Annotated in this window: 52 protein-coding genes, 1 pseudogene and 1 other annotated feature (1 of these 54 only partly in view); of the genes and pseudogenes, 28 read left to right on the forward strand and 25 right to left on the reverse strand. The window is 35.9% G+C overall.

The window, feature by feature from the left end:
- Nucleotides 1-1,355, forward strand: the 3' portion of a protein-coding gene (alaS, locus tag RK02_RS02465; RefSeq protein WP_016182659.1) for an alanine--tRNA ligase. The gene continues 1,288 nt to the left of window position 1, outside the view; the window shows 1,355 of its 2,643 coding nt (coding positions 1,289-2,643); the start codon falls outside the window, past its left edge; its stop codon occupies nucleotides 1,353-1,355.
- A gap of 270 nt (nucleotides 1,356-1,625) precedes the next feature.
- Here alaS and RK02_RS02470 read toward each other — a convergent pair whose 3' ends face one another.
- The 3 genes from RK02_RS02470 to RK02_RS02480 form a co-directional block, all read right to left on the reverse strand.
- Nucleotides 1,626-2,984, reverse strand: coding sequence for an ISL3 family transposase (locus tag RK02_RS02470; RefSeq protein ID WP_016182232.1), 1,359 nt, complete (start codon nucleotides 2,982-2,984; stop codon nucleotides 1,626-1,628).
- 156 nt (nucleotides 2,985-3,140) lie between these two features.
- Nucleotides 3,141-3,824 carry a YoaK family protein gene (locus RK02_RS02475; protein WP_016182660.1) on the reverse strand — a complete coding sequence of 228 codons (684 nt, stop codon included), beginning with the start codon at nucleotides 3,822-3,824 and terminating at the stop codon, nucleotides 3,141-3,143.
- Nucleotides 3,825-3,948: 124 nt separating this feature from the next.
- Nucleotides 3,949-4,488, reverse strand: coding sequence for a DUF308 domain-containing protein (locus RK02_RS02480; protein ID WP_016182661.1), 540 nt, complete (start codon nucleotides 4,486-4,488; stop codon nucleotides 3,949-3,951).
- A gap of 189 nt (nucleotides 4,489-4,677) precedes the next feature.
- Here RK02_RS02480 and RK02_RS02485 point away from each other — a divergent pair, with 189 nt between their 5' ends.
- From RK02_RS02485 to RK02_RS12305, 11 genes are all read left to right on the forward strand, one after another.
- Nucleotides 4,678-8,244, forward strand: a complete 3,567-nt coding sequence (locus RK02_RS02485) for a PD-(D/E)XK nuclease family protein (RefSeq protein WP_016182662.1) — start codon at nucleotides 4,678-4,680, stop codon at nucleotides 8,242-8,244.
- 1 nt (nucleotide 8,245) lies between these two features.
- Entirely contained in the window at nucleotides 8,246-11,944 is a 3,699-nt protein-coding gene (gene addA / locus RK02_RS02490) for a helicase-exonuclease AddAB subunit AddA (RefSeq protein WP_016182663.1), read from the forward strand.
- Between the two features lie 137 nt (nucleotides 11,945-12,081).
- Complete coding sequence (locus RK02_RS02495; RefSeq protein ID WP_016182664.1) at nucleotides 12,082-13,023, forward strand: DUF1002 domain-containing protein; 942 nt, start codon at nucleotides 12,082-12,084, stop codon at nucleotides 13,021-13,023.
- A gap of 20 nt (nucleotides 13,024-13,043) precedes the next feature.
- A complete protein-coding gene (locus RK02_RS02500; protein WP_016182665.1) occupies nucleotides 13,044-13,604 on the forward strand; it encodes a cysteine hydrolase family protein in 561 nt (186 codons plus the stop codon).
- 254 nt (nucleotides 13,605-13,858) lie between these two features.
- Nucleotides 13,859-14,641, forward strand: coding sequence for a Cof-type HAD-IIB family hydrolase (locus tag RK02_RS02505; protein WP_016182666.1), 783 nt, complete (start codon nucleotides 13,859-13,861; stop codon nucleotides 14,639-14,641).
- Nucleotides 14,642-14,828: 187 nt separating this feature from the next.
- Nucleotides 14,829-15,034: a binding site (T-box leader), on the forward strand.
- 53 nt (nucleotides 15,035-15,087) lie between these two features.
- Entirely contained in the window at nucleotides 15,088-16,131 is a 1,044-nt protein-coding gene (gene pheS, locus RK02_RS02510; protein WP_016182667.1) for a phenylalanine--tRNA ligase subunit alpha, read from the forward strand.
- 6 nt (nucleotides 16,132-16,137) lie between these two features.
- Nucleotides 16,138-18,558 carry a phenylalanine--tRNA ligase subunit beta gene (gene pheT, locus RK02_RS02515; protein ID WP_016182668.1) on the forward strand — a complete coding sequence of 807 codons (2,421 nt, stop codon included), beginning with the start codon at nucleotides 16,138-16,140 and terminating at the stop codon, nucleotides 18,556-18,558.
- Nucleotides 18,559-18,846: 288 nt separating this feature from the next.
- A complete protein-coding gene (locus tag RK02_RS02520; protein ID WP_016182669.1) occupies nucleotides 18,847-20,280 on the forward strand; it encodes an MFS transporter in 1,434 nt (477 codons plus the stop codon).
- A gap of 99 nt (nucleotides 20,281-20,379) precedes the next feature.
- Nucleotides 20,380-20,637 (forward strand): hypothetical protein, encoded by a 258-nt coding sequence (locus RK02_RS02525; protein ID WP_016182670.1) that lies wholly within the window; start codon nucleotides 20,380-20,382, stop codon nucleotides 20,635-20,637.
- 198 nt (nucleotides 20,638-20,835) lie between these two features.
- The gene (locus tag RK02_RS02530; RefSeq protein WP_016182671.1) at nucleotides 20,836-21,255 is read left to right on the forward strand and encodes an HD domain-containing protein; all 420 of its coding nucleotides are present in this window, start codon (nucleotides 20,836-20,838) and stop codon (nucleotides 21,253-21,255) included.
- Between the two features lie 76 nt (nucleotides 21,256-21,331).
- A complete protein-coding gene (locus tag RK02_RS12305; RefSeq protein WP_018451811.1) occupies nucleotides 21,332-21,499 on the forward strand; it encodes a hypothetical protein in 168 nt (55 codons plus the stop codon).
- Between the two features lie 362 nt (nucleotides 21,500-21,861).
- On the opposite strand, the gene trpS is transcribed toward RK02_RS12305, so the two are convergent.
- Nucleotides 21,862-22,869, reverse strand: a complete 1,008-nt coding sequence (gene trpS, locus RK02_RS02535; RefSeq protein WP_016182672.1) for a tryptophan--tRNA ligase — start codon at nucleotides 22,867-22,869, stop codon at nucleotides 21,862-21,864.
- A 247-nt stretch (nucleotides 22,870-23,116) separates the two neighbouring features.
- Here trpS and racE point away from each other — a divergent pair, with 247 nt between their 5' ends.
- The 4 genes from racE to cbpB are packed head-to-tail and all read left to right on the forward strand — an operon-like array spanning nucleotide 23,117 to nucleotide 26,302.
- Nucleotides 23,117-23,932 (forward strand): glutamate racemase, encoded by an 816-nt coding sequence (gene racE, locus RK02_RS02540; RefSeq protein WP_016182673.1) that lies wholly within the window; start codon nucleotides 23,117-23,119, stop codon nucleotides 23,930-23,932.
- A 4-nt stretch (nucleotides 23,933-23,936) separates the two neighbouring features.
- Nucleotides 23,937-25,283, forward strand: a complete 1,347-nt coding sequence (gene rph, locus RK02_RS02545) for a ribonuclease PH (protein WP_016182674.1) — start codon at nucleotides 23,937-23,939, stop codon at nucleotides 25,281-25,283.
- Between the two features lie 3 nt (nucleotides 25,284-25,286).
- Nucleotides 25,287-25,799: a metallophosphoesterase gene (locus RK02_RS02550; RefSeq protein WP_016182675.1), complete on the forward strand. Its 513-nt coding sequence runs from the start codon at nucleotides 25,287-25,289 to the stop codon at nucleotides 25,797-25,799.
- A gap of 17 nt (nucleotides 25,800-25,816) precedes the next feature.
- Nucleotides 25,817-26,302 carry a cyclic-di-AMP-binding protein CbpB gene (cbpB, locus tag RK02_RS02555; RefSeq protein ID WP_016182676.1) on the forward strand — a complete coding sequence of 162 codons (486 nt, stop codon included), beginning with the start codon at nucleotides 25,817-25,819 and terminating at the stop codon, nucleotides 26,300-26,302.
- 55 nt (nucleotides 26,303-26,357) lie between these two features.
- Here the strand turns inward: cbpB and RK02_RS02560 are convergent, their stop codons facing one another.
- Together RK02_RS02560 and fabI are read right to left on the reverse strand one after the other, a co-directional pair.
- The gene (locus RK02_RS02560) at nucleotides 26,358-27,269 is read right to left on the reverse strand and encodes a mechanosensitive ion channel family protein (protein ID WP_016182677.1); all 912 of its coding nucleotides are present in this window, start codon (nucleotides 27,267-27,269) and stop codon (nucleotides 26,358-26,360) included.
- 166 nt (nucleotides 27,270-27,435) lie between these two features.
- Nucleotides 27,436-28,191 carry an enoyl-ACP reductase FabI gene (fabI, locus tag RK02_RS02565; RefSeq protein WP_016182678.1) on the reverse strand — a complete coding sequence of 252 codons (756 nt, stop codon included), beginning with the start codon at nucleotides 28,189-28,191 and terminating at the stop codon, nucleotides 27,436-27,438.
- Between the two features lie 207 nt (nucleotides 28,192-28,398).
- Here fabI and fabZ point away from each other — a divergent pair, with 207 nt between their 5' ends.
- Both fabZ and tnpA read left to right on the forward strand, forming a co-directional pair.
- On the forward strand, nucleotides 28,399-28,839 hold the full coding sequence (fabZ, locus tag RK02_RS02570; protein ID WP_016182679.1) for a 3-hydroxyacyl-ACP dehydratase FabZ: 441 nt from the start codon (nucleotides 28,399-28,401) through the stop codon (nucleotides 28,837-28,839).
- Between the two features lie 191 nt (nucleotides 28,840-29,030).
- The gene (gene tnpA / locus RK02_RS02575; RefSeq protein WP_016182680.1) at nucleotides 29,031-29,507 is read left to right on the forward strand and encodes an IS200/IS605 family transposase; all 477 of its coding nucleotides are present in this window, start codon (nucleotides 29,031-29,033) and stop codon (nucleotides 29,505-29,507) included.
- A gap of 161 nt (nucleotides 29,508-29,668) precedes the next feature.
- Here the strand turns inward: tnpA and RK02_RS02580 are convergent, their stop codons facing one another.
- Nucleotides 29,669-30,415 carry a peptidylprolyl isomerase gene (locus tag RK02_RS02580; protein WP_016182681.1) on the reverse strand — a complete coding sequence of 249 codons (747 nt, stop codon included), beginning with the start codon at nucleotides 30,413-30,415 and terminating at the stop codon, nucleotides 29,669-29,671.
- A gap of 270 nt (nucleotides 30,416-30,685) precedes the next feature.
- Here RK02_RS02580 and obgE point away from each other — a divergent pair, with 270 nt between their 5' ends.
- From obgE to RK02_RS02615, 7 genes are all read left to right on the forward strand, one after another.
- Nucleotides 30,686-31,999 (forward strand): GTPase ObgE, encoded by a 1,314-nt coding sequence (gene obgE / locus RK02_RS02585; protein WP_016182682.1) that lies wholly within the window; start codon nucleotides 30,686-30,688, stop codon nucleotides 31,997-31,999.
- A 130-nt stretch (nucleotides 32,000-32,129) separates the two neighbouring features.
- A complete protein-coding gene (locus RK02_RS02590; RefSeq protein ID WP_016182683.1) occupies nucleotides 32,130-32,309 on the forward strand; it encodes a type II toxin-antitoxin system HicA family toxin in 180 nt (59 codons plus the stop codon).
- Nucleotides 32,310-32,350: 41 nt separating this feature from the next.
- On the forward strand, nucleotides 32,351-32,737 hold the full coding sequence (locus RK02_RS02595) for a type II toxin-antitoxin system HicB family antitoxin (RefSeq protein ID WP_016182684.1): 387 nt from the start codon (nucleotides 32,351-32,353) through the stop codon (nucleotides 32,735-32,737).
- Between the two features lie 183 nt (nucleotides 32,738-32,920).
- Nucleotides 32,921-33,871 carry a ribonuclease Z gene (gene rnz, locus RK02_RS02600; protein ID WP_016182685.1) on the forward strand — a complete coding sequence of 317 codons (951 nt, stop codon included), beginning with the start codon at nucleotides 32,921-32,923 and terminating at the stop codon, nucleotides 33,869-33,871.
- Nucleotides 33,861-34,649, forward strand: coding sequence for an SDR family NAD(P)-dependent oxidoreductase (locus tag RK02_RS02605; RefSeq protein WP_016182686.1), 789 nt, complete (start codon nucleotides 33,861-33,863; stop codon nucleotides 34,647-34,649). The genes rnz and RK02_RS02605 overlap by 11 nt, the downstream gene beginning before the upstream one ends.
- Nucleotides 34,650-34,665: 16 nt before the next feature.
- Nucleotides 34,666-36,963, forward strand: coding sequence for a single-stranded-DNA-specific exonuclease RecJ (recJ, locus tag RK02_RS02610; RefSeq protein WP_016182687.1), 2,298 nt, complete (start codon nucleotides 34,666-34,668; stop codon nucleotides 36,961-36,963).
- A 16-nt stretch (nucleotides 36,964-36,979) separates the two neighbouring features.
- The gene (locus tag RK02_RS02615) at nucleotides 36,980-37,492 is read left to right on the forward strand and encodes an adenine phosphoribosyltransferase (RefSeq protein WP_016182688.1); all 513 of its coding nucleotides are present in this window, start codon (nucleotides 36,980-36,982) and stop codon (nucleotides 37,490-37,492) included.
- A gap of 445 nt (nucleotides 37,493-37,937) precedes the next feature.
- On the opposite strand, the gene RK02_RS02620 is transcribed toward RK02_RS02615, so the two are convergent.
- Both RK02_RS02620 and RK02_RS12035 read right to left on the reverse strand, forming a co-directional pair.
- Complete coding sequence (locus RK02_RS02620; protein WP_016182689.1) at nucleotides 37,938-38,213, reverse strand: helix-turn-helix domain-containing protein; 276 nt, start codon at nucleotides 38,211-38,213, stop codon at nucleotides 37,938-37,940.
- Nucleotides 38,200-38,343: pseudogene (locus RK02_RS12035) on the reverse strand (type II toxin-antitoxin system RelE/ParE family toxin); the annotation flags it as partial. The pseudogene RK02_RS12035 and the gene RK02_RS02620, both read right to left, overlap by 14 nt.
- A 545-nt stretch (nucleotides 38,344-38,888) precedes the next feature.
- On the opposite strand from RK02_RS12035, the gene xerS reads away from it, so the two are divergent.
- Nucleotides 38,889-40,019, forward strand: a complete 1,131-nt coding sequence (gene xerS / locus RK02_RS02625) for a tyrosine recombinase XerS (RefSeq protein ID WP_245555682.1) — start codon at nucleotides 38,889-38,891, stop codon at nucleotides 40,017-40,019.
- 116 nt (nucleotides 40,020-40,135) lie between these two features.
- Here the strand turns inward: xerS and RK02_RS02630 are convergent, their stop codons facing one another.
- Nucleotides 40,136-41,161, reverse strand: coding sequence for a threonine aldolase family protein (locus tag RK02_RS02630; protein ID WP_016182691.1), 1,026 nt, complete (start codon nucleotides 41,159-41,161; stop codon nucleotides 40,136-40,138).
- Nucleotides 41,162-41,444: 283 nt separating this feature from the next.
- A complete protein-coding gene (locus tag RK02_RS02635; RefSeq protein ID WP_016182692.1) occupies nucleotides 41,445-41,762 on the reverse strand; it encodes a hypothetical protein in 318 nt (105 codons plus the stop codon).
- 176 nt (nucleotides 41,763-41,938) lie between these two features.
- Here RK02_RS02635 and RK02_RS02640 point away from each other — a divergent pair, with 176 nt between their 5' ends.
- Nucleotides 41,939-42,886, forward strand: a complete 948-nt coding sequence (locus tag RK02_RS02640) for a DMT family transporter (RefSeq protein ID WP_016182693.1) — start codon at nucleotides 41,939-41,941, stop codon at nucleotides 42,884-42,886.
- Nucleotides 42,887-42,898: 12 nt separating this feature from the next.
- Entirely contained in the window at nucleotides 42,899-43,222 is a 324-nt protein-coding gene (locus RK02_RS02645) for a nitrous oxide-stimulated promoter family protein (protein WP_016182694.1), read from the forward strand.
- 132 nt (nucleotides 43,223-43,354) lie between these two features.
- Here RK02_RS02645 and RK02_RS02650 read toward each other — a convergent pair whose 3' ends face one another.
- The 14 genes from RK02_RS02650 to trpX all read right to left on the reverse strand — a co-directional run bounded on the left by RK02_RS02650 (nucleotide 43,355) and on the right by trpX (nucleotide 57,503).
- Nucleotides 43,355-43,756: a hypothetical protein gene (locus tag RK02_RS02650; protein WP_016182695.1), complete on the reverse strand. Its 402-nt coding sequence runs from the start codon at nucleotides 43,754-43,756 to the stop codon at nucleotides 43,355-43,357.
- A gap of 139 nt (nucleotides 43,757-43,895) precedes the next feature.
- Nucleotides 43,896-44,744, reverse strand: coding sequence for a DegV family protein (locus tag RK02_RS02655; protein ID WP_016182696.1), 849 nt, complete (start codon nucleotides 44,742-44,744; stop codon nucleotides 43,896-43,898).
- Between the two features lie 82 nt (nucleotides 44,745-44,826).
- Complete coding sequence (locus tag RK02_RS02660; RefSeq protein ID WP_016182697.1) at nucleotides 44,827-46,083, reverse strand: LCP family protein; 1,257 nt, start codon at nucleotides 46,081-46,083, stop codon at nucleotides 44,827-44,829.
- A 129-nt stretch (nucleotides 46,084-46,212) separates the two neighbouring features.
- Nucleotides 46,213-47,043 (reverse strand): prephenate dehydratase, encoded by an 831-nt coding sequence (gene pheA, locus RK02_RS02665; RefSeq protein WP_016182698.1) that lies wholly within the window; start codon nucleotides 47,041-47,043, stop codon nucleotides 46,213-46,215.
- Entirely contained in the window at nucleotides 47,040-47,549 is a 510-nt protein-coding gene (locus RK02_RS02670; RefSeq protein ID WP_016182699.1) for a shikimate kinase, read from the reverse strand. The genes pheA and RK02_RS02670 overlap by 4 nt, the downstream gene beginning before the upstream one ends.
- Nucleotides 47,550-47,551: 2 nt before the next feature.
- Complete coding sequence (gene aroA, locus RK02_RS02675) at nucleotides 47,552-48,835, reverse strand: 3-phosphoshikimate 1-carboxyvinyltransferase (RefSeq protein ID WP_016182700.1); 1,284 nt, start codon at nucleotides 48,833-48,835, stop codon at nucleotides 47,552-47,554.
- A 13-nt stretch (nucleotides 48,836-48,848) separates the two neighbouring features.
- The gene (locus RK02_RS02680; RefSeq protein ID WP_016182701.1) at nucleotides 48,849-49,937 is read right to left on the reverse strand and encodes a prephenate dehydrogenase; all 1,089 of its coding nucleotides are present in this window, start codon (nucleotides 49,935-49,937) and stop codon (nucleotides 48,849-48,851) included.
- A 127-nt stretch (nucleotides 49,938-50,064) separates the two neighbouring features.
- Nucleotides 50,065-51,231 carry a chorismate synthase gene (aroC, locus tag RK02_RS02685; RefSeq protein WP_016182702.1) on the reverse strand — a complete coding sequence of 389 codons (1,167 nt, stop codon included), beginning with the start codon at nucleotides 51,229-51,231 and terminating at the stop codon, nucleotides 50,065-50,067.
- Entirely contained in the window at nucleotides 51,231-52,301 is a 1,071-nt protein-coding gene (gene aroB / locus RK02_RS02690; RefSeq protein WP_016182703.1) for a 3-dehydroquinate synthase, read from the reverse strand. Before aroB ends, aroC begins: the two co-directional genes overlap by 1 nt.
- A gap of 22 nt (nucleotides 52,302-52,323) precedes the next feature.
- Nucleotides 52,324-53,352, reverse strand: a complete 1,029-nt coding sequence (gene aroF / locus RK02_RS02695) for a 3-deoxy-7-phosphoheptulonate synthase (protein ID WP_016182704.1) — start codon at nucleotides 53,350-53,352, stop codon at nucleotides 52,324-52,326.
- Nucleotides 53,353-53,383: 31 nt separating this feature from the next.
- Complete coding sequence (locus tag RK02_RS02700; protein WP_016182705.1) at nucleotides 53,384-54,259, reverse strand: shikimate dehydrogenase; 876 nt, start codon at nucleotides 54,257-54,259, stop codon at nucleotides 53,384-53,386.
- Nucleotides 54,260-54,758: 499 nt separating this feature from the next.
- The gene (locus tag RK02_RS02705; protein ID WP_016182706.1) at nucleotides 54,759-55,526 is read right to left on the reverse strand and encodes an ABC transporter ATP-binding protein; all 768 of its coding nucleotides are present in this window, start codon (nucleotides 55,524-55,526) and stop codon (nucleotides 54,759-54,761) included.
- A gap of 2 nt (nucleotides 55,527-55,528) precedes the next feature.
- The gene (locus RK02_RS02710; protein WP_016182707.1) at nucleotides 55,529-56,407 is read right to left on the reverse strand and encodes an ABC transporter permease; all 879 of its coding nucleotides are present in this window, start codon (nucleotides 56,405-56,407) and stop codon (nucleotides 55,529-55,531) included.
- Nucleotides 56,408-56,489: 82 nt separating this feature from the next.
- Nucleotides 56,490-57,503 carry a tryptophan ABC transporter substrate-binding protein gene (gene trpX, locus RK02_RS02715; protein WP_016182708.1) on the reverse strand — a complete coding sequence of 338 codons (1,014 nt, stop codon included), beginning with the start codon at nucleotides 57,501-57,503 and terminating at the stop codon, nucleotides 56,490-56,492.
- Nucleotides 57,504-57,671: the final 168 nt, after the last annotated feature.

Genomic DNA, 57,671 nt, shown 5'->3' on the forward strand with positions numbered 1-57,671 from the left:
AACAAAGAGAGCGTGCACGTGCAGCACGTAGTAAAGAATTATCCATGGGTGTGCAATCTTCACTACTAACGGATATTAAAGTAGAAAGTAAATATGTTGGTTATGAAACTTTAACAAGTGATGCGCAATTATTAGTCATCATTAAAGATGAGGAGCTTGTTGATGGCACAGATGAAGGGCAAGTTCAATTAATTTTTGATCAAACACCATTTTATGCTGAAATGGGTGGACAAGTTGCTGATACTGGTGAAATTATTGATGCGCATGGACAAGTTGTTGCTGAAGTACTTGATGTGAAAAAAGCACCAAATGGTCAATTCTTACACACTGTGAACCTACGTCAATCCATCTCTGTAGGCATGCAATATCATTTGGCTGTCGATGTTTTAAGACATCAACGTATTATCAAAAACCATACGGCTACGCACCTTCTACACAAAGCCTTAAAAGAAGTGCTAGGCAGCCACGCAAACCAAGCAGGTTCATTAGTTACTCCAGATCATTTACGTTTTGACTTTACGCATTTTGGTCAAGTAACGCCAGAAGAATTAGCTCAAATGGAACGCATCGTTAATGAAAAGATTTGGGAAGCATTACCAGTGGTTACAGTTGAAACGGATATTGATTCAGCCAAAGCGATGGGGGCAATGGCTTTATTCGGTGAAAAATATGGTCAATTTGTGCGCGTGGTCAATGTTGCTGACTGGTCAATTGAATTATGTGGGGGAAATCATGTTGAAAATACTGAAAATATCGGTATCTTCAAGATTGTTTCTGAATCAGGGATTGGTGCAGGTGTCCGTCGTATCGAAGCCGTTACAAGTAAGGCAGCTTATGAATTACTAGATGCACAAGAACAATTACTAAAAGAAGTCGCTCATTTAGTGAAAGCACCACAAGTCAAAAATGCAGTGACCAAAGTAGAACAATTACAACAACAATTACGTGAATTACAAAAAGAAAATGAATCTTTAGCTAGCAAATTAGCGAATCAACAAGCCGCAGATATCTTTACCGAGGTCAAAGAAAGCAATGGTTATAGTTATATCGCTAGCCAGGTTCAAGTCAAAGATATGAATCAATTGCGTCAATTAGCGGACCAATGGAAACAAAAAGCAACTTCAGATGTGTTAGTTTTAGCTACTGCTAATGATGGAAAGGTTTCATTGCTAGCAGCAATTAGTGAAGCTGGACTTGCTAAAGGCTTAAAAGCAGGTGATTTAATCAAAGCCATCGCACCTAAAGTAGGCGGTGGCGGTGGTGGCCGTGCAGATATGGCCCAAGCCGGTGGTAAAAACCCTGAAGGTATTCAAGACGCTTTAACAGCTGTCGCTGAATATTTAGCTAACGCGTAAAATAAGCATTTTTACTCCAAAGTAAAAAGGGGCTGACTCAAAAGTCAGGTTCTTTGTCAACTAGTGTTGTTGGCAATTAAGTCGATGGGAGAGGAAGTTATTTTTTCGATGACTTTCTCTCCTGTTTTTATTTTCTTTTTCAATCGATGCTTTTTGTCAAACAGGCAGCTAAGCGTGCAAGGGTGACCGAGACGAAGATCGGTCACTTGCAAAGCCCTTGCACAAGCGAAAGCTCGCCTGTTACAATAGCAGTCTGATTGAGAAAGAGATTTAGGCGGATTTCTCCCCACAATTTCTTTTAGTTGGTTGTTTTGTATGCCAATTTTCTTCGTATAAAAAGATTCTTCTTCGCATATTACTAAAGTTTCTAAATCCAAAAGCCACTCGCTGAAAGACCTTGATTAAATTGTTTTTCCCTTCTAATTTTCCGTTGGAGTAAGGGGATTGTATCGCATTTTTTATAGCGTGTGTATGTTTGATTAAATATTTCAGCGATTTTTTAAAGGCTATATCTAAGTCTTCAGGTAGCGTGTGAAGAATATGGAAGAATTCGTCTAGCTGCTTTTGATGAAAACAAGCAAGTAGCTCTTGATAAATCTGGTAACACTGTCTGAATGCATCATCAAAACTAAGTAACGTATCCACCACCTCAGTCTGTGTCACATATCTTCGATCGAATAAGGGATATTGTACATATTTCTCAAAGTTTAAGTGATCTTCAGGCATTAAAAGCAACTTCCAATAGCGTTTGAATTTATTGTAAGCACGTTGATTTTTATAGCGCAATGCTTTCATCACTTGAATTCTTTTTTTATTCAACGCTCGAGTGAGTTGTTGGATAATATGGAAACGATCAATGACAATTGATGCATTGGGCAATACTTCTTTAATGACATAAGGATAAGCGGCATTCATATCCATGACCACATATTTGACACGATTTCGACTTTCCAAACTAAAACGTAGAAAAAAGTCTTTAATTACGAAATTTCTGCGATCGTCTAAAATATCAATGATTTTCCCGGATTGTCCATCACTTAAAATAAAGCACATTTTCCCGTTACAATCGCTCGTTCCTTTGAATTCATCAATGAGCAGGCATTCTGGTAGTTGCATATGGTAAGGATTTAGCTCATAAGAGTAAGACTTTAAGATTCGTTCAACTGATTTAGGCGAGACAAAATAGCGCTTGGCGATATCCGTCATTGCACATTTTTGCTTCAAATCATGTAGGATAGCGAATTTCAATGCATTTGAAAGATAGCAACGTTCATCAACGATGTTTGTCGTAGCGGAAAACGTTTGTCCGCACGCTTTACAACGATAACGTTGCTTGTATAAACGCAGGTAGGTCGGCACATTTTGATAAGGAATCATTTGAATCAAACTAGCTTTAGGCGTATGCTTAATAACCGTACCTGACTTTCCACAAGAAGAACAACAATGGGGATTTTCAGGGTAGGAAAGCAAACCAGAAAAGACTTTAGAAAACACGCCATGGACCTTCTCGTCAGAAAATGCGTAAGCATAAGCAGGAAAAGTAATATGTTTATCCTTAATATTTAGGATATTTTTGATAAGATTCGTTGTACTTGCACAAGTTTTTTTGATATTATGTAAGAAAGACATCATGTTTCACTCCTTAATGGTTTTGGTCGACTTAATTATAGAGGAAACAGATGTCTTTTTCTATTGTTTCAAACAAAAAAAGATATTCAGCGTTATCCTCAATTTGAGTAACAACACTAAATATCATAGAACCAAAGTCAGCCCCTTTTTAATCGCTTATTGCATCTTTTTTAAAGCTTTTTTGTATTTATAGCGATAAATACTTTGGCTAAAGGCTAGCCAAACAAACAAAACGACAATCCAGTACAGGGAGAAAAAGTCAAAATGTTGACTTAAAAAGGCAACACAGAAGGCACCTGCAAAAAAGGATAAGACAACATAAAAATAGTGGAAAAATAGCTGTAATTTTTGTTTTTCCTTCGTTTCTAAATAATCAAATAGATTTGTCGCCATAGATTTAAGATTACCGGTAGTCATGATACTGGTATAATTAATGCCATTAATTTTTTCAAAGCTACACCACTGCATGGCTGTACAAAAAGAAATGATGATCGTAATCAAGGTAACTGGTAATAGATGAATGGTTAGAGCGAGCAATAAAAAAGCAAAACATTCAAAATAAATAATTCCTAATCGCCAAAACGGATGATGATTTTTACGAAAATAGGTGATGAGATATTTAGTTAGGACAATGCCTAAAAAGAAGAAGAGGGTTGAAAGTAATTTTTCACCAACCAAGGTGTATTCGCCTTTTACTCCATCAATGATTGCCAAGACTAAGTTACCAGTTTGTGTGGCCGCAAAGGTATTAAAATGAAAGTAAGTAAATGCATCAATGCCCCCACCGATAAAGGTAAGTAATAAACCGACAAAACGATGCTCGTGGAAATCGCTAGGCATAATTAATTATCTCCTTGCATAAAATTCTTTACATGGATAAGCATAGGTTATTTTCATAAAAATTTCAATATTAAATGAAAAAAGAACTAGCTTATCATTAGGGTAAGCTAGCTCAATGGGTAAATTAGAAGACCTTACGATTACGTAGGCGGAAATAGTTGATGATAGATTGAATACCTAGAACGATAAGGATTAATCCGCCAAACTGTAAAATGGCAAGGACACTACTAAATGGATTTAACAAAATGATTAAACCACCAATAATAATCAAAATACTTAGCATAATCCCAAACCAAGGTCTGCCTTGGATGGTGGATTGATTTAAACGCATCATTAATTGACTAATTCCTGAAATTAAAATACCGATGCCGATAATGATTGGAAAAATTGATAATAATGCTCTGGATAAAAAGTAGACGATGGCTGCGGCGATTAAAAGTGTGATCCCAAACATCATTCGACTATCGTAATACCCCATTTTACGTTTAAATTGATAAGAACGAAGGATAAATTGTAATCCGTAAAGTAATAAGATGAACGCAAGAATTGAAATAAATATCGTAAACGATCGGTTGGGTTTTAAGGCTACCGGTATGCCTAAGATAATATAGACCAGTCCTAAAACAAGTTGGTTGGACTGAATGGTGCGTAGTAGTTGATTCATAATTTTTCTGCTCCTTTATGATGGATTTTTTTCATTAATTTTTAACGCATGTAAAAAATATTCACCTATATTATAGCGTATATAAGAATAAAAGCGTAATAATTCCGGTTAAATTTACAAGCAACAAGTGTCAAACTATGTTAGAATTAGCTTGCGATAAAAATAATCAAAGTTAGGTGGGAAGAAACGATGCCCTTACAATTTCATTATGGTCTAGGTAGTGTCAATCACTTACCCCATTTATTAAATGAGGCCAGAAACTGGCTTAACGATAAAAGTCGACAAGTCATCTTTATTGTGCCGAATTATAATAAATTTGAAAGAGAACTAGAAATTTTAAAAAACTATCAAAAGCTTGAACAAAGTGAATCATTTAGTAGTTTCCAGCTGCAAATCTTTAGTTTTCAACGTTTAAGTTGGTTTTATTTACAAAATCTTCCGCTTGCTTTTCATCAACCGCTAAATCCTGTGGGAAAAGAAATGATTTTGCGCCAAGTATTATTGGAGCAAAAAGAAAATTTACAAATGTATCGTGGAGAAATCGAACAAAGAGGTTTTATTCAACAATTACTCGATTTATTTCATGAATTAGAAACAGGCCAGCTAACACTTGAGCAGTTACTTGCAAAAACGCAGGAAAATATTGCTCAAAATACTGATTTAACAACCAAATTACATGAACTAACGCTAATTTATCAAGCTTTTAATGATAAAATGGTAGCCTTAGCGTATCCCAATCAATCAGTCCACCAACAATTTTTAGAGGTATTAACGTTACTAAATCAAGTAGATACGTCAGATGTGCTTTTTGATTATTATAAAACAGAGCTAAAGAATCGCTTGGCGAATACTTTGTTTATCGTTACCGGTTTTTCTGAATTTTCCGGTGAAGAATATCAAATTTTAACGCAACTGATTCAACAATCGAATGTTGCTATAGATATTATACTTGATAACCCGAAAAAAAGTTATGCGCCTTTAGATGTATTTTATCCAAGTAGCCAAACGTATCAAAAATTATTAAGCATCGCAAAAGAGAACAAGCTACCCGTCTATCTGGATAAGAAAATAAAAAGTGAAGAGAATACGTGGTTGCCATTCATTGAACGTATTTGGTTAGATGAAAAAGAACAATTAGTTGGTAAAGAGCAGCAGCAGCTAAGTGAACATTTGCATTTATGGAAAATTGAAAATCCTCAAGAAGAATTGCGAAAAACTGCCGTTACGATTAAACAATTACTCATGAAGCAGCCAGATTTACGTTTGCGCGATATTCAGCTGTTGTTACCTGATATGGATCGTTATCGTCCATATATTCAATATGTGTTCAATGAGGCGGAGTTGCCGTTTTATCTAGATACGCCCAAGCAAATGCTCAATCATCCTTTAGTCGATTTGTTGAAAAATTTATTTGCTTTTAAAAAATATTATTTTAAATCCAATGATGTCATGCATTTTTTCAAAACAGAATTATTCATTCCCAAAGGTTTATTTGATCTTCCTGAAGACGATGAGCTTTACCGTGAACAATTCCGTCGCCAAGTGGATGTTTTAGAAAATGTTGTGTTAAGTTATCAGTTTCAAGGTTCAGATTGGGCAATAGATACCGATTGGGAATTAATTTATACAGATACACTTAGAGATAAAGATGAGGCTTTAAAGATGAAAGAAAGCCAAATGAATCAGCTTCGTCAAGCCTTCTACAATCATGTGGTTTGCTTTATACAAGCAATCAATCAAGTAACAACCTTTGGCGAAATGATTGAGCGCTTGTATGATTGGCTAGTGTCTAGTGGAGTTGAAAATGAACTGAAATATTGGCGAGATCAAGCGATTCAAGAAAACGACTTAACTAAGGCACGTTTGCATGAACAAACTTGGCAGGCAATGATGGATATTTTTGATCAATTTCATGAATTATATGCGTTAGAAAAATTTGATTTCTCCTTATTTGAAGCGATTCTATTTAGTGCAATTGAAAATTATCAATTTAGTCAATTACCTTCAACCATTGATCAAATTCAGATTAATCGTCTAGAGTTGGTGCGTCCAAGACAAGCAAAGGTTAGCTTTATTTTAGGGTTAACAGAGGGAGCCTTTCCTAGAAAGTTTGATAATCATTCGCTGTTTTCTAATGAAGATCGTCTTATCTTACAAACGGTGTTAAAGGCTGGCCAGGAGTTAAAGCAAGCAACGACCTTTCAGAGCTTAAAAGAAAATTTCATTGCTTATAGCGCCTTTTTGTCAGCAAGTGAGCAGTTATATTTATCTTATCCTTTAAATATTGATGATAAGCAAAATTTTAAAGCTTCTCCTTATTTGACTAGATTGACCAAACAAGCTCAGCTGCATTTTGAATTACAGCAAAGTCTACAAGCTGATAGCACGCCAGATAATTATTTGGTAAGCATGCGTGGATTAATTCGCCAATTAACCTTATTAAAACGCTTGACTCAAGACGAAAAACAAGCGTTATCTCCACAATGGCTGTTATTAGAACAGGAATTAATGCAATCTAGTGAAGCGCAGCTTGCTAGACAGATTTTTACGAGTTTAGCGCATAAAAATGAAGCCAGTGAGTTAGCACCCCAGCTTGCTGAACAGTTATACGGTAAAGAATTATATAGTTCTATTTCATCGCTAGAGACGTTTTATCAGTGTCAATATCGTTATTTTCTTAACTACGGCCTACGTTTGCGTGAAAGGGAGCGTTTACGTTTAGATGCCGCTTTAACAGGCACCTATTTCCATGATGCTTTAGAAAGAGTGATTCAGTACGTTATTGATCAGCAAATTGATTTTCATGAGCTTGCTGATCAACAGCGTCAGGAAATCATTGAGCAGATTTTCATTGAATTACTGACCGAACCACGTTATCGACTGTTGAGTCGTTCTAAACGCATGGCTTTTATTAGACAACAACTAGAAAAAACGCTGAGTCAAATGTTTTGGGTGATTCAACATCAAAGCAATCGAACCAAGCTAGCGCCCCAATTTACGGAAATACTTTTTGGTAGCTTGGCGGGGGAAAAAGGGATTGATAGTATTGATATTTCCTTGGCTGATAATCATCAGATTCATTTACGTGGAAAAATTGACCGTTTGGATTTATTCCAACATGAAGATCAATATTTCTTGAGTGTAATTGATTATAAATCAGGCAATAAGCAATTTGATTTAACTGATTTTTATGCAGGATTGGCGATGCAGCTAATTACGTATTTAGATGTTGCGATTAAGTATGTCGCTACAAGTTTCAGTCACGATGAAAAGAAGGTTATCCCACTTGGGGCCTATTATCTACATGTTTATCGACCTAATTTGAATCGTACAGATAGCATGGAAGATATCATAAAAAAATATCGCTATTCAGGGCTATTTTTAGATGAACATCAATATTTTGATATCATGGATCCAACTTTATCTGAAAAACAGCAATCCCTTGTTTTTCCTGTTCAAGTCAATAAGGATGGCAATTATACAAAGAAGCCGCGTAATGAAAATCGCTTTTATACACAGGATGAAATCAAAGCCTTAATCAAAATAAATGAAGAGAACATGCGCAAGGCCGGCGAAACATTGTATCAAGGAAAATTAAAGATTAATCCATATTATAAAGCAACTAGTGAAGTACGGGCTTGTAGCACTTGTCCGTTTAGAAGCGTATGTCAATTTGATGTTTTGCTAAAAGAAAATCAATATCGTCGAATCGAAAAAATAGATAAGCAAACCTTATTTAATAAGGGAGGAGAGTAATTTGGTAAAAGAGATTCCATTAAAACCAGCCAATGAACGCTTTACAGATACGCAATGGCAGGCCATATTTGATGGTGAAGATAATTTATTAGTTTCGGCATCTGCTGGTTCAGGAAAGACCACGGTCCTTGTAAGACGTGTCATTGAAGCGTTAAATCGTGGGCAAGCAATCGATCGCATGCTAATTGTGACTTTTACCGAGGCCGCGGCCAATGAAATGAAAGAACGCCTTCACGAGGCCTTGCAAAAAGCCATCAATCATGAGACCGATGAAGTTCGCCGACAACATTATTTAGCCCAGCTGATGAAATTACCAGCTGCGCAAATTTCAACCTTGCATTCTTTTTGTTTATCGGTTATTCGGAAATATTATTACTTAATTGATTTAGATCCGAATTTTCGCCTGTTAAGTGATGAAACAGAAAAAGCATTATTGATGGAAGAATCCTGGCAAAATCTACTAGAGGAGAAATACGCTAGTGAGGATCCTCGTTTTTATCAATTAGCAGAAGCCTTTGCTAATGATCGCTCAGATGAAGGAATCACCGAATTAATTATGGGGTTATATCGCTTTTCAAGAGCAAATGCCCACCCTAATAAGTGGTTAGCAAATTTAGTAAAAAGCTATGCAACATCTTCCTCATTGGCCAGTCAACCTATTTTTAAAGAATATTTACAGCCAATGTTACTCGATGTTTTAAAAGAAATGCAAAATTATTTAACGCTGGCCCAATCAATTGTACAACCGACTTCTCTTGTTAAGGTACAGGAATGCTTAGCTGATGATCAGATGCAAGTATCAGCCATTGTTTCAGCTTTAGAAACGCAGCAGGTTGAGACGGCTTATGAATTGATTCAACAGCTGAGCTTTAAACGCTATCCCTCGGTGCGTTCTGATAATGAGGAAAGTGCGTTTTCAGTTCAAGCCAAAATCTATCGGGAATCAGCTAAAGAAAATATTGAGCTACTCAAGGAATTATGGATGTTTTCGCCAGAAGAAACCTTACAGCTATTAGCTCAATGTCAACCAATTGTTCAAGAAGCAGCTGAATTAACCAAGCAATTTATTCAAGCCTTCAACCAACTGAAGCTAGAAAAAAGTGTGTTGGATTTCAATGACTTAGAACATTATGCTTTAGCTATATTGGTTGGCGAAAATGAAAGGTCGGTTGCAAGTGAGTATTACCGAAATACCTTTGATGAAGTATTAATTGATGAATATCAGGATGTGAATCGGCTACAAGAAGCAATCCTTTATTGGGTAAGTAAGCCAACGCAACCTGGAAATACTTTCATGGTAGGCGATGTTAAGCAATCGATTTATGCCTTTAGACAGGCCGATCCAACTCTTTTTATTGAAAAATATTTACAATTTGGAAAAAATGAAAATGGGCGACGAATTATTTTGGCAGAAAATTTTCGTTCTAGAAAAGAAGTCTTAGATTTCACCAACTTTATTTTTGAACAATTAATGGATGAAAAAGTTGGTCAAATTGCCTATGATGAAGCGGCACAATTAAAGCATGGATTTCCAAATTTTCCAGCAAGTGATCAATTTGATACAGAATTATTACTCTACTTAAATGATCAGGTTAGTTTAGAAGAGGAATCTTCTGAGTGGACGATTGATACCAAAGCCCAAGGAGAATTAATGATTGTAGCCAAAAAAATTCGTGATTTAATCGATACTGGCTATCAAATCTATGATAAAAAATTACAAAAAAATCGTCCGGTTACCTATCGAGACTTTGTCATATTAACACCGACTCGCAAAAATCATTTAACCTTAATTGATTTATTTGCCCAATTAAAAATTCCAGTCGAGTTAGCCGATGCACAAAATTATTTTCAAGCGACCGAGGTTCAATTAATTTTAGCTTTACTACAAGTGATTGATAACCCACTTCAAGATATACCGTTAGCAGCTGTTTTAAGATCACCAATGGTTGGACTAAATGAACAAGATTTAGCCCAAATTCGTTTAGTTACAAAATCAGATTATTTTTATGAGGCGTTAATTGAAGCGTTGAGTTATCGCTTTACGTTTAGTGAAAAAATTCAGACCTTTGTTGAGCGACTAAAACGTTGGCGTAAAATGGCCCGGACCGATTCAATTGAAACCTTATTGTGGGCAATCTATGATGAAACAGGCTTTTTAGATTATGTAGGGGGCATGGCCTCTGGTTTACAAAGACAAACCAATCTATTGGCCTTTATCAATCGAGCACAAGCCTATGAGCAAAGTAGTTTTAAAGGCGTTTATCAATTTGTTCGCTTTATTCAAAAAATGCAAGAAAAAGCCAATGATTTAGCCAAACCAGTAAGTGAGATTCAAGAAGATGCAGTTAGAGTCATGACGATTCATGCTAGTAAAGGTTTAGAATTTCCAATTGTATTTGTGGTAGATTTAGCGAAACGCTTTAACTATAAAGATATTCATGATCGCTATGTATTAGATGAGCATTTAGGTGCCGGTATAAAATATCGTGACAATGAGTATGTGCAATATCCAAGTTTACCCTATGTGGTTATCAAACAGATAAAATTACAAAAAATGTTATCTGAGGAAATGCGCAAGCTCTATGTTGCCTTGACGCGCGCTGAACAAAAGCTGTATTTAGTTGGTACTTACGCGAGCAAAGAACAAGCGTTAAAAGAGTGGCGCAAGGCTTTAGCACAAGAAGAACAAGTTTTGAGTGCGAATTTACGTTTGAGTAAAAGTGGGAATTTCTTAAACTGGCTAGGATATTGTTTAATTCGTCATCCACAAACGTCACAGTATTTTGATGAAGCGATTGAGCGTCATAAAACGATGGATCATCCAGCGAATTTTAAGATTATCTGGTTTACTGATGAAGAATTAACTGCACAAATGGATATCGATCGCTCAGCTGATTTGTCAGCGGCTGAGGACGAAGGTGCAGCGATGCAAACGGAAGATATCGCTCAGTTAAAACATCGTTTAGCATATCAATATCCATATATTCGCTCGACAATGACGGCTAATTATCAATCGGTTTCAGAATTAAAACGGATGTATGAAGATCCAGATGAACAGCATTTAAATAAATTGGTTTGGCAAGATCGCTGGCAGCAAGAACAAAAACAGGCATTACGTTTTGTGAGTGATGAGTTAGCAAAACCAAAATTCAACCAAAAAACTCCAAAAAAACTTTTTTCAGGAGCTGAAATTGGTACAGCGACGCATAAATTACTACAGTTACTACCATTAAATCAAAAGATTGACGAAAGTTTTTTAAAAGACTTTACTAATAAACTGGTCGATCAAGGCGTTTTCACTAATGAAATTGTGTCACAGTTGCGTTTTGAGCACATTTTGTGGTTTTTAGCATCAGACTTAGGCCAAAGAATGCTTGAGCATACGAATGAGTTAAAACGCGAAGTGCCTTTTGCTATGCTTAGAGAGGCTAGCCAGATATTTGAAGAGTTTACCGAACAAGATGCCTCGGTATTGATTCATGGTGTGATAGATGGCTTTTTTATTGAAGATGAAGCGATTGTCCTTTTTGATTTTAAAACCGATTATTTTCCAGATAAGAATGAAGTAGCTCAACAAGCAAAAAAACGTTATTACGGACAACTTAAACTCTATGCACAGGCGCTTCAAGAAGCTTATAACTTACCTGTTAAAGAGGTCTATTTGGTTTTATTAAATCACCAAAAAATCATTTCCTGTTAGACTTTTGAAGTAACGATTTGATATAAATATGTTCAGTCTTTTGTTAAGATTCTTTGAAAAATTTGACAAAAGGCTGACTTTTGTTTTTTGAATCATGTATAACTAACATATGTGAGAATAAAGGAAGGTTATCATTTATGAAAAAATTCATTATTACGGGTTTAGCTTTACTGATAGTTGGCCTTGCTAGTACAAAGGTTTGGGCTGAGGAAACGGATAGTTCAGTACCCAGCAATATTAATGCCATTGCACTTGGTAATGCACTAACACAAGAGCAAAAGCAACAAACCTTATCTTCGTTAGGCCAAGTCAAAGAAGTACCCATTTATACTACTGATGGCAATGATTTAATGAAATATATTTCGAAAACGGATTTTAATGCTAATTGGCAAGTCTTTTCATCGGTACATTTAGAAACAAAGGCTAAAAATAGTGGCATTGAAGTTGAGATTGCTACACCAAGTAACATTACTTCTATAACAGCAGATCAATACAAAAACGCTGCACAAACAGCCGGGATTACCGATGCCAAAATCACAGTAGCCTCAGTGATTCCAATTGATGGCTCTGGGGCATTAGCTGGGGTGTATAAAATTGTGGAAGAAGCTGGAGGAACGGTTGATTCAACAAGAACACAAGCAGCGCAACAAGAAATGCAAGTGCTAAATGAAATAACTAACGAAAATCAAAATGTCGAGGGTTATTCTGATGAAAAATTAAATGCTGCACAAGAAGAGGCTAAAGAATTATTAGCTAAAGCTGCTAGTGAAGGGCAAAAGATTAATCAAGCAGTAGTTACTGAAGCGGTTAACACTGCTTTGGAAAATCAAGGCTTGAATAATATTTTAACAAAAGACCAAATCAATCAATTGATTGAATTGTTGACGATGTTAAATAATAAAAATATATTTGATAAGTTAAGCCAAGAAATGAATCTATCTGATATCAAAAATCAGTTGGAAGCCAAATCTCAAGGTCTATGGGCGAAAATTCAACAATTTTTTAGTAATATCTGGCAATCGATTCAATCATTATTTGGCTCATCAACTGAAACTAGCGAATCGACAAGCAGTAATTAAGAAATCAAGAGGAAATTGAAATGAAAGCATTACTAGTTATTGATATGGAGCAAGGCTTTTTAGCTACCAAACGCCCACCAAGAAATAATTTACAGGCAGAAAAAAAGATTCAACAGTTACTTTCGGCTTTTCGCCAAAAGCATGAATCAATCATTCATATTCAGCATGTCAGCTTAGATCCAAGCTCAGCCTTTTATTATCCACAAGGGTATGCATTTATGACGGATTTTTCACCTTTAGAAGATGAGATAGTTTTTCAAAAGCAGGTAAATAGTGCTTTTATCGGCACTGATTTAGCAGATTATTTGAAAAAGCAGAAAATCAATGAATTAATCCTTGTGGGGCTTACACTACCTCATTGTGTTTCAACCACGGCTCGGATGGCTGGTAATTTGGGCTTTCGGACAACCGTTATTAGTGACGCCACTGCTAGCTATGCCTTACAGGATGTAAATGGCCATTGGCTAGATGCCGAGACTATTCATCAATGTCATTTAGCTGCCTTAAATGAGGAGTTTGCCCAAATTATGACTACCGAACAATTTTTAAATTATTTTGCGTCTAGTAATAATCAGCTTTAAAATAGCGATTCATTCAAGCGACTGTTTGCTACATGATGGATTTTTCCAATCTAAAATCTATAGCAGCTGAACAGTCGTTTTTTTTTGTTAATGAGTACGTGAAAATGCCGATTTTACTAGAAGTGTTTTTCTAAAGCGGAAATATGTTGAATTTGCTGATTTAATAGAAATGCTAGTCATACTCTCCTTTTACGGAATAGAGTATGTTATACTAATAGATGTAAAACTATAGGTGTAAGGGATTGAAAAAAGATATGTCTGAAATAAAAATTATTTTTTTCGATATTGATGGCACACTCATTGATATGAATCGTAAACAAATTACGCAAAAAACATTACTTGCTTTGCAACAATTACAGGAAAAAGGGATCAAAATTTGCTTAGCAAGTGGTCGACCACCGATTCAATTGCCTCATTTTGATAATGTTGATTTTGATGCGTTTTTAACCTTCAATGGTTCATATTGTTATACCAAAGAACAAAAGGTTGTACATAAAAATGCTTTGCTTAAAAGCGATGTAAAACAAATGGTTCATAATGCACGCCAATTAAATCGTGCCTTGTCTGTAGCGACTAAAGATCGCACACTAGCCAATAGTATTGATGAAGATTTAGTTGCTTATTATGGGGTAGGTGGCTTTAAAGTGGAAGTAGATGCTCATTTTGAACAGGTAATCGACCAAGAGGAAGTCTTTCAAATGATGATTAGTGGTAGAAAAGAAGAATACCCAGCGATGTTAAAAGATGTAAAAGCTGCGGCAATCACTGCTTGGTGGGATAGAGCATTTGATGTCATTCCTAAAGATGGAGGCAAAGGCGTAGGTGTCGAAAAAGTCCTTGCTCACTATGGGTTTGATCGAATGCAGGCGATGGCATTTGGTGATGGGGGCAATGATATTGAAATGCTTCAAGCAGTGGGTCATGGTATTGCGATGGGAAATGCCTTAGATGAGATCAAAAATATTGCCGATGATGTCTGTGGTAGCGTCACAGAAGATGGTATTTATTACTATTGTAAAGAAAAAGGCTTGATTTAAGTTAAAAATATGCATACATTTATCGAATAACTTCATTTAGGGTGATTGCTTAAAGGATGATTTAGGAGATTTTTGTTTAGCAAGTCAGCTATATTGGCTCCAATCTACGTTTTAGCAAATGCATCAACCTTGAAATCTTACTTGCAATTTACCGGAAACTCTTGTAAACTAACTATTAGTTAAATAGCAAATGGCAATGATGGAAAAGAGTAGTCTTAAATTTTCTGAAAAAAGGGAGACCTGTCATAGACTGAAAGCAGGGGTCAGACAATTAAGATGAAGTTCACTTCCGGAGCTTACCAGTATCACTGGTCGGTACACAACCGTTATGTAATTAAGTGCGTGATTGTTTGATCACGAATGAGGATGGTAACACGACAACTCGTTCCTTTTTTAGGGACGAGTTTTTTTTCATTTCATTGCACGAATCATCGAGGAGGAATATCATGTCTTTACAGGAAAAGCTAGAAGCGCTAAAACATGAGACATTAGCTAAAATTGAAGCAACTAAAGAATTAACGCATTTGAATCAAATTCGCGTAGAAACTTTAGGGAAAAAAGGACCAATTACTGAAGTTTTACGAGGAATGAAGGATTTGACGGCAGAAGAACGACCAAAAGTGGGTAGTTTTGCCAATGAAATTCGCGATTTAATTAGCCAAAAAATCGAAGAAAAAAAGGCAATTTTAGAACAAGCAGCCTTACAAGCAGCCTTAGAAGCTGAAACGTTGGATATTACTTTACCTGGTAAACAGATGAAGCAAGGAACTCGTCATGTGTTAACGCAAATCATTGAAGAGATTGAAGATATCTTTGTCGGCATGGGGTATCAAGTGATTGAAGGTTATGAAGTAGAGCAAGACCATTATAACTTTGAACGAATGAATTTACCAAAGGATCATCCTGCTCGTGATATGCAAGATACTTTTTATATCTCTGATGAAATTCTTATCCGAACCCATACATCACCTGTACAGGCACGTACCATGGAAAAACATGATTTTTCAAAAGGACCATTACGCATGATTTCTCCTGGTAAAGTGTTCCGTCGTGATACTGACGATGCTACACATAGTCACCAATTCCACCAAATTGAAGGCTTGGTGATTGATAAAAATGTGACCATGGGCGATTTAAAAGGAACGCTTGAAGTAGTCATGCAAAAGATGTTTGGTTCTGAACGTCAAATTCGCTTACGTCCAAGCTATTTCCCATTTACTGAGCCAAGTGTTGAAGTAGATGTCAGCTGTTTTAAGTGTGGAGGAGAAGGCTGCTCTGTATGTAAACACACTGGTTGGATTGAAATCTTAGGTGCAGGTATGGTCCATCCAAATGTATTGAAAATGTCTGGCATTGATCCTGAAGTTTATTCGGGCTTTGCATTTGGCTTAGGACCAGACCGTATTGCGATGCTACGATATGGGGTTAATGATATCCGTAACTTCTATCTAAATGATTTACGTTTCATTAGTCAATTTAAGGGGGAATAAGTAAAGATGATCGTATCTTATAAATGGTTAAATGAATACTTAGACTTATCGAATATTTCAGCAAAAGAGTTAGCTGATCAAATGTCTTTGACAGGGATTGAAGTGGAAGGAATCGAAGTAAAGGCGGATGGTTTGAAAAAAATCGTCGTTGGTGAAGTAAAGGAATGTATTCCACATCCTGATTCTGATCACCTATCCATTTGCCAAGTTGACATCGGTGAAGAGGAGTTATCACAAATTGTTTGTGGGGCACCAAATGTTCAAGCGGGTATCAAGGTCATTGTGGCTTTACCTGGATCAAGAATTGCAGGTAATGTGAAAATTAAAAAAGGAAAAATGCGTGGTCAGGTTTCAAATGGGATGATTTGTTCCTTACAAGAAATTGGTTATGCAGATAATGTGATTGCCAAAGAATTTGCTGAAGGCATTCAATACTTACCTGAAGAAGCAGTTGTTGGTGAACCTGTCTTTAAATATTTAGATATGGATGACGCTTTGATTGAATTGTCAATTACACCAAACCGTGCGGATGCACTAAGCATGCGAGGCGTTGCTTATGAAGTTGGCGCAATTTATCGTCAAACACCACAATTTAAGGAACTGCCTTTGATTGAAAGCAGCAAGCTTGCAAGTGACCAAATTAAGGTAACGGTTGAAGATACTACCGATGCACCTGCTTATCAAATTCGGATTATTGAAGATGTTAAAATTGCACCAAGTCCACAATGGTTACAAAATCGTTTGATGAATGCGGGTATTCGACCAATTAATAATGTTGTGGATGTAACCAATTATGTCTTATTATTATTTGGTCAACCTTTACATGCTTTTGATTATCAACGTTTAGCTAGTCAAGAAATTGTTGTACGCCGTGCACACCATGGCGAAAGCTTAGTGACTTTAGATGGTGAAGTACGTGAATTAAGCCCAGAACAAATTGTTATCACAAATGGGCAAGAACCAGTTGCTTTAGCTGGCGTAATGGGTGGCTTAGATTCAGAAATTGTTGAAACCACCACTACAGTAGCCCTTGAAGCAGCGCTATTTGATCCGATTGCGATTCGTAAAGCCTCAAAAGCCTTTAACCTACGTAGTGAATCTTCTGCTCGTTTTGAAAAAGGAATCAATCAAGCAACTGTGGGGCAAGCCTGTGATTTTGCTGCAGCGATGATTGCGCAATTAGCCCAAGGAACTGTCTTAAAAGGAGCAGTGGTAGGAAGTAGTGTAGCAGCTAAAGATACTTTAGTTGACGTTACTTTAGCTAGAATTAATCAATATTTAGGTACTAGTTTATCATTTGCTGAAGTGGATGAAATTTTTACGGCTTTAGGTTTTACCTTCCAACAAAATGACGGCAAATATACAGTGAGTGTGCCGCCAAGACGTTGGGATATTCAAATTGCTGCTGATTTAATTGAAGAAGTGGCCCGTATTTATGGTTATAATCGTTTACCATCAACCTTACCAAGTGGGCAAACCGTTGCTGGTAGCCTGACTGCTGAGCAAAAGGCGGTTCGCAAAATTCGTAGCTTATTAGAAGGCAATGGACTAAACGAGGCGATTAGCTATGCTTTAACGACAGAAGAAAAGGCGCAACGATTTACCTTTAAAGACAGTCAAGTAACAAAATTAGATTGGCCAATGACTGAAGAACGTGCGGTTTTACGTATGAATCTAATTAGTGGCTTACTTGATGATGTTGCTTATAATACAGCGCGCAGAAATAATCAAGTCGCTTTATATGAAGTGGGTCGTGTATTCTATCAAAATGGCGATGCGAAAAAAGCCTTACCTTTAGAAGAAAATCACATAGCCTTTGCGCTTGCTGGCGAATGGAATAATAAAGATTGGCAAACCTCAGTTGAAAAAGTTGATTATTTCTATGCAAAAGGCATTTTAGATCAATTATTTACAGAGTTGTCCGTTGACAATCGAATTCGTTATGAAAGAGCGAGTGAATTAACCGATTTACATCCTGGACGCAGCGCCTTTGTTTATTTAGATGACGAAAAAATTGGTTTTATTGGCCAAGTTCATCCAACCATTGCCAAAAATTATGAGGTACCAGAGACATATGTTGCTGAATTAAACTTAGAAGCGTTGATTCAAGCTTCATTTAACCAATTCGTCTTTGTACCAGTTTCTAAATTCCCATCTATGTCTCGAGATATTGCGATGTTAGTCAAAGAAGAGACTAGTCATCAAGAAGTCATGGAAACCATTCAGTCATCTGCAGGTCGTTTCTTAAATGACGTGACGATTTTTGATGTTTATCAAGGAAAGAATATTGAAGCTGGCTATAAATCAGTGGCTTATTCATTAACCTTTGTCAACGCTGAAGCAACTTTAACTGATGAAGAAGTCAACAGTGCAATGAAAAAAGTTGTTCAAGCTTTAACTGATCAGTTAGCTGCAGTGATTCGTTAAAAAATAATTAATCTTTTTGCTATCCTCTGTGTAGTCCATCTAGACAGGGGATAGTTTTTTGTAGTTTACAAATTTTAGTTTACATAATATAAATATTAAAATTATTATCTGGAAATAGATAAAAAAGAAGGAAATTCAGTAAATCAGTAAAGATAGCAATAAACAAGTAAATGCGTAATCGAAATGCTTTTCAATAATAAAAAACTATTGTAAAATCGTTAAGGTCATATTTATCAATGAGATTAATGACATTGTATAACAGATATTATTTATAAAGGAGGAAAATTTATGGCTCATACTTATCAAGACGATCCAAAAGTTCAAAAAAATCGCTGGCTTATTTTAGTGGCGGTTGCGATGTTTACCTTTATGTCTACTTTAGATGGAAGTATTGTGAACATCGCCTTACCAACGATTTCAAATGACCTTGCTGTGCCGATGAATCAGGCAGAATGGATTGTATCGATTTATTTAATGGTCGTTTGTTCGTGTTTGCTTTTATTTGGTAAATTAGGTGATAGCTGGGGAAAAATTAAAGTTTTTCGATTAGGAATGTTTATTTTTATCTTAGGTTCATTTTTGTGTGGATTTAATCATTCGTTGGCTTTTTTATTATTCGCTAGGGTGATACAAGCTGTTGGAGCGAGTATGACCATGGCATCCAATACTGGTATTATTACAGAAGTATTTCCAATGAATGAAAGAGGTCGTGCATTAGGTTCAATCGGTGCTTTTGTCTCTTTAGGTTCAATTGCAGGTCCCGGCTTAGGTGGTTTAATTTTAGGACAATTTAGTTGGGCATATATCTTTTGGATTAATGTACCAGTAGGGATTGCAACGTTTATTTTAGGAAGCAAGGTGTTACCAAAAGATATCCATCAAAGTCATCAAAAGATCGATACCCTAGGCTTTATCGCCTTTGCACTTTTTATTATGAGCTTTTTTGGCGCAATTTTTATTGGTCAGGAAGCAGGATTTATGCATCAGTTACCACTTGTTTTATTTGTCCTTTCAATTATCGCATTTGTTGCCTTTTTATTGATTGAAAAGCGTGTTCAATTACCTTTAATTACTTTTCAAATTTTTAAAAACAAGACTTTTAGCTTGAGTTTACTTACGGCAACTTTAATTTTTTCATCAAACTTTTTCATCAATGTCGTTGTACCTTTTTATCTGCAACGTGCACGTCAATTAAGTCCAAGTGTTGCCGGTTTATTGATGATGGTCTTTCCGATGGTAATGGTGATTGCTTCGCCATTAAGTGGCTATCTGACAGATAAAATTGGGCCGAAAATCTTAGTATTATCTGGGTTGACCATTTTGTCAGTTACGCAAATTTTTTATATGTTTTTAAGATTAGATACACCAATTTGGTTATATGTGGTCATTACAGCGTTAGTTGGTTTAGGAAATTCATTATTCCAATCACCAAATAATACGATGGTGATGAGCAGTGTAAGCCGAGAATATCTAGGAGTAGCTGGTAGCTTGAACTCTTTTGCACGTAATATTGGTATGGTGATTGGGATTTCGTTAGCCACTACCATCTTATATCAAGCGATGAGTGTGCATGCTGGTTATCGTGTAACTACCTATTTAGATAAACATCCAGAAATCTTTATCTATGGGATGCGGATTACTTTCTTTGGCTCATTCTTACTATGCTTTATCGCCTTAATTTTAAGTATTTATCGTCTGAAAAATTATTCAGGGAACAAATAGTCTTATCTAGCATGTTTCGGTCTGTAGTTGGATGCTTTGTCTTTATTTTTCTTGTAAACTGAAAATGAAGATGAAGCTCTGACAAAGGAGGAGAAAAAGATGAGTCGTTTGTTTAAAGGAATGTTTAAATGGAGTGCTACTTTTTTCAATGATAGAATGGGTCAGATTCATTATCCACTGTTTTTGCACCATAGCTTTATGGCGATTTTAGGCTTGTTAATTGTGTTATTGAGTGTCATTTTTGCGATCTTTTTTTGGCAATTTATATCCTTAGTCAGTTTAGGACTAATTGCTGCGATTATTTTTATTTCTTTACTGACAATTGAAAATATTGCAGATTTTTTTAGCGAAAGATGAGTAAAGAAATGTCTGATAATCAATATATTGTAACGAAAACAACAGGGTATATTAATCAATGTACTTCTGTTGTTTTGTAGTTTGTGTATATGGAATACCTTTTTGTAAGATAGATTAAACTTGAGTAAAATTTCGATTTTTTATGTTGGATAGAATGGATAAAAAGATTCATGTCAAATATGTATCGGAGTTGATAAAATGCGTTTATATGAAGTAGCGTTAAGCATAGCCATGAAAGCACATAGAGGACAAGTTGATAAAGCGGGTGTTGATTACATAAATCATCCAATTTACGTTGCTAGTTTAGTAACTAGTGAAAATGCCAAAATTGTGGCTTTACTTCATGATGTTATTGAAGATTCAGCTTATACCCTTGCCGATTTAAAAAATAATGGTTTTACAGAAGAAATTATTGAAGCTGTTTCTATACTAACTAAATCAAAGAATGTATCTTATGAAGATTATCTTAAAAAGGTTAAAGAAAATTCTTTGGCGCGAGAAGTTAAATTAGCAGACTTACAACATAATACAGATTTAAGTAGGTTGAGTAAGATTAGGGCGTGCGATTTAAAAAGAGTTGAAAAATATCGAAAAGCGATTGAATTTCTGAGTAACTAATGATTGATAACAAAAAACAAATTGAATAAATTTAGAAATTTGAAGAGATAAATGTTTATACATTGATGTGAATAATATGTTAAGTAGAGAAGAAGTTGAAAAAATATATCAAGAACGAATAGATTCTGAATCGTGGCACGGCCCTTATACTGAAGAAGAAATTAGCATTCAAAAAGAACGTAGGAAGAAGATAGAAAAGTATAAAAAATTGTTTACAGATGAACAGCAAAAACTAAAAAAGTAGCATTCAATCAAAGCGAAATTGGTTGAGTGCTATTTCTATACTCAAAATCAAGAAATATAGACTATATGCGTATTTGTCTTACTTGTATTACTAGCTAAAGCATTTTTCTTTGAGTACATTAAGGATGATTAGCATTTAGTCTATTGAGTATGAAGATAAATCAAAAAAATAGAAGCTGTCGAATTCCTTTAGATGATTGAAAAGTAAGAGTCATCATCAAATAAACGTATGACAATATTCCTGTGATTACTTTCAATTTCTTTTTCTAATAAAAAAACGAATATTCAAACTCACAATACATGTTCGTTTTGTTGAATATTCGTTTAAATATAATTAAAGTTTGGTGTATTTATTTGCTAGCTTTAGCCAAAATATTGAATTCCCATCGCGCGTTTTACTTCGTCTAGGGTTTTGGCTGCAATGCTTTCAGCGTATTGGCTACCTTTTCTTAACATATCCATCACCGCTTGTGGATCATTGGCATACATTTCTCGACGTTTGCGAATCGGTGCTAATTCAGCCTCTAAAACGTCAATCAAATAACGTTTAATTTTAACATCGCCCAAGCCGCCTCGACGATAATGATCTTTTAGCTCTTGGATATGCGCTTTGTCCGTACCGAAAACATCAAGATAAGTAAAGACCATATTGCCTTCAACCTGACCTGGATCTTCAACGTGGATGTGATTAGGGTCAGTATACATCGACATAACCTTTTTCTTAATCGTATCTGCGTCATCTGCTAAGAAAATTCCGTTGTTTAATGATTTACTCATTTTACCATTTCCATCAATACCTGGTAAGCGTCCCATTCCTTTAGGTGGTAAAACTGCCTTTGGTTCAACTAGAACTTCGGCATAAGTGCTATTGAAGGTATGGACGATTTCTTGTGTTTGTTCAAGCATTGGTTTTTGGTCTTCACCAACAGGTACGAGATTCGCTTTAAAAGCAGTGATATCCGCTGCTTGTGAAATTGGATAGACAAAGAAACCAGTAGGAATGCTTTCACCGAATTTCTTTTGTTCAATTTCTGATTTAACGGTTGGATTACGTTTCACGCGAGAAACAGTTACTAAGTTCATATAATACATCATTAATTCAGCTAATTGCGGAATTTGTGATTGAATAAAAAGTGTAGAACGAGTTGGATCTAAGCCAACCGCTAAATAGTCAAGTGCAACTTCTAAAACGTTTTTGGCTACTTTTTCTGGATTTTTTGCATTGTCAGTAAGTGCCTGAACATCTGCAATCATGATAAACAGATCATTATTTTTATCCGCTTGCATTTCGACACGTTTTTTTAATGAACCGACGTAATGTCCTAAATGTAATTGACCAGTTGGACGATCACCAGTTAATATTGTGTTCATGTATCTCTTCACCTTTTCTAAAAGTTAATTACAACTTTCATCATACCTTGTTTTGCATTAAGAAACAATCATAATTCATTGATTTTTCTAAAAAACTAGGAATCCTGTCGTCTTTTATGAAAAATACGATGAGATTTTTTAGAATATATCATTAATTATTTATATAAATGTTATCAAATGCTTGAAAAAATAGTTGAAAAAGTAGAAAATAAACAAAGAGACAGATTAGTTAGAAGGAAGATTTTTGATGTCAAAAAAAGAACGACCAATTGGTTTTATTGACTCTGGCGTGGGCGGATTGACTGTTTTAAAAGAAGCTTTAAAACAGCTTCCTAATGAGAATGTCATCTATTTAGGGGACAATGCCAGATGTCCGTATGGTCCTAGACCAAAAGAGCAAGTCCTTGAATTTACTTGGCAAATGACACATTTTTTGTTGAGTAAGCAGATAAAAATGTTGGTCATTGCTTGTAATACTGCAACGGCTGTAGCATTAGATGAGATTAAGCAAAAATTGGATATTCCTGTTGTAGGCGTGATTTTACCAGGCGCACGTGCAGCTGTAAAAGCCACTACGACAAATAAAGTAGGAATTATTGGCACACAAGGAACTATTCAAAGTGCAAGTTATGAAAGAGCTTTATTAGAGAAGGTACCAAGTATTGAACCCTTTAGCTTGGCTTGCCCACGGTTTGTACCAATTGTTGAGAGTAATCAAGCTCGTTCATCAGTGGCTAAAAAAATTGTAGCTGAAACCCTGCAGCCAATGCAACGGGCTAAGGTGGATACGTTAATTTTAGGATGTACCCATTATCCATTATTAAAACCTTTAATTCAAAATGTGATGGGGCAATCCGTTCATCTAATTGATTCGGGTGTGGAAACAATTGGTGAAGTAAGTATGTTACTAGATTATTTTAATATTGCTCATTTACCTGAAAATAAGCATCCTCAGCGTGAATTTTACACGACAGGTTCAACGGTGGCATTTAATCAGATTGCTAGAGCTTGGTTAGAAAAATCCGATATATCCGCAAAACATATTCATTTAACAGGAGAGTGAAACGATGAGACATGATGGTCGTGCAGTCAATGATTTAAGAAAAATAGAAATTAAAACGAATGTATTTAAGCATCCAGAAGGTTCAGTAGTCATTAGCTTTGGCGATACACAGGTTATTTGTTCAGCAACTATTGAAGATACAGTTCCCCCTTTCTTAAGAGGAACTAATACCGGTTGGGTGACTGCTGAATATAGTATGTTACCAAGAGCGACAAATACCAGAAATCGTCGGGAAAGTGCAAAGGGAAAGCTAAGTGGACGAACGATGGAAATCCAACGTTTAATCGGTCGTAGCTTACGTGCAGTCGTGGATTTAGAATTACTGGGTGAACGTAGTATTATTGTCGATTGCGATGTGATTCAGGCTGACGGTGGCACTAGAACGGCTAGTATTACTGGGGCTTTTGTCGCTTTAAGATTAGCTGTTGATAAATTGTTGCAGCAAAATCTAATTGATGAAGATCCAATTAAAGAACATATCGCTGCTATTAGTGTGGGAATCTTAGAAAATGAAGATTATGCAGTGGATTTAGATTATCTTGAAGATGCAAATTGCCAGGTTGATATGAATTTGGTGATGACTGAATCAGGAAAATTTGTAGAAATTCAAGGAACAGGTGAAGAAGCGACCTTTGATGGCGAACAGCTCAACGCTTTATTACACTACGGAAAAGAAGCCATTGAATCACTGATCGCCTTTCAAAAAGAAGCACTCTTTAGAGAAACAGCAACTGAGGCTACACCTAATCAAGCAAAAACGATCATGATTGCAACGGGGAATATGGGCAAAGCCAAGGAATTCGCTAAAATGTTTGCTAAAGCTGGCTATCAAATCAAGACCTTAAAAGATTATCCGGAATTGCCTGAAGTAGCTGAAACTGGCCAAACTTTTGAAGAAAACGCCCGACTTAAAGCTGAAACAATCGCTAATCTGCTACAATGTCCAGTATTGGCGGATGATTCAGGCCTTAAGGTGGATGCGCTAGGTGGAATGCCAGGAATTTATTCAGCGCGTTTTGCAGGCGAGCATAAAAGTGATGCGTCAAATAATGCTAAATTATTGCACGAGTTAACCGATGTTCCCGATGAACAACGGACAGCGCAATTCCACTGTACGTTGGTTTTTGCTGCACCTAAGAAGCCTTCCTTAGTTGTTGAAGCACAGTGGCCAGGTAGAATTGGTCGTATTCCAAAAGGGGAGAATGGCTTTGGCTATGATCCTTTATTCATTGTGGATGGATTAGATAAAACAGCGGCTGAATTGACCGCAGAAGAAAAAAATGAAATTTCACACCGTGGATTAGCGATGAAAAAATTGGCTAGTCAGTGGCAAGCATGGCTGGAGGGATAAGGGATGAAATATCTAGTAATGAGTGATAGTCATGGCGATAGAGAAATTGTCTATCAAGTTGCTGAGCATTTTAAAGACAACGTTGATTATATCATCCACTGTGGTGATTCAGAATTGCCGAGTGATGAAAAGGTTTGGCAAGAGATTACGGTGGTTACCGGTAATTGTGATTATGATAGTGGCTATCGTGAGGTCCAAATTATACATACGCCTCTTGATTGTATTTATGTTACCCATGGTCATTTAAGCGGCGTGCGAATGGGAATAACTAAACTTGGCTTGCAAGCGCAGGAAGCGCAGGTGGATATTGTTTTATTTGGTCATACGCATGAAATTGGCTGTGAAAAAGTAGGGCAACGTCTATTTTTAAACCCAGGAAGTATTTCTTATCCAAGAGGTGCGTTAAACTATCAAAGCTTCGCGATAATCGAAAGTACTGAAGATAGCTGGCATATCCAGTATTATACTCGCGATTTTCAACCGATTACAGCATTGGCATTTACCTTTTCAAAATAACTAGGAGGATCCAGTTGATGATTGGCAAACATGTACAAGCGCTATTAACTGAAACCGAAGATACCTTTTTAATTCCTGCTGCTAATGTAGCAACCTTACTGTATAATCATCCGTTAGAACACGCGATGTTAATTCTTACCAATGTGGGCTATTCAAAAATCCCTGTATTAGATAGCGAAGATCATTTAGTGGGTTTGATTAGTTTAGCTGACATCATGCAGGAAATCAGCGGGTTAACTGGCTTTGATATGCAACGTTTAGAAGTATTAACTGTTGCAGATGTAATGGAAGTGAAGGTACCAAAGATGACGGAAAAAGATGATTTGGAGACCTTGCTTCGTCGGCTAGTCAATGAACCATTTTTACCTTATGTAGATCAGAATAATGTGTTTCTAGGAATCTTTACTCGAAAGGCCATTTTGAAATCCGTCAATCATATGGTACACGAAATCGAATCGAGATATTGGTTAGTAGAAAAAGAAGAAGAACGTAAAGCACAATAAAACAAATAGCCGAGAAGTATAAGCATTAAGCTTATCTCTTCTCGGCTTTATTTTTTTATTTTGGTGCGACAATCGGTGTATTGGGGATTGTATAGCCGTTTGCTGTTAAGGCATCGATAGAAGCAGTTAAAAAGGCTTGTTTTAGTTTAAATTGTTGGCCATTTTCAACATACATAATCGTTCGAATCGCAAAATTGTTATTACCAAGATCGACTAGACCAAAGATGCTTGGTGGTGTTTCGATGACCTCGTGATATTGTTCGGCAATTTTTTGATTGACCGTTTCAATGACTTGTTTAATTTCATCGATTCCTTCAGTTGGATCAACTCGAACATCTACTAAAACTTGCATGTTGGCTCTTGAAGTATTACTAATTACCGTAATATTACGATTAGGGACAAAATGAATGGTACCATCTACTGATTTTAACTGTAAAGTCCGTAAACCAACTGAAATAACTGTTCCTTCAATTGAAAGATTTGGTAGGCGAATATAGTTACCGACATCAATTTGTTGCTCCATAATGATAAAGGCACCGGTAATGATATCGTTCATAAAACCTTGTGCACCAAGACCAATCGCTAAACCAGCAATTCCTGCACCAGCTAGTAACGAACCAATTGGAAAACCTAAAATTGATAGTAGGGAATAGATGTAGAAAAAGCCTAGTGTATACTGAATAATATTATGCATCAGTGTTTTAATTGTTTTTAGCCGTGTTTCATTCATGCCATATCGTTTGCTGTATTGATGATAAATTCGGTCTAATAAAAAATAAGATAGGCGATGCAAGATTAAAAATAATATTGACAGTAAAACGATACTGATTGTTTTTTGGATAATTAAATTAATAATTTCATCCCAATTAATATTATGCCACCAGCGTTGTAAAGCATTTAATTTTTGCTCCGTTGATTGCGTGATTGATTCATCACTTTGGGTAGTTGTTAATAAAAAAAACTTCATTACATAACCATCCTTCATATTTTATATAATATTATCATAACAGCATTTTAATGAAATCGGAAATATTCTGCTATTTTTTAACATATTTTCAAAAAAATAAAACCAATTACTCAATTAGTTAGGGGGGAGAGTAATTGGTTTATAACAAAAATAAATCAAATAATAATTAAGACAAATGAACGCCTTTATCGACAAAGATGACTTCACCAATAATCCCACTTGATAATGGGCTGATTAAAAAGGCACAAGTATTGCCGACTTCTTCGATTGTTACGCCTACATTACCAGGTGTACGATCTTCAGATAATTGTAATAACTTTTGGTAATCTTTCACACCGGTTACAGCTAGTGTTTTAATCGCTCCGGCTGAGATTGCATTTACGCGGATTCCTTGTGGGGCTAATTCGGCCGCTAAATATCTAACTGCAGATTCTAAAGCAGCTTTAGCAATCCCCATCATGTTATAATTTGGTACCGCACGTTCTGCGCCAAGATAAGATAAGGTAACAACTGCACTATTTTCGGCTAAGATTGGTTTAGCGTAACGTGTAACGGCTACTAATGAGTAACTACTAATTTCCTGTGCTAAATTGTAGCCTTCACGTGAAATATCTGTAATTTCACCTTGTAGATCTTCTTTATTCGCATAGGCAATCGCATGAACCACCCCATGAATTTCACCAGCATAAGCTTTAATTTTTTCAAAAGCTGTTTGAATAGAATCATCACTAGCGACATCACATTCAACTAAAAAGTCTTCTTCGCCGACTAATTTTCTTAAAGATTTTTCCATTCGTTCATTTTGATAAGTATAGATGACTTCAGCACCTTGTTCTTTCAATGCATTTGCGCAGCCCCAAGCGATACTTCTTTTATTAGCCACGCCCATGACAACGATTTTTTTTCCTGTTAGAAAACTCATAATTCCACTCCTTAAATATTTAGGTAATTGATTTAATAATTAACATAAAAAAATAATAAATGCTATGCCTCTATATTATTATAGAAAATTGTTTGATTGTCAAACTATTTTTTCTTAAGGAAAGTTTAAGTTGCAAAATATTCAGAAATATGATAGTTTGATAATCAAAGTATTAATAAAAATATTTTATAAATGAGGATTGGCAATATGAAAAAATTATTAACTGAAACTGAAGTAATGGAGTTAATTCCAAATCGTTATCCAATTATTTATATTGATTATGTAGATGAGATTGAATCAGGAAAGAAGATCATCGCTACAAAAAATGTAACCATCAATGAGGATTTTTTCCAAGGACATTTTCCAGGTAATCCTGTGATGCCTGGTGCATTGATTATTGAAACTTTAGCTCAAGCTGGTTCGATTCTAATCTTAAAATCTGAGCAATTCCAAGGCCGCACTGCATATATTGGAGGGATTAATAAGGCAAAATTCCGTCAGAAAGTTGTTCCAGGTGATACGATGAAATTATCTTTTGAAATTAAAAAGCTAAAAGGTTCAGTGGGCACTGCAGATGCTATTGCAACAGTTGAAGGTAAAGTAGCTGCTGAGTGTGAATTTACCTTTATTGTGGGCGAACAAAGATAAACTTCAAGAACGTAGAAAAATCGGAGAAAGATTGTTTTCTCCGATTTTTCTATATTGTTGTATGCATTGAAAACCACCTGCTATGCGGGTGGTTCCAGAGAGCTTCTAGCGTGGTAAAAAAAATCCTCCTAAAATGATAGAATAGATTTGGTTTCCCGACCACAAACTATCAATCAAATAGGAGGTTCCTTATGAAAAAGGATAATCAAAGTTTATCACATACAACATGGAAATGTAAGTATCATATTGTGTTTGCACCGAAGTACAGACGACAAATTATTTATGGTAAATATAAAAGAAGTATAGGAGAAATTTTAAGAGAGTTATGTGAAAGAAAAGGCGTAGAAATTATAGAAGCCAATGCATGTAGAGATCATATTCACATGTTAGTGAGTATACCGCCCAAAATTAGTGTATCAAGTTTTATAGGCTATTTAAAGGGAAAGAGTAGTTTGATGATATTCGATCGACATGCAAATTTAAAATATCGTTATGGTAATAGAAAATTTTGGTGTCGAGGCTATTACGTGGATACCGTAGGGAGAAATAAGGCGAAGATAGAAGAATATATTCGTAATCAATTACAAGATGATTATGTAGCAGATCAACTAACATTGTTTGAAGAATATGATCCATTTACAGGTAAAAAAAATCAAAAGAACGTATAAATCCTTTTAGGATTTGCGAGTAAATGTGGTGCGCGAGGGAAACTGATTCAGTGAGCCTTTTAGGCTTAGGCCGGTAAAAGAGGCTTTCAGCCGAAGAACAAACCTCCAGTTCACACTGGAGGTTTTGATTTTATTGTATAACTAACCAAATTCTGGCTCGCTTATTTTGTTTTTGCTTCTTGAATAATATTGATTTTTTCAACTTTCACTGGATTTACCGGTGTTGATTTTTCGCCAGATGAGCTCTCTTTAACCTCAGCTTTGGCAATTTTATCAACAATATCCATGCCTTCAATTACTTGACCAAATACCGTATAATTGCCATCTAATTGTGGGGTTCCCCCTTTTTTATAGGCTTCAATAATTTTTTCTGGATAGTATTGAATCGCTAGGCCGTCAGAGACATCTTGATCGTTTTGTACGATATAAAACTGACTTCCTTGACTATCTAATGCTTGACTTCTAGCCATCGCTAATGCGCCTCTTAGATGATAAAGATGATTAGATATTTCAACTTTAAAGCCTTTTTTCCAAATACTTTCGCCACCGGTACCATCGCCTTTAGGATCACCACCTTGAATCATAAATTCATCAATTACGCGATGAAAAGGCGTTCCGTTATAGTAGCCTTCTTTAGCGTGAGTCATGAAATTCTCAACAGCTTTTGGGGCATATTCTGGGAATAATTTGGCCTTTATAGTACCTTCAGAGGTCACGATTTCTACGACGTCTTCATTTTCTTTAATTGTATCGTCTAGTTGAGGTAGCGCTAGGCTATTTAAATCGACTTTTTTACTACTACTTGTGGTTTGTTCCTTAGAACTATCAGTAGTTGCTTTATTTTCTCCACACGCGCTTAATAATAAGAGACAAGCAGCAGCGCAAAGTAGGCCGGTTAATTTTTTCATTACGGTAAATTCCTTTCGATTTATATTTTTCTTTATGATAACAGATTTTAAAGAAAAAATACAAATATCCCCAAAAAAACAAATCGATTTTTTAACTTAATTTAAAGCTGATATATATTTAGTGAAAGAGGCTTTTTGAGAAATTAATAAAAAATAGCTATAAAGAATAGACAAACATTTTTTTGATAGGTACAATAAATAAGAGTTGCAAAAAGTTCAATCTATTTATACTAATAGATTAGGAATAGAAAGAAATGGAGGACAATATACATGTCCATGTTTTTAGATCAAGTCACAATTGAAGTAAAAGCTGGTAAGGGTGGCGACGGCATGGTTGCCTTCCGAAGAGAAAAATATGTTCCTGACGGTGGTCCTGCTGGTGGCGATGGAGGCCGTGGTGGCAATGTCGTCTTAATTGTTGATGAAGGCTTACGTACATTGATGGATTTTCGTTTCAATCGTCATTTTAAGGCTAAGGCTGGCGAAAATGGAATGAGTAAAGGAATGCACGGACGAGGCTCTGAAGATTTATATGTCAAAGTCCCACAAGGAACAACTGTTCGTGATGCACAAACAGGTGCGCTTTTAGGTGATTTAATTGAAGATGGTCAAACTTTAGTTGTTGCTAGAGGTGGCCGTGGCGGTCGAGGGAATATTCGCTTTGCCTCACCACGTAATCCGGCACCCGAAATTGCTGAAAATGGGGAACCCGGACAAGAACGAAAAATTGAATTAGAATTAAAGGTATTGGCTGATGTCGGCTTAGTTGGCTTCCCTTCAGTAGGCAAATCGACCTTGTTATCCATTATTTCAGCGGCTCGGCCAAAGATTGGGGCGTATCATTTTACGACCTTGGTACCTAATTTGGGAATGGTCAATACTAAAGATGGGCGTAGCTTTGTCGTGGCTGATTTGCCAGGATTAATCGAAGGAGCTAGTCAAGGTGTTGGCTTAGGGACACAATTTTTACGCCATATCGAGCGTACGCGTGTCATTTTACATGTTATTGATATGAGCGGTATGGAAGGTCGTGATCCATACGAAGATTATTTAGCGATTAATCATGAATTGGCCAGTCACAATCTACGTTTGTTAGAACGTCCACAATTGATTGTAGCCAATAAAATGGATATGCCGGATGCTGAAGAAAATCTAAAGGTCTTTAAAGAAAAATTAGCAGCCGCGAAAGCAGATCCACTAGATGAGGATATCCCTGTATTTCCTATTTCTGGGGTAACTAGAAAGGGCATTGAAGCATTATTAAGTGCAACTGCTGATTTATTGGAGGTAACACCTGAATTCCTATTATACGATGAGGAAATTGAAGAAGAGGTAGTACAATACGGCTTCAATGCTGATGAACCTGAATTTAGTATCGATCGTGATGACGATGCTTCTTGGATTTTATCTGGTGAAAAGCTTGAAAAACTCTTCAAGATGACCAACTTTGATCATGACGAGACAGTGATGCGCTTTGCTCGTCAATTGCGAGCGATGGGCGTAGATGAAGCTTTACGTGCGCGTGGTGCGAAAGATGGCGATATCGTCCGTATCGGTAATTTCGAGTTTGAATTTGTAGAATAATCAATGAAAAAGTGAAGTGCTGAAGATTATCTCTGGTACTTCACTTTTTTGCTTAGACAATAATCTATTCTTGACAGGGCGTACAGGGCGTATTAGGATGTAGGTGACTGGAGGAGGTTTATTTATACCAATGACAGTTAGAGAAGCTATACGTTTATTACTTGATGTAGGCTTTGTTGAGGTAAATGGCGGTAAAGGCTCTCATCGAAAGTTTGAAAAAGCTGGATGTAGACCGGTCATCATTACTAGTCATGCCAAGGAAATCTCTCGAGTGGTCGAACGAACAGTACGTAAGGCAGTGGAGCAATGACTGCTGCTTTTTAGAATAATGATGAAATCGGAGGGACGATTATGCAAAAAGTATATGTTGCAGTTTTTGAAAAAGATCCAGTTGGCTATGGTATCTATTTTCCGGATGTCGAAGGTGCAGTAACTCAAGGTAGTACCATTGCTGAAGGTATGGAAAATGCATCTGATGCCTTGGGAATAATGCTAGCGGATTTAATTGAAAATAGCGTTCCCTTGCCAAAAGCAACAGCTATTAATGATGTAGTAATAGAAAATGAACACCAATTTAAAACATTGATTAGTGTTGATTTAATGGATTATTTAAAGGAAAGTGTACTAGATAAGAAAACTGTAAAAGTGCCTCATTGGCTAAATGTCCGTGCAACAAAGGCGAATATTAATTTTTCAAAGACATTGTCTGATGCCTTAATAGAAAAACTTGGCGTATAATATCAGCAAAGAATACTCAACTTATCTGAAATATAGTCAGGGCGCACCCTGACTTTTTTGTTTTCGGATATTTTTAAGTTAACTTGCTGAGTGTAAATGAATAACCCTAATTCGTTGTTTGCACTCTATAATAGAAACTGATAAAATTATAAGGTAATTGACTATATTAATGAGGTTATATGAATGGAATTAGAATTTTTAGGGACAGGAGCAGGTGTTCCTGCTAAACATCGCACGGTCAGCAGTATCGCTTTAAAGCTATTGGATGAGCGGAATGCTGTATGGTTATTTGATTGTGGCGAAGGAACGCAGATGCAAATTTTAAAATCTAACCTACGTCCGCGAAAAATTGAGAAAATTTTTATTACGCATTTACATGGAGATCATATTTTTGGTTTACCTGGTTTATTAAGTAGTCGATCCTTTCAAGGAGGCGATGAAAAGCTTGAGGTGTATGGCCCAAATGGAATTGAAGAATACATCAAAACAAGCTTAAGAATATCTAAAACTCGTTTAGCTTATCCGATAGAATATATAGAAGTAAAGGACAATCAAGTTGTTTTTGATGATGGTCAATTTAAGGTAGAGGCCAAGAAGCTGGATCATGGGATTGAATCTTTCGGTTATCGGATTACTGAAGCCGATCGCGCGGGTGAATTACAAGTGGAAAAATTAAAAGCTTTAGGCATTCTTCCAGGTCCTGTTTATGGTCAAATTAAAAATGGCGGACAGGTTACCTTACCAGATGGGCGCATCATCAACGGAGCTGATTTTGTGGGCGAGGCGCATAAGGGGCGGATAATTACCATTTTAGGAGATACACGTTATCATCAGCATTCCATTGAGTTAGCTAAAAATGCAGATGTATTGGTTCACGAAAGTACCTTTAATAAAAACGAAGGTAAGCTAGCTAAAGCATACTTCCATTCCACGACGCATCAAGCAGCCCAGGTTGCAAAAAAAGCTGGGGTAAAACAATTGATTTTAACCCATATTAGTTCGAGATACTTAAATAGCGATTTGAATCAATTGGCAGATGAAGCACGTGAAATTTTCCCAAATACTTTAGTTGCGAAAGATTTATGGAGTTTTGACATCCCTTTAAAGAAAGGAAATGATAAAAATGAAGCTTAAAGGTAAAACAATTTTAGTTACAGGTGCTTCTTCAGGCTTGGGTGAACAAATCTGCTATCAAGCAGCAGCAAAAGGCGCACAGGTAATTGCTTGTGCGCGAAGTACAGAAAAGCTATTGCAGGTTAAGCAAATGTGTGAGGAACTAAGTCAGCAAACCTGCTATGCCTTTAGAGTGGATATGTCTGATCCACAAAGCATTGATTTTTTAATGCAATCACTTGAGAGTAATGTTGAAAAAATTGATTGCTTGGTAAATAATGCTGGTTTTGGTTTATTTGAGGAATTTATTCATTTCGATATGCAAAAAGCGCGAGAAATGTTTGAAGTCAACATTTTAGGCATGATGCTGTTAACCCAAAAGGTCGCGATAAAAATGCTAACTAAGCAAAGTGGGCATATCATAAATATTGCCTCGATGGCTGGGAAAATGGCTACCCCTAAGTCAACCATCTATTCAGCTACCAAATATGCGGTTTTAGGATTTTCTAACGCCTTACGTTTGGAATTGAAGCCCTTTGGTATTAAGGTGACCACGGTGAACCCTGGACCAATCGAAACGAATTTCTTTAATATTGCTGATCCTGAGGGAAATTATTTAGATAAATTAGGTAGTTATGTATTACAAGCTGATCAACTAGCAGAAGAAATTGTTAGTGTAATTGGCAAGAATAAACGGGAAATCAATCGTCCGCAAATTATGAATGCTGCTGCAATTTTCTATCAAATTTTCCCAAGACTAGGGGATTATTTGGCTGGAGGTATTTTTAACAAAAAATAGCAAAGGATAGTGTATTTTGAAGGAAGCAAAGAATCAATGGATTTTACCTGAAAAAGTTAATTTGACAGCCTCATTTTCTAGTTCTGCAAATGAACATGGCTTGTCTACTTTAGTTCAACAAATACTTTGGCAAAGAGGGATTCAAACGCCAGAAAGCCTAGAACGATTTTTACATGCTGATTTACAGGATTTATACGATCCTTACTTGTTATATGACATGCAAAAAGCTGTAGAGCGTCTAAATGAAGCCATTATGTCAGGAGAAAGAATTCTGGTGTACGGTGATTATGATGCTGATGGGATTACTAGTACCACTGTCATCGTCGAAACTTTGGTTAGCTTAGGCGCAGATGTAGATTACTATCTACCCAATCGATTTAAAGATGGCTATGGACCAAACAAAAACGTCTATGCAGAGAAAATTAAAGAAGAAATCAGCTTAATTTTAACTGTTGATAATGGGGTAGCTGGCCATGAGGCGATTGATTATGCCAATAGTCAAGGAATTGATGTTATCGTTACTGATCACCATGAGCTACCAGAAAAATTACCTGCTGCCTATGCGATTATTCATCCGAAGCATCCAGCAGGAGACTACCCATTTAAAGAATTAGCCGGGGTTGGTGTAGCTTTTAAATTAGCTTGTGCCTTATTAGAAGAGGTGCCAGTCGAATTGTTGGAATTAGTGGCTATTGGTACCATTGCGGATATGGTTTCTTTGACGGATGAAAATCGAATTTTGGTTAAGCATGGACTAGCAATGATGCAGCAAACAACGCGAATAGGCTTATTAGCCTTAATTCAGGAAAGTAAGCTTAATTTACAAGAATTAGATGAACAATCTATCGGTTTTGGGATTGGTCCGAGATTAAATGCCTTAGGACGCTTAACTGATCCAAATCCAGCTGTCGAACTGCTATTAACCTTTGATGAAGAGCAAGCGCAGACTTTAGCGCAGGAGATTGATCAATGGAATCAACAACGCAAACAAATCGTTGATGATATTGTAACGCAAGCCTTAGAAAAGTTAGATGAAGCCAATCAAGTGCATGTCATTTTAGGAGAAAATTGGCATGAAGGGGTATTGGGAATTGTTGCTGGTAAAATCATGCAAAAAACAGGTAAACCAACGATTATTTTAACCACTAAGGAAGAGGGGCTAGCTAAAGGCTCGGGCCGTAGTGTCGAAACATTTAATTTATTTGAGAGTATGAGTATGGTTCGACCATTATTTAGTAAATTTGGCGGACATCATTCGGCGGTTGGCTTGACTATTCCGATTGATCATATTGCCCAATTGCAGGCACATTTAAATCAAGAGGTCGTTCGCTTACAATTGGATTTTGCGGCAGGCTTACCACTAAATATCGATGTCAAGGTACCTATTAGCGCTGTTTCAATTGATTTAATTAATGAAATCAACCAATTAAGTCCATTTGGGATGGATTTTCCTCGACCTAACTTTTTAATCGAAGTCAATCAGGTAATCAATAAAAGGGCGATAGGAGTCAATAATGCCCATTTAAAATTACAGGTTGCTGATGATCAAAGTAATCTGCTAGATGTGATTGGTTTTGGCTTCGGCCAATATTTAGATGAAATTACGACTTCTTCATTGCAAATCGTTGGTCGGTTAAATATCAATGAATGGAATGGAAAGCAAAGTCCACAATTTATGTTAGAGGATTTTGTAATTACAGATATACAAGTATTTGATTATCGAGCAAAAAAATACTTTACACAATTAAATTTTGAACAACCAACCTTGTATGTGGCAAATTTTCAACGCAATATTGAACGTTTCGCAACCATCATTGAGCAGCCGATTTATTTGGCTGAAGATTTGTTACAAATGAGTGAATTGCCAAGCTTTGAACAGCTGGTTTTCTTAGATTGTCCGCAAGAAAGTTGTATTTATCAGACCATCTATCAAAAGGCGGCGGTTTCTAGAGTTTATTTTGTCTGCTACACACAAGATGATGCTTATCTTGATGGATTGGGCAGTCGAGAGCAATATGCGAAATTATTTCAATTGATTAAACAACAAAAACGTTTAGATGTCCGTTATAAGCTGGATATGATTGCTACTCACTTAAAAATTCCAAAAAAATTATTAATTTTCATGATTCAGGTGTTTTTTGAGCTGAAATTTGTTACAATAGATGATGGCGTGTTAAGCTACGTTGATGCGCCTGCAAAACGTGACTTGACAGAAAGTCCTATTTATCAAAAACGAAATGAAAAAATCAAGACAGAAGAATTTTTACTTTTATCTAGTCTAGATGTATTGAAGAATTGGTTAAACAATTCGTAGGAGGAACAAGAAAAATATGAATTTAAGAGATTACATTGCGAGTATCCCTAATTATCCTTCAGAAGGAATCATCTTTCGCGATATTTCACCATTGATGGCTGACGGTGAAGCATACCGCTATGCAACACATCAAATTGTTGAATATGCTAAAGAAAAACAAATCGATATGGTGGTTGGCCCTGAAGCACGTGGTTTTATCGTTGGTTGTCCAGTAGCTTATGAATTAGGTGTTGGCTTTGCCCCAGTTCGTAAAAAAGGAAAATTACCTAGAAAAACAATTGAAGTATCTTACGACTTAGAATATGGTTCAGATACATTAACGATTCACGAAGATGCGATTAAACCAGGTCAACGTGTATTAATTTGTGATGATTTATTGGCGACTGGTGGTACGATTAAAGCAACTATTGAATTAGTTGAAAAACTTGGTGGCGTTGTTGCTGGATGTGCCTTTTTAATTGAGTTAAATGATCTAAATGGCCGTGAAAAAATTAAAGATTACGATATCATCACATTGATGGATTATTAATCTAATTGAATCTGTTTATTTTACGAAGAGAAATTAAAAGTTTCTCTTCGTATTTTTATTATATGGTTTTATATACAGCGAATTTTTATCAATATTTTCAATGATTAGTTACTAATTATTTATCATTTGACATAATTGCAACTTTTTATTGATTTTCTAAATCATAGTTGCTAATGAATTACCAGAGTGTTTGATTTTTTACGATTTTTAATGGGTTAGATAGCTGATTTTTAACTTCAATGGGACTATATTGTTAAATATACTTTTATAGAAAATCACTGTTTTCTGTAAAGCATAAATAAACCAAAAATTCCCCTGTATTAAACGAGTGAATTGGCGTCAAATTGCTTATTTAGTGTAGCTTGAGAAAAATAAAAAGAAAAACTATCAACAACCATGACAGTTTTTCTTAAAAAATATTCCATGAGAAAGAATCGATTAATAATCACGCAAATTCAACTTTTAATTGTTTTCCTAATGCAGAAGCAATTTTAGATAAGGTGTCAAAACTTGTATTGTATCCTTTTTCAATGCGTGAAATAGTTGATTGAGGCACATTCGCGAGTTCAGCTAATTCTCTTTGAGTTAATCCTGCATTTTCTCGTGCTTTCATTAAAGCGACAGCACTTTCTAGTTTTGCATTTTCTAACTCAAACATTTCTTTAGCTTTTTTATTTTTTAAATATTCCGTTAAATAATCATCAAATTTAATTGTTGGCATTTTTGTTTTCCTCCTCAAATTCTCTACGAATTTCTAGAGCATGTGATATTTCTTTTGCAGGTGTTTTTTGCGTCTTTTTGCTGAAACCATGAGTTATAATAAATCTCGAACCAGACCAATGAAAATACAATATCTATTTCGTAATACAATTGTATTACAGCGTGATCAACTTATCAAATGCTATAGTTTCTTTAAAACTCAACAGCTATATTTATATTTCCTCTTACTTCGAATTGACTGGATTATTTCATCAATCATTAATGAATCAAGGTTTGCTGTACAATCAGACCTTTTTTTTGGTACTTTGTGTATTTAAGTTATTTTTGTCTGCAATAGTCGCTAAATTTGATTTCGTTGCTGCATTTAAGCTTAACGCGCTCCGCTCTTAGTTATGCATTTTTAAAGCCAAGCTTAGCTAGACAGTCTACTTGCATTTTAGGCTGTTTCATTTTATAATTAAAATTAAGCTTTACAGAAAACCATAATTTATATAACTAATTTCTATAAAAACTGTAAATAGTTCTTTATACCTATAACTTTTAAAATCAAAATAATACATAGTTTTTAAAAGTTTTTAAAAAGAATGATGCTGTAAGTGAGTCTGAAGGTAAATTTAAGGTATGCCCCTTTCTTTTTTGTTTAATCTTTTAAAAATCTTTAAATACAGACGGGAGTGTGATCCAATTGCAAGCAACACAAGCAACTGCTAAAGCTAAAGTTTTAGAAAATTTACCCAATTTACCCCTATTTATTCAAGAGTATTTCCAAAAGAAAATTGAAGAAGATTATTCTTCAGTTACCCTATTTGAATATCAAAAAGAAATCAAACGGTTTTTAGAATGGCTTATTCGTGAGGGTTACTCTCAAGCGAACACCATTCAAGCAATTACCGTGGCTGATTTAGAAAAAATGAGCGAAAAAGATTTAAGTATGTATAAACGGGAGTTGCAAAATCGTAAAAAGAATCTTGCTGCAGATAAACGTAAATTGTATGAGGAATCTGGAGATGAATTACCAGGACTTTCTAAAAGTACGATTAAACGTAGTCTGACTTCCTTGCGCTCATTGTTTAATTTTTTAGCAACTACCACCAATGAGGAAACTAACCTTCCCTATTTATCGTCTAATCAAATGCAAGGTGTAAAAAATGTAAATGATTCGGTTAAGATGAGCGTACGAACCAAAAAAATGGAACCAATGATTTTTTTTGATAATGAAGGCTTAGATTTTTTAGATTTTATTGAAAATCGCTATGAAAAGTTATTGGAGAGTCGGCAAGCGCTAGCTTTTTTTGAAAAAAATAAAGTGAGAGATTTAGCAATTATTGGTCTATTTTTGGGAACTGGAATTCGTCTATCAGAACTGGTGAATATCAATTTACGTGATTTGGAATTAACGGATGAGTCATTAAGCATCAGGGTTATTCGTAAGGGTGGACAAATGGATTGGGTAACGGTTGCTTCCCCTATGGTTTCTTATATTACCGATTACCTAACTATTCGGAAAACGACCTATCAAGTGACTGAAAATGTACAACCTCTCTTTTTGTCAACATACGGAGGTGCTGCTAAACGCTTAAAGGCGAATGCGATTGAGAAAATGCTTGATAAATATTCCAGTGCTTATAATAAAAGAACAACGCCCCATAAATTACGTCATTCAGTGGGAACACAGATTTATCGCAAGACTGGCTCTATTGTCACCACTGCTCAACTTTTAGGACAAAATAATACGAATTCTACAAGTATTTACACCCATATTGGGGCTAAAGAGCAAGTAAATATTATGAATCACTTGTATGATTGAGAAAGATTATTTAATTTATGTGTAGCAGCTAATCAGCTGCTACCTTTTTTGTATTAAATAAAGCATTAGCTATCTTAACGGAATATAGATAGCTAATGCTTATAGATTTGAATGAATTATAAAATTTCTTCTAAGGCTGCAACTGCCTCATTACTAGTTGCCCAGCTTGTTGCAATTCGAATCACCGTATGCTTTTCATCATATTTTTCCCAGAAGCTAACCCGTAGCTTTTCTTTAAGCTTAGCTAATTTTTCATCACTAATGATAATAAAGATTTGGTTTGTTGAATTTTTTATGTAAAATGGATATTGTTTTTCTTGAACAATTTTTCGAACCCGATTGGCACATTCGATGGCATGACGGCTGATAGAAAAGTATAAATCATCTGTAAATAAGGTGTCAAATTGAATTCCTAGTAAGCGACCTTTAGCTAGAAGCGCCCCATGCTGCTTGATTTGTGTAACAAAATGTTTGGGAGTATTTCCTTTAGTAAATACGACTGCTTCTCCGCATATGGCGCCAATCTTAGTCCCACCAATATAAAATACATCAGCAAGCTTGGCAATATCTGCAATGGTATGATCGCAATCATCAGCCATCAAAGCATAACCCAATCTAGCTCCATCGATAAATAATGGTAGGTGATATTGTCGACAAACTGTTGAAAGCTGCAATAATTCATCTTTGCTATAAAGTGTTCCATACTCAGTTGGTTGAGAAATATAAACCATTCCAGGAAATACCATATGTTCATGATTGTCATCTTGATAAAAATTAGCTAGATAGCTCTTTAGATCGAACGCATTTATTTTGCCATCAGTTTGTGACAGGGTTAACACCTTATGTCCAGTATATTCAATAGCTCCAGCTTCGTGTGAGGCAACGTGACCAGTCTGTGCAGCAATAACGCCTTCATAAGACTCTAGCATGGTATCAATGATAATTTGATTCGTTTGTGTTCCACCAGTTAATAGATGAACATCAGCATCTGGCAATTGACAAATGTTTTTGATTTTTTCTTTTGCACTAAGCGTATAAACATCATTTCCATAACCGGGATGTTGTTCAAAATTTGTTTCCAAAAGCTTTTGAAGAATTTGCGGATGCGCACCTTCTGTATAATCAGATTCGAAAGAAAGCACTTATTTCCCCTCCTTATTAAATACAAATTTATTGTTTTTGTATTTTATCATAAGTGAGTGATTAAAACAAATTGTTAATAATTGTATTATGTAAACTAAAATCACAGAGATTTTCATAATGATTGAAAATCTCTGTGATTAATTAACTAATTAAAATAAAATTGTTTAAAGTCATACTTAAATACACGATACAAATATTGGGTAGTTATTGGATGTCCGAAACTTCTTATTAAGGTCCCCTCTGTATCATATTCTGCAAAAATTGATTGCTGTCCAGAATCAACTACGATATTATTCCCAAATTGTTGAACGCTAGATACATAAGCTGAATATGGGAAATTAAAGGTTGGCTAAAGGTTGCATGAGCACTTTGAGTTAATTGCAATAGCTTATTTTGAATTTTTTCTTGTGTGGAGACATTGTAAATTTGTTTTACATTTTGAATAGCTAAATCACTATAATCAATTGTCTGGATATTACTTCCTTTGGTTGATATCAATTGATGGGTGTAGCTATTAGGGGTAGTTTGAGCGATTGGTTGAGTAGTATCTGCATCAGTTTTTAAATAAATAGCTATCGGTATTAATAAACAAATAACCAATAAGCTATTCCATAAATATTTTTTATTTAGGTATTTAAATGTTATCTTCTCCCTGTAATTATTTTACTATCCATCATTAAAATAGTGAAAACTTAAGGATAGCTTAAAAAAAGACTTGCTATTTTAAAATAGAAGGTTATTATGAAAAATAGAGGTGTATTTAGGGAGGGATTTTTTTGCTCTTTTTATTAATGGGAATTTTTGTTGGCGCTTTATTACCAATCCAAACGGCTTTGAACGCACAGATGCGCTCGTTTTTAAAATCACCGTTTTTAGCTTCCCTTTGTTCGTTTACTATTGGGACTATTTTTCTAGCCCTTTTAGTTTTATTATCAGGTGATTCCCTATTTTTAAGTAAACAACAAGTATCTATTTTACCTTTATGGGCTTATTTAGGTGGTTTATTGGGAATGCTAGGACTGACCGCGAATATTTTATTATTTCCAGTATTAGGTAGTGTGCAAACTGTGATTATGCCTATTTTAGGTCAGCTATTAATGTCCTTGCTGATTGATCAATTCGGCTGGTTTCATGCAAAAATTCATAGCTTTTCATTATTCAGGGCTTTTGGTACGATAGGCTTGATTATCGGCGTATTATTGGTTGTTTTCTTTCCACAATATTTCCGCCAAGAAAAACAAATGAAATATGTAGCTCCAATTAAAGCAAAGTCAAACCTTCAATTTTTATGGCAATTAGTTGGTATTGGTGCCGGAATGTTGATGTCTAGTCAAGTGGCGATTAATGGTTACCTTGGACACCAAATCGGTTCATCTGTACATGCCGCTTTTATTTCATTTTTTGTAGGGACAATCTTGGTTTGTTTAGCTGTGTGCTTTGAAAGAAGCTGGCTAAATATTAGACAAGTAAAATTTACTAACATCCCTCCTTGGTTATGGCTGGCGGGTATGTTAGGCGCTGGCTATGTTTTTTGCAATGCTTTTTTAGCACCAAAAATTGGAACAGGAGCAATTGTTACATTAGCTTTGGTTGGCCAAATATTATCTAGCATGACCATTGATCAATTTGGTTTGCTGGGAGCCATTCAGAAAAAAATAAAAGCAATTCAGCTATTAGGCTTAGCAATACTATTTATAGGTGTTCTTTTTATCGAAATTTTTTAAGGAGTGTAATGAATGATGCAAATCAATACCGGTCCAATTATTACTGAAGAAAAAGCATTAATTCAGATTATGATACAGTTATATTATCAAAAGCATCCAACAGAAACCATTGGCTATCAAGAAATGCTAGATTATGCTTTGCAACGCCTTAGCCTTTGTCGCTTTGGGGAACAAAAAACAACCTGTAAGAAATGTCCAGTCCATTGTTATCAGAAAAATTATCGTGAACAAATGAAAAAAATCATGCGTTATTCTGGTCCATACATGCTCTATCGTCATCCAATATTTGCTCTCAAGCATTATTATCGACAATTCACTAGAACAATAAAAAGATAAAATAAAAGCTACCTAAAACTCTCTCTCAGTAATTTAGGTAGCTTTTATTTTAGGAATGTAAGGCAGTTGATTCACTTCGAGTAAATAAAATCTAGTTTTTAAAAATTCAATGATTATAAAAATTTTTCAAAACTAGTCTGTTTTCCCCGCGCTAGTTTTTTCTTCAAAATGTAATGTTACTGCTTGCTCTGCTTGTTCTTCTCCAGAAATGGTTACAATTACATAAGCTTGTTTCCAATCGACAGAGCAATTGGCTTTGTTTAAGTTTTTTCCATCATTAGCAATAGCGATTTTTGTTTTATCAATCACTGCTTGCCCCTTTTTTAAAATAATTTGAGCATGTGAATCACCAAAAGGCCAATCAGGCTCGCCAACAGATTTAAATTCTAATGTATAAACACCATTTGGAGAAATAGATCGATCAATAGTTGTCATTTTATATTTGGTAAGGTAAATAAAATTACCAAGTAAAATACTCCCAAATAAAATTGTAGCTAGTAAAACGCCTATCAACCATTGAAGTATTTGCTTCATTTCATCACCATTATTCTGAAAATTTTTAATAGGTTCATTATACGGATAACGCGCCGATTTATCAATTAAGCTGTCGATGGATTAAAAAAAAGAAAGCCTATCTAGAATAGACTTTCTTTTTTAATTATTTAATTAATTTTTACTCAGCACTAATAGCAATGCCGATTGCTTTTTCGCCTAGATGTGTACCAATAACTGGTCCAAAATAACCAATTTCAAATTCAGCACTTGGATATTGAGCTTGTAATTTTGCTTTTTCTTCTAAAGCAGCTTCTAAATGATTCCCGTGGATAATGTAAAATTTTAAGGGGCAATCAAGTTGTTGTGCTTTTTCAATAATTAACTCTTCAGCTCGAGCAAAGGCTTTTTTACTAGAACGGATTTTTTCGTGTAAGACAATTTTACCCTCATCAAAGGTCAAAATGGGTTTAATTTTTAATAATCCGCCGATAATTGCGGCACCATTGGTCAATCGTCCACCACGAACTAAATTGTTTAAATCATCAACGATTAAATAAACTTTAGTATTTTTGCGAATAAATTCTAGATAATTCACAATTTCATCAATCGTTTTGCCTTCATCTTTTAGCTGCAAAGCCTTCGCTACCATATTCCCCATTGGCATACTGGTAATCTCTGAATCAAATGGAACGATAGTAATCCCTTCGATACTATCCTTCAATGAATAAAGTGTATTGACAAATCCTGAAATACCACTTGATAAATGAATGCTTAAAATCGTATCATATCCTGCTTTGGCTAATTTTTCATATAAATCAACGACTTCTCCAAGTGCAGGTTGAGACGTTGTTGGAAAATCCTTGCTGTTTTTTAAAATATCGTAATATTCTTCAGCATGAATATCTATATCTTCGTTATAAATTTTTCCATCAATGATTACTGGAATTGGTAAAATATATAAATCAGGATGTGTTTTAACCTCTTCAGGCAAAAAAGCTGTACTATCCGTAACAATCGCTAATTTCATTGATTTCATAATCCTCGTTTCAATTTTATTCAACATTACTTCTAATATAGCATAAAAAAAGCTAGTTTAAAATGAAAAGGAGTTAGTTTTTCAAAAAACTTTCAATAGCTTTTTGATTAGCCTGTTCATCAATATCTAAATAACTCCCTACTGTATAACTTTCTCCATACGTCCAGGTATCGTCTACAGGGACACTTAGTCGTTTTACTCCTGAGGCATTTTTAGCTGCAGCAAGTGCATGTTTATAAATATAGCTCATCGGAATATTATTAGGTGAATAGCCCATAACTTTACCAGCAGCATAAGGTAATTTAGAAATGGTTGTTAACGATTTTGCTTGTTTAAAGACTTCGTTCATTACTTGTTGTTGTCTTCTTACACGGCCAAAATCTCCTTCTTCATCCATTCTAAAGCGAGCATATTGTAAGAGTGTAAAACCATTCATTTTTTGTTGTCCTTTTTTTATTGCTACATCAATATAAGCACTCATGTCCTTTTCTGCATTAATTGAAACACCGTCCGGGAATAAGGCATCGATGACTTTTTCAAACGTTTGAAAATCGACTAGGGCATAGTATTTACAATCTATATTGAAATTCTTTTTTAGTGTTTTTCTCAATAATTCAGCTCCACCATAGGCATATGAGGCGTTAATTTTATTATAGCCAACCCCTGGAATATTTACATACGTATCACGCATAAAGGAAATTAATTTTGGTTTACTATTTAAGCTGTTGCCCATGTGTAAAACCATAATGGTATCAGAACGTGAGGCTTCTCCATCGCGACTATCATTACCAATCAATAAAATGTTTTCTGATCCATCGCTTGATGTGACTCCATGGAAGGTTTCTTTGCTCTGGGTATGGGTGTCTTTAGCAGCTTCTTTATATCCTTTTTGGTAAGCGTGGATACTATATGCACCGACACCTAGTACAATAAGCAAAAGAAGAAATAATAACCATCGGAAAGGATGAAATTTTTTCTTTTTCTTCTTCTTTCCTTTTTTCTTTCCATTTTTTTTTACGTGCAGATGATCTTGATGGTTATCATTTTGTGAAAATTGTTCATTTATTTCATGGTTTGATGGATTTTGCTGTCTTGCCTGTGCTTCAATATTTTGAATGCCCAGCAAATGATTATTATCAGTTCCCTCACTCTCAAAAGCTAACACCTCTTCTTGTGTAGCTGGATGCACGTTATTATATTTAGTTTGTCTATGCTGCGGATTGCTTGAAGAATGATTGGTGCGAACTCTCCGACTGAATATACTATCGTAATTTTTTTCTTCTTTGGAAAGTTGCTCTCTTAAGTCTCTGTTTTTCTCCATTCTATTCATAAAAAAACCTCCGTTACAATCTTTTACATTTTAGCACAAGATTAGTGAATAGAGAAACAATATTTGAATCAATTAAAAAATTTTAAAAAATAAAACAGGTAGAGTATGGATAGTCTCTACCTGTTATCATTAATCTAATTGATAGATTGGATAAATGCCAATTTGTTGTACTTGACAACCTAAAACTTGCAATTCTTCAATTGCATATTGATAGCGTTTGGCATCTTGCGTATATTCTAAATCGATAATGAAAAAATATTCCCCTAATTTAGTTTTTTGGGGTCGTGATTCGATTTTACTTAAATTTATATCCCGCCAAGCAAAAGCAGCTAACACCTTATGTAGCGCTCCAGGTAAATTAGAGGGTAATGTAACATATAAGGTTAGCCTTTTTTCCAAAAAGGTTAGTTGTGTCGGGGTGAAATCTTTTTTACCCAAAATCCAAAACCGCGTCTGATTATAGGCATTATCTTGAATATTTTCAGCAATTATTGGAACTTGATAAGCCCGTGCTGCTTGTTTTGAGCCAATCGCGGCAATTTTTAGTTTAGGGTGCTTAACCACCGCTTCAATGGCAGCTGTCGTTGATTGCACCGCTTCTAATTGAACATTAGGATAATTAGTTTCCAAGAATTTTTGACATTGGGCCAAAGCTTGTGGATGAGAAAGAATTTTTTGAATATTCTTCCCATCATAACCAATAAGCTGTTGATGAATGGGTAAAATAATTTCTGCTTGTACCTGATAATCATTTTGCTCATATAGGCGATCAACACTAGCATGAACAGAGCCCTCTAGTGAATTCTCAATCGGGATGATTGCATAATCCACTAGTTTGCGTTTTAAAGCATCCATACATAGTGGGATACTTGGAAAAGCAATCAATTCTTCATCTGTTTGCACAGCGTTTGCTGCTTGGTAAGAAAATGAATTTTCAGGACCTAGATAAGCTAATTTCATGCGTTCTTCTCCATCTTTTGTATGATTTCTTCTACGATTTGTTCTACTGATTTATTGGTTGTATCAATTTGCATAGTAGCGCATTGTTGATAAAAAGGGTATCTTTCGTGATAAATTTGCAATATCTCATCAGGTGTCTTATGTTGAATAATCGGTCGAATAGTTTTAGAATCGTTGGTTAAACGATGGATTAATTCAGTTTCATCACATGCTAAGAAAACAACATTAGGCTGTGATGAAAGCAATTGACGATTTTCAGCTTTTAAAATAACTCCTCCACCAGTAGCCAACACGCCATTTTTCGGACTAAATTCAGCCAATAGTTCACTTTCAATTTGTCGAAAAAAAGCCTCCCCTTTAGTAGCAAAAACTTCCTCAATACTTTGGTTGAGTTTTTCCGTGAAAATTTGATCTAAGTCCAGCGACGGCTGTTTTAGTTTTTGGGCTAATTGTTTCGCAACAGTACTTTTGCCTGAGCCCATGTAGCCAATAAGAATAATTGCCATATTTACGCCTCATTTTGAATTAAACTTTTTACATCATCGAAGAAATGTGGATAGGAGACAGCTACTGCTTCGGCCTTAGTCAATTCAACCACTTCATCAGTTAATAAAGCAGCGATTTGTAGCATCATGCCAATCCGATGGTCGCCCCTTGAATCAACGTTACCACCGTGTAATTGGCAAGGACCATGGATAATCATCCCATCATCAGTAGGTTCGATATTGGCGCCTAATTTACTTAACTCTTCACAAGTAGCATCAATCCGGTTGGTTTCTTTCACCTTTAATTCTTCAGCGTTGCGAATAATCGTTGTGCCTTTTGCTTGTGTTGCGAGTAAAGCAATGATCGGTAATTCATCGATTAAACGAGGAATATCGCTTCCTTCAATTGTTGTTGCTTTAAGCTGACTGGTTTGAATCGTAATCGTTGCCGATTCGTTAATCGAATCGATTTCACTTAAATGATAGTTAGCCCCCATTTTCTCCAGGACATCTAATATGCCTGTTCTAGTTGGATTGATTCCCACGTTTTTTAGTGTAATTTCACTATTTGGCATAATTGCACCTGCTACTAAGAAAAAGGCTGCTGAAGAGATATCGCCAGGCACAATGACTGTTTGACCGGTTAATGCTTGTGGGCCAGTGATAGTAATAGTTTTATCTTCAACAGCAATTTGACCGCCAAATTGCTTAATCATTTGTTCGGTATGATTTCTTGAAGGCTCTTTTTCGATAATTGTTGAAGTCCCCTTCGCTTGTAAGGCCGCAAATAAGATAGCTGATTTTACTTGTGCACTAGCAATGGGCATTTCATAATGAATCGGTTGTAACTGAGTAGTCCCTTGAATCGTAATCGGTGGATATTCTGTTTGAGCATTTCCATTTAAGTGAGCGCCCATTTGTCTTAATGGAGCCATTACACGATTCATTGGACGGCGATTTAAGTATTCATCGCCAAAAAAGGTAGTTGTAAAAGGTGCACCAGCGACAATCCCCATCATCAAACGAATGCTGGTCCCCGAGTTTCCTAAATCAATCGCTTCATTGGCGGCTTTTAACCCATCAAAGCCGACTCCTTCAATCGTAATGACCTCGCCATCATCGATAATGGGTACCCCTAATTTTTTAAAGCCGTTTAATGTACTTAGGCAATCTTCGCCACGTAAAAAATTTTTAACAGTAGTTGTTCCCTTTGCGATTGCACCAAACATAATACTGCGATGAGAAATAGACTTATCTGCGGGTACTTCAATCGTCCCTTTTAAACTTTTCGCTTGTAATAACTTCATCGTAATCATCCTTTTATTTCATTCGACATTGATAGTCGGTATTTTCTTCAATACAATTTTTTGCTTGCAATAAATCATTGTAGGTTTTAAAGGTAATTTGTAAAACTCCAATAATATCTTCTCTAGTTTCCAAAATTTTGATATTGATAATCGAAAGATTGGCTCGACCTAGCAATCCTGTAACCTCTGCAATGACCCCTGCTCTATCAGGTACATCAACAAATAGATCATGAAAACCTGGAATTGCCCCATTACTATGAATAGGTAACCGATCGCGGGTATCTTTGGCATTTTCAAAAAAGTGAAAAATCGCCGTTTGATTATTCGTTAATAGCCAGTTTTTGATTTGCAGCATATTGTTTTGCCATTGATCAATTAAGTCCACTAAAAAGTTTTGATTACTTAATAAAATATCTGTCCACATCTTTGGATCAGACGAAGCAATTCTAGTAATATCTCTAAACCCTCCTGCAGCTAATCTTTTAGCATTAGGATGTAATTGATTAAAATGATCCGCTTGATTGACTAAAGCGGCTGCAAGAATATGTGGAAAATGACTGAGCATACCGGTAATTTGATCATGTTCACTTGCTGTAAGCACAATCTGTTTGGCCTTAGTTCCACTAACTAAATCAAAAAGCTCATTGATTCGATCTTTCGTATGTGGTAATGGAGTGAAAATATAATAGGCATTTTCAAATAGCGTTGCATCAGCAGCTTGAATTCCCGATTTATGCGAACCAGCCATTGGATGTCCACCGATAAAATCAAAAGAAAATTGTTTAGCAAATTCGGTGATTTCTTGTTTGGTACTGCCAACATCTGTAACCAAAATATTTGATTGCAACTCAATATGAGCCAATTCTTGTAAATAGCTTAAAGAAGTTTTTACTGGTACGGCTAAAATTAAGTAATTGGCTTCTTTGGCACCATCAGCGAAATTATCAGGTATGCCATCGACAATTCCTTGCTCTAAGGCCGCTAATCTGGTGGTATCTAAAAAATCCCAACCGATTAAATGGTAGTCAGGATGCTGATTTTTGATGCATTTTGCCAGTGACGCACCAATCAAGCCTAGACCCACAATCATTACTTTAGTCATCTACTTACTCCTTATACTCTATTTATCGACTTATTCTAAACCATTGTTTTAAAATCAAGAAGGAAAATGCGCACACACCTTTCCTTCGTTGATTTTAAACAGCTTTCCCTCGTTTAAATTCGAGTGTTTAATAATTTTTCAGATATTGACGATAGTCAGCAACTGATTGGACTAGTTCGTCAAAAGAGTCGCTTGGAAACTTCGCTAGTAATTCTGTTGCTAGAACAGTCGCAACAACATTTTCACAAACGACACTTGCAGCTGGAACGGCCGTACTATCAGAGCGCTCAATGCTTGCTTTAAAAGGTTCCTTGGTATCAATATCTACACTTAATAGTGGTTTATAAAGTGTGGGAATAGGTTTCATTACTCCGCGAATAACTAAAGTTTCCCCATTAGTCATCCCACCTTCAAAACCACCTAAACGATTGGTTTTACGAGTATATCCATTGGTTTCATCCCATTGAATCTCGTCCATAATTTTTGAACCAGGTAAATTTCCCATTTCAAAGCCCATGCCGAATTCAACACCTTTAAAGGCATTAATACTTACCACTGCTTGGGCAATTTTGGCATCTAATTTTTTATCCCATTGGACATAACTTCCTAAGCCAGCAGGCATCCCACCTACTAAAACCTCTACTACACCCCCAATTGTGTCGCCGTTTTTCTTGGTTTGATCGATTAAGTCCTTCATCGCTTGTTCACAACTTGCATCAACTACGCGTAGCTCAGAAGCTTCAGCGATATTTTTTACTTCTTGGACAGTAATATTTTCAGGGACTTGTGCCTGAATCCCACCTAAAGTCACTACATGGGTGGCCATTTCAATATCTAATAAGGATAATAACTTCTTCGCAACAGCACCAATGGCTACACGCATAGTTGTTTCTCTTGCTGAAGAACGTTCTAAAACATTTCTTAAATCAGTATGGTGATATTTCATGCCACCAACTAAATCAGCATGACCTGGACGTGGGCGAGCCACTCGTCGTAGTTTTTCATTTTTTTCTTCGACTGGTTCAATACTCATTACGGTTGTCCAATTTTTCCAATCTTTATTTTCAACAACTAAGGTTACAGGTGAACCTAGTGTTTTACCATGACGGACACCAGAAGTAATACGAACTTGATCTTTTTCAATCAGCATTCTGCCACCACGGCCATAGCCACCTTGTCTTTTGGCTAATTCGATATTGATATCTTCAACGGACAAAGGCATGCCCGCAGGTAATCCTTCAATTATTGCGGTTAACTCAGGTCCATGTGATTCGCCAGCTGTAAAATAGCGCATTATATCTCCTCCAATTGCAAATAATTTTTCATTTCTTCAATAGGAATAGCAACGATTTTCGCTTGTCCTATTTCTTCTAATAAGATGATTTTTAATTTTGAACCACGTGCTTTTTTATCATGGGTGATTGCCTGATAAAGAGCATCTAGCTGCCAATTGTCATAACTGGTCGGTAAATTGAATTTTTCAATCATTTTTCTTAATTGGGCGGTTGTCCCTGCTTTGGTTTGTCCCAATTTTTCGGCTTGCTGGTTAATGGCCATCATCCCAATAGCCACCCCTTCACCGTGACTAACCACACCATAGCCTGCAGTATTTTCAATGGCATGACCAATCGTATGCCCAAAATTTAAAGTTAGCCGACTGCCATGATCTAAGACGTCTTCTTCAACTACTTTTCTTTTTACCTGTAAAGCACCGGTGATCACTAATTCGGCATGATTTAATAAGTCATGCTCATCATTCAGCTGCTCAAGCTGATGCCATAATTCAATATCGGCAATGGCTGCTGATTTAATAATTTCTGCAATTCCTTCGCGGACTCTTCTTAAATCTAAACTTGCCAATACCTCTGGATCAATCAATACACCATCCGGTTGAGCAAAGGTGCCAACTAAATTTTTGGCTCGTTTGGTATTAACCCCCGTTTTTCCACCAATACTTGAATCAACTTGCGCTAACAGGGTGGTTGGGATTTGTAAAAAGTGAATGCCACGCATATAAGTAGAAGCGACGAAAGCCGCTAAGTCACCAATCACTCCGCCACCTAAGGCGATGATACCATCTGATCGGGTAAATTCAGCATCTGCTAATTGATCGTAAAGCTGGCTAGCTTGCGCTAGTGATTTACTTGCTTCTCCAGCTGGAACAATCATCACTTCGACACGATAATTTTCTGCTTCAAGTAAATTCTTTACTTGTTGCGCATATAATGGTGCAACCATCGTATCAGTTATAATGGCTATTTTTTGTGGTGCCCATAATGAGCGAACCCATTCTCCACAATGCTTTAAGGCCCCTCGTTTAACAATAATTTCATATTTATGATTTGGTAATTGTACAGTTAGCATACGATCCTCCTAAAGCTTTAGATTATTCATTTTCGATTGCTTTAATTTTCTTCATTGCTTCAACCAGTAAGTCAACCTCTTTCATCATTTTAAGGTAAGTCTTCTCATTTAAAGATTGCGGACCATCTGACCAAGCGTTAGCAGGATCAGGATGGATTTCAACAATCATCCCATCTGCACCAGCGGCTACACCAGCTCTAGCCATTGGCGTAACTAAATCCCAAACACCTGTTCCGTGACTTGGATCGACAATGATTGGAAAGTGGCTCAATTTTTTAATTAATGGAACAGCACTTAAATCAAAGGTATTTCTAGTAGCTGTTTCATAGGTGCGGATGCCCCGTTCAATAAAGATGACAGGACTTTTTTCTTCGACAGCAATATATTCTGCAGCGTTTAACCACTCATCTATTGTACCAGAAATCCCACGTTTAAGGCCAATCGGTTTGCCGGTTTTTCCTACAGCACTAAGCAATTTGAAATTTTGCATGTTTCTCGCACCGATTTGGATAATATCACTATATTCTGCAACCATGTCAATGTGTCCTTCATCCATTACCTCGGTGATAACTTTCATATCATAAGCATCAGCTGCTTGGCGAATGTATTTTAACCCTTCTTCAGCTAATCCTTGGAAAGCATACGGAGAGGTTCTCGGCTTGAATGCCCCACCTCTTAAAATTTTTGCGCCACCTGCTTTAGCCATTCGCGCAGTTTCCATAATTTGCTCTAAGCCTTCAATTGAACATGGTCCCGCCATCGTTACAAAACTACCATCGCCAATTTTGACACCATCTACATCGACAATAGTATCTTGTGGGTGGAATTCACGTGAGGTTAATTTATACGTATTAGAAATGCGTAAAGTTTTTTCTACTCCTTCATAACTTCTAAATGCAACGTCTTGAATCGAGCGGGTATCGCCAATTAAACCAAAGACCACCTGCTCACTTCCCTGATTGATTTGGTAATTTAACCCTTCTGCTTCAATTCGTTTCATTACCTTATTTAATTGTTCTTGACTCGCACCTGGTTTCATAATAATAATCATTTTTCATTTCATCCTTTCGTTGGGGTTTGTTTTAACTATTGAATAGTACTTCTTTTATTTCATTGACCGGCATTTCTCTACCAGTCCATAATTCAAAAGCATAAGCCCCCTGATATAGTAGCATGCTTAACCCATTTTCTGTCTTGGCTCCTTTGGCTTTCGCTTGCTTTAATAACAACGTTTCGCGTGGATTATATATTGCATCATAAACGGCTAAATCCTTTCTGAAAAAATCGCCATTTGGTATTGGGCTTACTCGGTCATTTGGCGCCATACCTACGCTAGAGGCATTCACGAGTAATCGACTTTCAGCGAGCTTTTCTTTTAATAATTGTTGGTTTTCAAGTGGAAATAATTCGATTTGGCATTTGGTTTGTGCCGCCATTTTAGCCAGCTTTTTTTGATACTGACTGTAATGCTGGCTCTGCCGATTGAATACATTGATTTTCTTGACACCATCTAAGGCGGCTTGGGCAATCATTGCCATTGCTGCTCCGCCTGCACCGATTATGGTAATCGTTTGGCCGATAATGTTAACATTCATTTCCTTTATCGCACGCATAAAACCCTGTCCATCCGTATTATGACCGATTAAGCGTCCTTTTTTTTGCACGATGGTATTGACCGCTCCAACTAAAGATGCGGCAGAAGATAATTCATCGAGATATTGAATGACTGCCTGCTTATGGGGCATTGAAACATTAGCCCCTAATATATCCATTACACGCATGGCATGAATTTGTTGGGCTAAATGTTCAGGCGCAACTTCAAAAGCCAAGTAAACCGCATCAATATCTAACATTGAAAAGGCTAAATTATGCATTTTAGGTGATAATGAATGCTTAGCCGGTTGAGCAAAAAAGGCAACTAAGCGGGTTTTGCCAGAAATATCGGTATATTCTCGCATGCTATTTTTCACACTCCTTAGTTAAATAATTTATGTTTTGTAAAAAGCTTACTCTTCAAGTGAACTTGTCTAGCTAGTGTAATCTTTATTATTATCAAATTTTTGCTAACATTTGCTTGCGTTATGCTGAACAATTTACAAAACAATTATAAAAAAACGTCCACTTAAGTCATTGATAAACAATCTTAAGTGAACGTTGAAAAATGCAAATATATTTAGCCACTCTAGATTGTCTATCCATGTGGCTTTTTTACAACAATAATCGCTCTAGCCATCATAGATACAAACGCTTTGGTTGTTTGTATCCACAATGCTATGAATACAAACCTATCTAAAATAGCTAAAGTAAAAAGTATTCAGTTTTGAATGATTATTTAAATTCATCGCAAACACTCCAAACTGATTGTTGTAAGATTGTTATTAGTATAGGTCGTTTTTTATACTGTGTCAACTAGTTTGATTAAAAAAAGTTAAAATTTCTTAGAATTAAATGAAGAGATTATTCTTCTGGGTCTTCAAAAAATTGTAATAAGTCGGCTAAAGTAAGCTTGGCCTTTTCATCAGCTGACAAATCCTTGACGATTCTTCCCTTTTGTAAAACGATTAAACGATTCCCATAAGTTAGTGCATCTTCCATTCGATGTGTAATCATCAAACAAGTTAATTTTTGTTCTTCAACAATTTTGGCAGTTAGTTGCATCAATTGTTTAGCTGTTTTAGGATCCAATGCTGCAGTGTGCTCGTCTAATAACAATAGTTCTGGCGTCTTTATAGTTGCCATCAATAAAGAAAGTGCTTGTCTTTGTCCCCCTGATAAATCGCCTGTTGCCGTATCGAGGTGATTTTCCAAGCCATTACCAATTTGCTGACAAAGTTGGTAAAATACAGGTTTATATTTTGTGAGTTGTCTAAGTTTTAATTTACGTGTTTCTCCACGATATTTCGCTAATAATAAATTTTCAGCAACCGTCATTCGAGGCGCAGTGCCCATTTTAGGATCTTGAAAGACACGAGCAATTTGACGAGCGCGTACTTCTTCATTTTGTAAATGAATCAATTGCTCATTCAAATAGATTTTCCCTTGAGTAATAGGTAAAGTGCCAGCAATGGTATTAAAAAGCGTACTTTTTCCTGCTCCGTTGCCACCTAAAACGGTAATAAAATCACCCTGATTAACTGTGAAATCAATTTGATTAAGTAACACCTTTTCTTCATTGGTTCCGTTATTGATAATTTTGGATACTTTTTCTAAACGTAAAATACTCATTATTATTTCTCCTCAAAGCCGGTTTTTAAATTCAATGCTGATTTTAGTTGTGGAATTAATAGGCAAATAGCTAAAATAATTGATGAGAAAATCTTAATATAGGTTGTATCAAAACCAACGCGAATCACAAATAAGATTAATAATTGATAAATGATACTACCGATAACGATTGCAACCAAACGTTCAAATAAAGTTAAATTGCCATATAATACTTCGCCAATTATAATTGAGGCTAATCCAATAACAATGACCCCAACGCCTTTACTAACATCAGCGTACCCATCATTTTGGGCAATTAAGGCTCCTGATAAAGCGATGACACCATTTGATAAAACTAAGCCTAGTATTTTCATCCGATCAGTATGGATTCCTAGTGATTTCGCCATTGTTTCATTATCGCCAGTTGCAATATAAGCTTGACCTAATTGAGTATCGAAAAAGAAGTAAAGTAAGGCAACGATTAACCCAACAAAAATTAAGCCCACAAAAACCATATCGTAGTAATCAGGCAAATGTAAGTCTTTAAAAAAGTCAAAAATCTTTGGCTGATGTAATAATGATAGATTTGGTGATTGCATCACATAAAGCATGACGGAATTCAAACCTGACATAACTAAAATACCAGCTAAAATGACTGGGATTTTTCCCTTCGTATACAATAATCCGGTGACTAAACCAGCCAACATTCCTGCTCCAATCCCTAATAAAGTTGCCATAATTGGCGAAATACCGTGAGTAATAGCTGTTACGCATACCGCTCCACCTAAGGGAAAGGATCCTTCCGTTGTCATATCAGGAAAATTTAATATGCGATAGGTCATAAAAATACCTAATCCTAATATGCTCCATAAAAATCCTTGACCAATTGCTGAAATAATCATTTTTTGCCTCCAAATAATTTTGTAACAAGTAACTTCTATATGTTAGTTGTTAGCTATTGCTTATATTTTATCATTCGTGCGATTAATTGCCTACAAATTGTGCATTTTTCTTTAATTCTTCTGGAATTTGAACACCTAGAAAATCAGCTTGTTTTTGGTTTAAGACGGTGACTCCATCTTTGAAAGTATAAACTGGTGTTACTGAAGGATCCGCCCCTTTTAATATTTGCACAACCATCTCACCTGTCTTTTTACCCAAAGTGTATTGATCAATTCCGACGGTTGCTAATCCTCCTTGTTCTACCATTGTATCTACAGAAGTAATAATTGGCGTTTTTGATTTATTTGCTTCGCCAACAACAGCTTGCATCGCATTAGCAATGGTATTATCTAAAGGAATGTAGATAAAATCGACATTTTGTGTCATTACTTGCACCGTTTGGGCGATTTCATTAGTTGAAGCGACTGGATAATCTTTCACCGTCATCCCTAATTCTTGTGCTGTTTTGGTAGCTTGCTCGATTTGATATTTTGAATTCACTTCAGTCGAGGAATAAAGCATCCCCACTGTTTTTGCATTAGGTAATAATTGTTTACCTAATTTAATCTGTGAAGCGACAGGTGGTTGGTCTGATACCCCTGTAATATTTTTACCAGGGTGATCTAAGTCTTGGACTAATTTTGAACCAACAGGATCAGTGACGGCACCTAGTACAATCGGAATATCATCCGTTGTATTTGCTAAAGCTAAGGCAGCCGGTGTAGCCACTCCCACTAAAACATCCGCCTGTTTATTCACTAATTGTTGACTCATCGTAGCTAATTTACTTTGATCTGCTTGCCCATTTTGAAAAATAATTTTAATATTTTTACCTTCTTGATAGCCTGCTTCTTTTAATGCATCTTTTACACCCTTCGTAATGGTGTCTAAAGCCGGATGACTGACAAATTGTAGAATGCCTACAGTTTGGATTTTATTTTCTTTTTTCGTTGTTTTAGTTGGTGCTTGATTCATTTTGCCCATTTGAAAAACAAATACCCCAAAAATAATTAAAAATACGACAGCTACACTTGCAATTAATCCCTTATTTTTCATTTCAATCGCTCCTTCATTATTTGAATTGTCATCAAAAATCCCTTTTGTTGAGAAATAACCTGTATGAAACTAGTATCTAGCTGATTTATAAATACAGATTAAACGAAAAAAGCAACCCCCTATCCGGAAGTTGCAAAAAGCAAAACCCGCATAGTTAGTGTCTATGCG

The organism is Enterococcus columbae DSM 7374 = ATCC 51263 (assembly GCF_000406925.1).
Lineage (GTDB): Bacteria > Bacillota > Bacilli > Lactobacillales > Enterococcaceae > Enterococcus_E > Enterococcus_E columbae.

Coding starts and splice junctions, on each gene's coding strand:
- RK02_RS02470 (WP_016182232.1), bottom strand. CDS start 2,984: ATGTCTTTCTTACATAATATCAAAAAAACTTGTGCAAGTACAACGAAT.
- RK02_RS02475 (WP_016182660.1), bottom strand. CDS start 3,824: ATGCCTAGCGATTTCCACGAGCATCGTTTTGTCGGTTTATTACTTACC.
- RK02_RS02480 (WP_016182661.1), bottom strand. CDS start 4,488: ATGAATCAACTACTACGCACCATTCAGTCCAACCAACTTGTTTTAGGA.
- RK02_RS02485 (WP_016182662.1), top strand. CDS start 4,678: ATGCCCTTACAATTTCATTATGGTCTAGGTAGTGTCAATCACTTACCC.
- RK02_RS02495 (WP_016182664.1), top strand. CDS start 12,082: ATGAAAAAATTCATTATTACGGGTTTAGCTTTACTGATAGTTGGCCTT.
- RK02_RS02500 (WP_016182665.1), top strand. CDS start 13,044: ATGAAAGCATTACTAGTTATTGATATGGAGCAAGGCTTTTTAGCTACC.
- RK02_RS02505 (WP_016182666.1), top strand. CDS start 13,859: ATGTCTGAAATAAAAATTATTTTTTTCGATATTGATGGCACACTCATT.
- pheS (WP_016182667.1), top strand. CDS start 15,088: ATGTCTTTACAGGAAAAGCTAGAAGCGCTAAAACATGAGACATTAGCT.
- pheT (WP_016182668.1), top strand. CDS start 16,138: ATGATCGTATCTTATAAATGGTTAAATGAATACTTAGACTTATCGAAT.
- RK02_RS02520 (WP_016182669.1), top strand. CDS start 18,847: ATGGCTCATACTTATCAAGACGATCCAAAAGTTCAAAAAAATCGCTGG.
- RK02_RS02525 (WP_016182670.1), top strand. CDS start 20,380: ATGAGTCGTTTGTTTAAAGGAATGTTTAAATGGAGTGCTACTTTTTTC.
- RK02_RS02530 (WP_016182671.1), top strand. CDS start 20,836: ATGCGTTTATATGAAGTAGCGTTAAGCATAGCCATGAAAGCACATAGA.
- RK02_RS12305 (WP_018451811.1), top strand. CDS start 21,332: ATGTTAAGTAGAGAAGAAGTTGAAAAAATATATCAAGAACGAATAGAT.
- trpS (WP_016182672.1), bottom strand. CDS start 22,869: ATGAACACAATATTAACTGGTGATCGTCCAACTGGTCAATTACATTTA.
- racE (WP_016182673.1), top strand. CDS start 23,117: ATGTCAAAAAAAGAACGACCAATTGGTTTTATTGACTCTGGCGTGGGC.
- rph (WP_016182674.1), top strand. CDS start 23,937: ATGAGACATGATGGTCGTGCAGTCAATGATTTAAGAAAAATAGAAATT.
- RK02_RS02550 (WP_016182675.1), top strand. CDS start 25,287: ATGAAATATCTAGTAATGAGTGATAGTCATGGCGATAGAGAAATTGTC.
- cbpB (WP_016182676.1), top strand. CDS start 25,817: ATGATTGGCAAACATGTACAAGCGCTATTAACTGAAACCGAAGATACC.
- RK02_RS02560 (WP_016182677.1), bottom strand. CDS start 27,269: ATGAAGTTTTTTTTATTAACAACTACCCAAAGTGATGAATCAATCACG.
- fabI (WP_016182678.1), bottom strand. CDS start 28,191: ATGAGTTTTCTAACAGGAAAAAAAATCGTTGTCATGGGCGTGGCTAAT.
- fabZ (WP_016182679.1), top strand. CDS start 28,399: ATGAAAAAATTATTAACTGAAACTGAAGTAATGGAGTTAATTCCAAAT.
- tnpA (WP_016182680.1), top strand. CDS start 29,031: ATGAAAAAGGATAATCAAAGTTTATCACATACAACATGGAAATGTAAG.
- RK02_RS02580 (WP_016182681.1), bottom strand. CDS start 30,415: ATGAAAAAATTAACCGGCCTACTTTGCGCTGCTGCTTGTCTCTTATTA.
- obgE (WP_016182682.1), top strand. CDS start 30,686: ATGTCCATGTTTTTAGATCAAGTCACAATTGAAGTAAAAGCTGGTAAG.
- RK02_RS02590 (WP_016182683.1), top strand. CDS start 32,130: ATGACAGTTAGAGAAGCTATACGTTTATTACTTGATGTAGGCTTTGTT.
- RK02_RS02595 (WP_016182684.1), top strand. CDS start 32,351: ATGCAAAAAGTATATGTTGCAGTTTTTGAAAAAGATCCAGTTGGCTAT.
- rnz (WP_016182685.1), top strand. CDS start 32,921: ATGGAATTAGAATTTTTAGGGACAGGAGCAGGTGTTCCTGCTAAACAT.
- RK02_RS02605 (WP_016182686.1), top strand. CDS start 33,861: ATGAAGCTTAAAGGTAAAACAATTTTAGTTACAGGTGCTTCTTCAGGC.
- RK02_RS02615 (WP_016182688.1), top strand. CDS start 36,980: ATGAATTTAAGAGATTACATTGCGAGTATCCCTAATTATCCTTCAGAA.
- RK02_RS02620 (WP_016182689.1), bottom strand. CDS start 38,213: ATGCCAACAATTAAATTTGATGATTATTTAACGGAATATTTAAAAAAT.
- RK02_RS02645 (WP_016182694.1), top strand. CDS start 42,899: ATGATGCAAATCAATACCGGTCCAATTATTACTGAAGAAAAAGCATTA.
- RK02_RS02650 (WP_016182695.1), bottom strand. CDS start 43,756: ATGAAGCAAATACTTCAATGGTTGATAGGCGTTTTACTAGCTACAATT.
- RK02_RS02655 (WP_016182696.1), bottom strand. CDS start 44,744: ATGAAATTAGCGATTGTTACGGATAGTACAGCTTTTTTGCCTGAAGAG.
- RK02_RS02660 (WP_016182697.1), bottom strand. CDS start 46,083: ATGAATAGAATGGAGAAAAACAGAGACTTAAGAGAGCAACTTTCCAAA.
- pheA (WP_016182698.1), bottom strand. CDS start 47,043: ATGAAATTAGCTTATCTAGGTCCTGAAAATTCATTTTCTTACCAAGCA.
- RK02_RS02670 (WP_016182699.1), bottom strand. CDS start 47,549: ATGGCAATTATTCTTATTGGCTACATGGGCTCAGGCAAAAGTACTGTT.
- aroA (WP_016182700.1), bottom strand. CDS start 48,835: ATGAAGTTATTACAAGCGAAAAGTTTAAAAGGGACGATTGAAGTACCC.
- RK02_RS02680 (WP_016182701.1), bottom strand. CDS start 49,937: ATGACTAAAGTAATGATTGTGGGTCTAGGCTTGATTGGTGCGTCACTG.
- aroC (WP_016182702.1), bottom strand. CDS start 51,231: ATGCGCTATTTTACAGCTGGCGAATCACATGGACCTGAGTTAACCGCA.
- aroB (WP_016182703.1), bottom strand. CDS start 52,301: ATGCTAACTGTACAATTACCAAATCATAAATATGAAATTATTGTTAAA.
- aroF (WP_016182704.1), bottom strand. CDS start 53,352: ATGATTATTATTATGAAACCAGGTGCGAGTCAAGAACAATTAAATAAG.
- RK02_RS02700 (WP_016182705.1), bottom strand. CDS start 54,259: ATGCGAGAATATACCGATATTTCTGGCAAAACCCGCTTAGTTGCCTTT.
- RK02_RS02705 (WP_016182706.1), bottom strand. CDS start 55,526: ATGAGTATTTTACGTTTAGAAAAAGTATCCAAAATTATCAATAACGGA.
- RK02_RS02710 (WP_016182707.1), bottom strand. CDS start 56,407: ATGATTATTTCAGCAATTGGTCAAGGATTTTTATGGAGCATATTAGGA.
- trpX (WP_016182708.1), bottom strand. CDS start 57,503: ATGAAAAATAAGGGATTAATTGCAAGTGTAGCTGTCGTATTTTTAATT.